Raw genomic sequence first — 55,663 nt, 5'->3', positions numbered from 1 at the left:
AGGAGGACGAGCGGGCCTTCGCCGCCTGGCTCGCCGACCCGGCCGCCCCCAAGGCCCTGCACATCGCCAAGCAGGTCATGCGGGCCTTCGCCGAGCGCGGCTGGGCCATCGAGGGCGTCGTCGCCGACACCGCCCTCGCCGCCTACCTGGAGAAGCCCGGCCGCCGCACCTTCACCCTGGAGGTGCTCGCCGAGGAGTACCTGGCCCGCTCGCTCACCCCCGCCCCCGCCACCGAGGACGGCCAACTCGCCTTCGACGCCCCGGAGGAGGACCCGGCGGCCGGCGCCCAGGCGCTCATGCTCCAGGCCCGTGCCGTCCTCGACCTCGCCGCGCTCTTCGACACCCGCCTCGCCGAGGTCGGCGCCACCGGGCTGCTGCGCGACATGGAACTGCCGATCGCCGCCCTGCTGGCCCGGATGGAGCGCACCGGCATCGCCGCCGACCGCCCCTGGCTCACCAGCCTGGAGGCGCAGTTCGCCACCGAGATCCAGCGCGTGGTCGAGGAGGCGCACGCCGCCGCCGGGCGCGAGTTCAACCTCGGCTCGCCCAAGCAGCTCCAGGAGATCCTCTTCGGCGAGCTCGCCCTCCCCAAGACCAAGAAGATCAAGACCGGCTACACCACCGACGCCGACGCGCTCACCTGGCTCGCCACCCAGACCGACAACGAACTGCCGGTCATCCTGCTGCGCCACCGCGACCAGGCCAAGCTGCGCACCACCGTCGAGGGCCTGCTCAAGACGGTCTCGCCCAAGGGCCGCATCCACACCACCTTCAACCAGATGGTCGCCGCCACCGGCCGGCTCTCCTCGCAGGACCCGAACCTGCAGAACATCCCCGTCCGCACCGAGGAGGGCCGCGCCATCCGCCGCGCCTTCGTCGTCGGCGAGGACTACGAGTCGCTGCTCACCGCCGACTACTCGCAGATCGAACTGCGCATCATGGCCCACCTCTCCGAGGACGAGGCGCTGTTGGAGGCCTTCGCCACCGGCGAGGACCTGCACACCACCGTCGCCTCCCAGGTCTTCGAGGTCCCGGGCACCGCGGTGGACGCCGAGATGCGCCGCAAGATCAAGGCGATGTCCTACGGCCTCGCCTACGGGCTGTCCGCGTACGGGCTCTCGCAGCAGCTCGGCATCAAGCCCGGCGAGGCCCAGGGCCTGATGGACACCTACTTCGAGCGCTTCGGCGGCGTCCGCGACTACCTGCGCCGGGTCGTCGACGAGGCCCGCGCCACCGGCTACACCGAGACGCTGCTCGGCCGCCGCCGCTACCTGCCGGACCTCAACAGCGACAACCGCCAGCGCCGCGAGATGGCGGAGCGGATGGCCCTCAACGCCCCGATCCAGGGCTCGGCCGCCGACATCGTCAAGATCGCCATGCTGCGGGTGGACGAGGCGCTGCGTGCCGCCGGCCTCACCTCCCGGATGCTGCTCCAGGTGCACGACGAAATCGTGCTGGAGCTGACGCCGGGCGAGCGCGAGCAGGTCGAGGCGATCGTCCGCGAGCAGATGGCCGGCGCCTACCCGCTGCGCGCCCCGCTGGACGTCTCGGTGGGCGTCGGCGCCAACTGGGAGGCCGCCGCGCACTGATATGGCGGCGCGGTTCTCGGCGGGCTCGGACACGGCTGGTGTCCGAGCCCGCTGCCACGTTTCCGCGGGCCGTCGCGCAGCGGGGGATGGCGGAGAGCCCCTTGGCTGTCCAGAATGATCCGATGGCCACGCTTGAGACTCCGCGTCTGATCCTGCGCCGCTGGCGCGAGGAGGACGTTGCGCCCATGGCTGCCGTCAATGCCGACCCCGAGGTGATGCGGTGGATCCGGGACGGCAGCGTCCGTGACGAGCAGCAGACCCGCGGCGGGATCCAGGCGTGGGAGAGCGAGTGGGATGCGCAGGGCTTCGGCCTGTTCGCGGTGGAGATCCGCTCCACTGGCGAGCTGGCCGGGTTCACCGGTCTCTCGGTCCCCGGCTTCCTGCCGGAGGTACTGCCGGCGGTCGAGGTCGGCTGGCGGTTGGGGCGCTCCCACTGGGGGCAGGGCTTGGCCACCGAGGCCGCTGCGGCCGCTGTGCGGTTCGCGTTCGAGGAGCGAGGGCTGGAGCGGATCGTCAGCATCACTCAGGTGGGCAACGACGCCTCCGAACGGATCATGACCAAACTGGGGATGCAGCTGACCCGTGAGACCGTCAGTCCCGTCGGCGGTCGGCGAGTGCGGGTGTTCGCGTTGTCGTCGGACCAGTACGCCGCGACAACCACTCGGCACTGAGCTCGGCCATCCGATCGGCGGTCCCGCCGGTGCCTCGGAGTCGACTGCTCACCGTCTCCCCTGCGTCGGCTACCCCGCCGCGTGCGCTGCGTCCGCTGCGTGCGCTACGTCCGCTACGTTCACGCGGTGCAGGAACGCCTCGACGAGGCGGTCGGTGAAAGCCTGGTCCACGGGTTCCGCCGTCACCAGGACGCGGTGGTAGAGCGGCCCCACGAGTTGGTCGATCTCCGCCGCCATGTCGAGTCCGGCGGCGAGCTGGCCGCGTTCCACCGCGCGTTCCAGTGGGAGCCGGTCGCGTCGGCGCTGTTCGTCGAGGTACCCGGACCGCAGGGCGGCGGCGAACGCGGGATCGTGCTGGGCGTGCCCGATGAGGGCCCTGAAGACGGCGCCGGCGTCGGACCGGGTGAGGAACAGGGCCAGTTGGCGCAGGTGGGCGCGTAGGTCCGGGGCCAGGTCGCCGTGGTCCGGCGGGGTCAGGGCTTCGGCCGCGTCCTGGAGGAAGGCGTCCAGGAGGATGTCGGTCTTGGTCTTCCACCAGCGGTAGACGGTCTGCTTGGCGACGCCCGCCCGGGCGGCGATGCCCTCGATGGTGACGCCGGTGAAGCCCTTCTCGACCAGGAGGTCGTCGGCCGCCTCCAGCACTGCCTGCCGGGCCTGTTCGCTGCGGCCGTGCCGGTTGCCGTGGTGGCGTGCCGCCGGTTGCGACCCGGCCGCCGCGGCGGCCGTACTTCCTCGTTCCATGTCTGCCTCCTGGGGCCAGGGTAGGCCAGAACCGCTAGACGCAACGCAACGGTGCGTCTAGTCTAGGCTCATGACACCGACCAACACCCTCGAAGACCCCCGCGTCGCCACCGCCCTCGACCGGATGTTCCGGCACGCCGAGCAGGACGAGGCGACCAGCAAGCGGATCCGGGCGGCGTGGCCCCAGGGCTCCGCGCCCCTCGGCCCGCAGGAGCAGGCCGACGCCAACGCCGAGGTGTACATGCCGATCTCCGCCCAGGGCGGCCGCCTCCTCTACAACCTGATCCGGGCCACCCGCCCCGCCACCGTCGTCGAGTTCGGCACGTCCTTCGGCATCTCCACGCTCCATCTCGCCGCCGCGGTGCGCGACAACGGGACGGGTCGGGTGATCAGTACGGAACTGAGCGCCGCCAAGGCCGCGGCCGCCCGCCGGACGTTCGCCGAGACGGGGCTGGACGACCTGATCACCGTCCTTGAAGGAGACGCCCGCGACACCCTCGCCGCAGTCGACGGCTCCGCGGACTTCGTCCTCCTCGACGGCTGGAAGGACCTGTGCCTGCCCGTCCTGCGACTCCTCGAACCACGCCTCGCGCCCGGCACCCTCGTCGTCGCCGACGACGTCGACCTGGAGGCCCTCGCGCCCTACCTCGACTACGTCCGCGACCCCCGCAACGGCTACCAGAGCGTCACGTTCCCCGTGGAGGACGGAATGGAGATCAGCTGCCGCCTGTAGACCCGTGTGGCGTCGTGATCAGGTGCGGGTACCGCCTTCTTCGTGGGGGTAGTCCGGTACGACACCGGTCGTGACGCGTGGGCAACTCGCGAATGCCCAGGGAAAAAGGACGCGCGCCACTGCGTCCGGTCAGGCGATCATGGCTGCCATGACGGATGCAACCGGACCGGAGCCGCTGGGCGTGTGCCTCGTGGCCAATGTCGCCCAGGAGACCGGTCACGGCGAAGGCGGGTCGGAGATCCGCAAGGGGCTGAGGCACTTCGCGCCGGGGGCGAAGGTGTGGATCGCGCCGCCGGCCTGGGGTGACGGCGGTGACTGCGTCATCGTGGCCGGACGCCACCGGGGCAACAGCCGCCGCTACGTGCGGATCGTGATCAAGAGCCGGTTCCTGGTGAACTTCAGGGTCCACGCCGTCTACAGCCCGGCGCTGGTGCGCGCGTTGACGGAGGCGGAACCCGGCGAGGAGAAGGATTTCGGGGCCCGCCTCCTGTGGGACCAGGAGCAGGCGGAGAGCTGGGCGCGATCCCGGAACGCGCCGAGGACGGCCTGAGGGCGGCGAAGCCGGCGCGCCGGTGGGGCGGCACGCCGGGAACACCCCCGGGTCAGCCCGCGAGGTGCTCCAGGAGCAGCGGCACGATCCGCTCGGCGTCGGCCTCCGGCAGCCAGTGGGTGGCACCCTCCAGCGCAACGAACCGGTACGGGGCGCTGACGCGCTTGGCCGTCAGGTCGGCTGCCTCGCGGCCCAGGGCGCGGTCCTCGGTGCCCCAGACGAAGAGCGTGCGGACGGTGATCTCGCCGGCCGGCACCCGGAGTTCCTCGTTGATCGCCCGGTACCAGTTGAGCCCGGCCGTCAGCACGCCCGGCTCGGTCAGCCGTCGGACGTTGGACTCGGCCTGGTCCGTCGGCAGCGCGCCCCGGTAGATCGCGCGCAGCCTGGCCGCGTCGTCGGCCAGCATGGCCTGTTCGGCCACGTGCCCCGGCAGGCGGAACTCCCTGATGTACTGCGAGCGTTGGCGCTGGTCGCTGTCGTTGTTCAGGGCCTCGTAGAGCGCCTCGGGGTGCGGGGTGGAGAGCACGGTCAGGCTGTGCAGCCGCTCCGGGTGGGTGGAGGCCAGCGCCCAGGCGACGAGGCCGCCCCAGTCGTGGGCGACCAGGTGGAAGCGCGGCGCGTCCAGGGCGTCGGCGAAGCCCAGCGCGTCCGCGACCAGCAGCTCGACGGAGTAGTCCGCGATGTCGGAGGGGCGGGCGTCGGGGGAGTAGCCGCGCTGGTCCACCGCCACCGCGCGGTAGCCGGCCGCGGCCAGGGCCGTCAGCTCGGCGCTCCAGCAGTCGGCGAACTCGGGGAACCCGTGCAGCAGCAGCACGAGTTCCCCGTCGGCGGGCCCGGCGGCCAGCGCGTCGAAGGTGTGCCGGCCGACGGTCAGGCGGAGGGCGGTGGGCAGGGGTGTCGACATGGGTCAGCTCCTGGTGGCGGTCCGTCAAGAGGACGATCAGATCACAGGGCTGACCACGCGGGCGCGGCGGGCATTGTTGCGGGTGGCGCCTTTGCCAACCCTTGATACGGAGGGCCGGTTTCCGTGATGGAGGTGGTGGCCCGGTCGCTGGCCAGGTTCCCGGCGTGGTGCTGCGCAGGAAGTCGGTGGGGTCGACTTCTGGTGTTTAGAGGTGGGTTTCGCGGGTGGCTTGGGCTTGGGCTTGGGCCTGGGCTTGGGCTTGGGTGCGGGCGTGGGTGAGGGCGGGTTTGAGGCGGGGGTCGGGGGAGGGGCGGGCTGTGAGGAGTTCGCCGGCGGTGGTGAGGGCGGTCCAGTAGTGGGCGGGGTCGCCGGTGGTGGGGTGGGGTTGGGTGGCGGTGAGGGAGAGGTAGGCGGTGGTGAGGTTGCCGGTGGTGAACCAGCGGGTGAGGCCGTGTTGGTGGCCGGCGCGGATGCTGCCGTGGGCGTCGATGGCGGTGAGGAAGAGGTCGATGATGGCGAGGTCGCGGTCGTCGGGGGTCTTGGGGATGTCGAAGACGCCGAGGGCTTCGAGGAGTTCGCCGGTGTCGTTCTCGGATCCGGGGCGGGGGTTGGCGAGCAGGGCGTCGTAGCAGTCGTCGAGGCGGCGCTGGGTGTCGGCGGCGGGGATGCCGAGGGCGATGCAGACGGCGCGGGCGGAGCGCAGGGGCTGGCGGGTGCGGCGGGCGAGGGTGGCGTAGGCGTCGGCGGGGGTGGAGCCGGTGTCGAACAGGTGCCGGGCGGTGAGGGGGAGTCGCATGGTGGGCACCTGTTCAGACGGCGAGGAGGGTGGAGGTGGGGGGCGTGGGGGCGATGAGGGCCCAGACGAATTTGCCGATGCCGCCGGCGCGGGGGCAGCAGCCCCACTTCTCGGCGAGTTCGTTGATGAGGAGGACGCCGCGTCCGTGTTCGTCGTCGGGGGTGGGGGTGTGGAGGGAGGGGCGGCCGGTGCCGGCGTCGTGGACTTCGAGCCGGAGGCGGTGGTCGGGGGTGAGGGAGAAGCGGATTTCGATGAGGCGGTCGGTGGGGGCGTCGGTGTGCTGGACGGCGTTGGCGAAGAGTTCGCCGAGGAGGAGTTCGGCGGTGTCGCGGTAGCGGTCGCCGGTGGGGAGCGCGGCGAGGTAGGCGCGGAGCAACTGCCGGGCGATGGGCGTGGATTCGGTCCGCGAGTCGAGGCGGGCGGCGAACGTGCGGGGCCGACGGGAAACGAGCATGGTTGTGCACCTCAGGGGCGGAATGGGGTTAACTTCACCACTGCTGGTGATTGACTGATGACGAACAGTCAACCGTCCTGTCCTGTGGTCGGCTATGGCCGAGCCGAGCCGGGAAGTTGAAACCCTTGAAACCCGTCTGCAGGGGGGAACTGTCGTGCGAACCGACCGCGAACCGAACCGAAAGCTCGCTTCGTTGATGACCGAAGCCGCTTGGGGCAACGGCGAATTGGCGCGGGCCGTCAACCGGACCGGTACCGAGGCCGGGCAGCGGCTCAAGTACGATGCCTCGGCTGTTTCTCACTGGCTCGGCGGCACTTCGCCTGCGGCGAAGGCCCTGCCGGTGGTCTTGGAAACGCTGGCACGGAGACTCAAGCGGCCGATCACCGCTTTCGAGGCCGGATTTCGCGACAGGCCTACCACCGTTGAGGAGTCGACGGATACGGTGTCAGGGCTGATCGATCTGGGGAGCCTCGATATGGACCCATCCCGGCGCGGAGTTCTCACAGCCAGCTTGTACTCGGTAGCTCTCACCATTCCGGGTTGGCCCGACCTGGTAGGCCGTTTCGAGAAACTGCGGACCAACCCGCACCTGCGGATCGGCATGGCAGAGGTCCAGTCGGTCGCCGCCATGACCGAACGGATCAGCGACCTGGACGACCAGTTCGGTGGCCGGATGGCGCGACCGATGGCCGCCTCGTTCCTGGTCAACACGATCGCCCCGTACCTACGGGCGGACGCCACCGAGGACGTTCGCGAGGCGATGCTGTCGGCCGCCGCTGACCACTGCTACCTGACCGGCTACATGGCGATGGACGAGCGTCACGATGCCCTGGCCCAGCGCTACTACATGAAGGCTCTGGAACTGGCAGGGCATGCGGGCGATCACCTCACGTACTGCACCACCCTGCGCGGCATGAGTGTGCAGGCCGTCGACCTCGGCCATGGCAGTGCCGCCACGCGGTTCGCGGATGCCGCCTCGGCTGCCTCCCCGCAGGCCGGCCCCCGGATGAGGGCCTTCCTCGCGGGCCAACAGGCCCACGCCACCGCCCAGACCGGAGACAGGGCCGGAGCCCTGTACCACCTGCGGATGGCGGAAGTCGCGATGGAGCAAGCCGAGTCCAAGGCGAAGGCGTTCGGCTCCTACGACCCGTCCTCCCTCGCGTACCACGAGGCCAAGGTCCGCTGGGAGCTCGGCGACAAACCTGGCGCCATCTCCGCGATGCAGGCGTCCGACCGCCTGCGGTACTCGGTGTACGTGCGCAATCGGGTGCGGATGACCGGCATGCTCGCGGAGTGGAAGTTGCAGGCCGGCCGCCTCGAAGAAGCCTGTGTGGACTGGCATCGAGCTCTCGATGATTACCCGGCTGTCCAGTCCGGTCGGGCCGACGACCGCTTCCGCTCGATGATGGCCATGATCAAGCCCTACCAGGGCAACCGGTACGCGCGCGACTTGTACGACCGCGCTCGGCCGATGGCGAAGGCGGCCTGACCGGGCCGGAGATGCCCAATGGGCAGAACGATGTCTCCTCGGAGAGCTTGGATCGAGCGCATCCGAGCAATGATCCGGAAGTCGTCGCTGCACACCGGCGCGTCTATGGTCGGCTTCGCAGTGAGATACTCCCGGTGAGTAACTCGCTAGCGGCGGCAACGGGGGCGACTGCGTCGAGGTGGCCCCCGGATTCCCGGGCCTCGTCCCCGTGCGTGACTCCAAGGACCCGCACGGGCCGGTGCTCGTCTTCCTGGCCTCGGCCTGGACGTCCTTCCTCTCCTCCGTCCAGGCCGGTGACTTCCCGGAGCGGTGACCAGCTGCCGGGGGCGCATCGTCTTCCGCGTGCGCCTGCCGCAGCCTGAAACGCGCCTTCTGACCAGGCGAAACGCGGATCGGTCCCTACGCTGGGTGTCGGCCCGCCAGCCCCGTCGAAGGACCGCGTATGCGCCGCTCCCGCCTCATGCTGTTCCTGGCCCTGTCCGCCGTGACCGCCTCCGCCCTCGTCGCCGCCGACGCCGCGCCGGACGGGCCGGTCCCATCGGTCAGCCTGCCGGTGCTCCGTGACCCGCAAGCTCAGCAGAAGCTCCACCGCATGACGGACCCGGTGCAGGACTGGGTGGAGTCCGGCGACCCGGCGGCGGACGGCTACGCCGGGACCGTGATCGACGCGTCGAACCAGCACGCCGACATCTACTGGAAGGGCGAGGCCCCGACCGAGGTCCGGGCGCTGCTCGACGCGAACGCCGGCCCCGGCTACACCGTCGACGTTCACCAAAGCCCTTACTCCCGTGCGGAGATGCGCGCCGCGATCGACCGGTTCACCGCCGCTGTGGCGCCCGAGGCGTGGACGTCGATCGGCCCGCAGGAGGACGGCACCGCCATCGCGATCACGTACGTGCCGACGAAGGCGACGCGGCCGACCGGCGGCGCCACGACCGAGCAGGCGTACTCCCGGATGGCCGCCGAGATCGCCGGGATGCCGGTGACGGCCACCGTCGAGGGCATCCCGGCAGCGCTGTCCGGCAGCCGGCACTCCGACAGCGCGCCGTACTACGCGGGCGCCGAAGTCAACACCGGCAAGGCCTCGTTCTGCTCGACCGCGTTCAGCGGTTGGAAGGACAGGACGAAGGTGCTGCTGACCGCCGCACACTGCGGCGCCGGCCGGTACTACAACGGCACCAACGGCTACATCGGCGACCTGTACGCGATCGGCGACGGTTTGGACGTCAGCATGATCGCGATCAACGGCGGCGGCGCCGGCCGGTTCTACGACGGCGCCTGGTCGGACAGCGGCGGTTCGTCGCGACGCACGTACGGGATCGGACGCAACAACGTGGGGGACCTCGTCTGCCTCAGCGGCGCCCAGTCGGGGTGGAAGTGCGACGTGGAGGTCAAGAAGGTCGATGTCGAGACGACGAACGACGAGGGGACGAAGATCAAGCCGGTGGACATCGCGGAGTCGAAGGGCGGTGACCGACGGGCGATCGGTGCGAAGGGCGACAGCGGCGGCCCCACACTCGCCAACCCGTCCGGCGCGAACGGCGACATGGAGGCTCGCGGCGTGATCGTGGCCGGAAGGTCGGAGGTCGGATGCCCGGCCGGATCGACGGCACACTCGACGACCTGCTACACGCAGGTGCTCTACGTGCCGATGACGCCGGTGGTGAACCAGATGGGCTTCTCGCTCTCCTGACGGCAGCGCGAGCGGGGAATCCCGCCCCCGCCGAGGAGGAGTGTCAATTCCGCGGGTTGAGGCGGCGGGTGGGTTCCGCCGTCGTCGGGTCCTCGGGCCAGGGGTGGCGGGGGTAGCGGCCCCTGAGATCCGCGCGGACGGCGCGGTAGCCGTTGTGCCAGACATGAGATCACCTCGAAGGGGCGGAGGGGGGCAGCCGAACCACCGTTGGTGGTTGACTGATGGCGAACAGTCACCAGTCCTGCCCTGTGGTCGGCCCTGGCCGACGCAAGCCGGGAGGTTGAAACCCTTGAAACCCGCCTGCGAAGGGGAAACTCTCGTGCGAGCCGACCGTGTGTCCAACCGCATGCTGGCCTCGTTGAATCGAGAGCCGGTTGATCCACCGCTTCTCTTCGGTTGTGTCTCGTAGGGGCGCGACCAGCCAGGGCACGAGCCGAGGGGCGGGCACAGCGGCGATCTGCTCAACCGGGTGGAGAAGCCCCTGATTGCAGGACTCCGCAGTCCAGACTGTGAACCGGGCGTTGGCGCAGGCCGGGTTGATGCCGATCTCACCTTTGGGGCTGACGCCGTTGAATGGCGTCGAGATGCCCTCCTTGTTCCAGTACGCCCATGCTTCCAGGGCCTTGACCTGCTCGAAGCAGTGGTAGAGCAGCGGGTAGCGCTCTAGGAGCCGGACTTCCCGGAAGATCAGCTGGCCGAGGAGGTGCGGTGCCGTCTCGGCCAGCGTGCCCGGGTCCGCCTCGTGGAACGTGAAGTCCCGGATGTCCTGGCGAGGTGGCAGTGTGGTGGCGGCGAAGAGGTGGGACAGACGCCGGCGGACGTAGTCGGCGGCCGGGGCCGCCAGGCCGGGCTCGATGCGTCCGACGAGGCCGTGGAGCCGGGTGTAGTCCGGGTGGAACAATCCGAGGTCGAAGAGGGTGCCCATGCCGTCCACAGCGGAGAAGGCGAGGTTCTTGTAGAGCCGGTTGTTCATCTCCCCGCGGTCCGCGTACTCGCGGGTGGCCCGGCTGGTGGAGTGGAGCATCAAGTACTCGGCGACGGTCTCGAAGTACAGGTAGCCGAGGTAGGGAAGGACCGGGACCGTGGCGGCGAGTGCGTCGATGAACGGCCCGTCGGGTGCCGCCTTGCCGCTCGCGTTGCGCAGGAGGGTGTCGAGGAACGACGCCGCGACGCGCACCCGGGCCACGACGGATCGCAGGACTTGGGTTTCCTCGGCGGCGGTGAGGACGTGTCGGCACTCCTGGTAGGCGCGTAGATGGACGCCGCCCAGACGCAGGTAGTCGAGCCCCTTCAGCGGCGCCGGGCCGACGGGGTTCACTTCGATGACCAGCGGTGTGCTGTTGCTCCGGCTCTCCAGCAGGTACGAACCGAGGTTGTGGGGACGCAGCCCGCCAGTCGGTGTCGGTGTGAGTGGGGAGCCGTAGACAGCTCCGACCAGGCAACCGGTGGAGGCCAGCAGGTGGCCGCTGGCGCGTACGGCTGCCAGGTCGCGGGTCAGGTGGAGCAGGTGGATCGGGGCGCCGGCGGCGAGCGAGCAGAGCATCGCGTTGTCGCGCAGCAGCCGTCCGTTGGGGGCTTGTTCGAGGCGCTGGTACCAGTCGGCGTCGGTGTCGGCGAGTCCAGCCGGTGATGAGCGGCTGGGCAAGGCCCCGTAGTCGGTGTGGGCGTCGTCCCATTCGGCGTGCACGGGGTTCTCCTACTCGGGCAGCGTGGCGCGGAGCGCGTGTTCCAGCGCCTGGGTGTCGGTGGCGCCGTCGAGGCGTGCCTGTTCGCTGTGGACCACCAGGTCGTGGGCGACGGGGTGGAGCCAGACGGGGACGGGCAGGCGAAGTCGGCTGGGGTCTGGCCACCAGCGGGCGAGGGGCAGTCGGTAGCGGTCGAGGGCATCAGCGGCCTTGAGGAGGTCCGCCGCGTCCTGGTGCCGCCGGTAGGCGCTCGTCTGGTCGTCCGTGAAGGCGTGGTGGGCGACATCGTGGAGGGCGACGGCCGTGGTCGCCTCGGGTGTGGGGGCGGTGCCGAGGGCGGCGGCCACGGTGGTGGTGTTCTCGGCGAGCCAGCGGGCGGCGCGCTGTCCGTGGCCCGGGTCGTCGCGGTCGTGGTGGCGCCGGCAGTCGTGGCAGGCCGCCGCGACGGCGAGGGCCTGGGTGCGGTCGGGGTCGGTGCCGTGGTCGTGGTCGTGGTCGTGGTCGTGGTCGTGGGCGAGGATCTGCACCAGGAGCGCGACCCGGGCTCCGTGCCGGACTCCGTGGATGGAGTCGGCAGCCTCCCTACGGGCGAACCAGGGGCCTTCGGGTACCAGCAGGAGCGGACGGTATGGGATGGTGGCCCGGACACCCGGACCGGTGGGACGGTTGCCGGCGATCCAGGCCAGTGTGGTCCGGTCCATGTACTGGTGGTCCGGGAGATGGCCGGTCTCGGCCAGTACACGCAGCGGCGCGTTCCCGGGATGCGGTGTCGGCGGGATCATGAAGGGTTCCTCAACTTGGGGTCGGGTGCGATGGGCGTCACGCTGGGCGTGGTGGTGCTGACGATGGGAGACCGGCCTGCGGAGCTGACGGCGCTGCTGGACTCGGTACGGGCCCAGGACGGCGGCGACAGCGGCGTGCGGACCGTGGTGCTCGGGCAGGGCGTGGAGCTGCCCGAACTGCCGGACTGGGTGGACGCCGTGGAGCTGCCGGAGAACCTCGGCATCCCCGGCGGCCGCAATGTGGGCGTCGAGCGGCTGCGCGAACTGGGCGGCGTGGATGTACTGGTCGTCCTGGACGACGACGGCTTGCTGCCCCGCACCGACACCTTCCGCCTGGTCCGGGCAGCTTTCGAGCAGGACCCGCAGTTGGGGATCATGTCCTTCCGTATCGCGGATGAGACCGGGTTCACCCAGCGTCGGCACGTCCCCCGCCTCGGCGCCAGCGACCCGATGCAGTCCGGGCCGGTCACCACCTTCCTGGGCGGCGGCCATGCCATCCGGATGAGCGTGATCGACCAGGTTGGGCTGTTCCCCGCTGCTTTCTTCTACGCCCACGAGGAGACCGACTTCGCCTGGCGTGCCCTGGACGCGGGCTGGCGCATCGACTACCGCGCCGACATGGTGCTCCAGCACCCCCGCACCGACCCGGCCCGGCATGCCACCTACTACCGGCTGACGGCCCGCAACCGGGTCTGGCTGGCCAAGCGCCACCTGCCCGCGGTGCTGGTACCGGTCTACCTCACCTCCTGGGCGCTGTACACGCTGGTCCGCCGGCCGCCGCTGCCCGGTCTCAAGGCGTGGTGGTCCGGCTTCTTCGAGGGTGTGCGCACGCCGTGCCCGCCGCGTCGGCCGATGCGGTGGAGCACGGTGTGGCGGATGGCGAAGCTGGGCCGACCGCCGGTGTTCTGACGGCCGGCCCAGCGTGGTCAGGTCCAGATGGCGTGGAGGGCGTCGATGACGCGCTGCACGTCCGTGCCGGTCATGGTCGGATAGCACGGCAGGGACAGTTGCTGGGCGGCGATCTGCTCGGTGATGGGCAGGTGGCAGTCCAGGTAGCGGTAGGCGGCGAGGCGGTGGACCGGCTTGAAGTGCACGCTGGTGCCGATCCCGTAGGCGTCGCGGAGCTCATCTGCCACCGTGCCCCGGGTCCGACCGCCAACCGGATCGATCAGGACGGGGTAGAGGAACCAGCCGTGCCGGACGCCGTCCAGGACGGTCGGCAGCCGCAGCCCCGGAAGGCCTGCCAGGGACCGGTCGTAGGAGGCGGCGATCCGGGTCCGGCGCGCGGTGAACTCGGTGAGCTTCTGGAACTGCTGGAGGCCGACCGCAGCCGTGATGTCCGACATGGTGTACTTCAGGCCCGGCATGGTGACTTCGTAGTCGGCGGTGCGGCGCTTACCGTGCCGCTGCCACACGGAGGAGTCGATGCCGTGCCGGCCGGCTCGCCTTCGGGCCGGCCGTGAGCCGGCCCGAGCGAAGGGTGTCTAGAACCTCGGCCTCCTCCTGCCCGAGCGAGGGACGGTTCCAGGGCAGGAACGATGCGGTGGCCGTCACGGCTGCCCCCACGCGGCCGTGTACTCGGACCGGTACTGCCGGCATGCGGGGGTGCGCAGGGTCCGCACCGTGCCGGCGGTGAAGGCGTCCACCAAGCCCCGATGGTTGTCGTACTGGGGCTCGTTCGGGTCCGTGACCTGGCGGCTGGCGAAGAGGTCGGCGATCTCCTGCACGCCGTCCTTGAGGGTGGTGGAGCAAGCCCCGGGGATGTGGCGCGCGAGGCGGGCGAAGCTGACCCGGTAGTCGCGGGCGTCGGCTTCGTCCCGCTCCGGACCGCGCTGGATCTTCGAGCCGGGCACGATGGCGGCCACGGTCTCGGCGATGTCGGCGATGGTGTGGTTCTCCTGGTCGCTGCCGACGTTCCACGCGCCGGTCAGGTCGCCTTCCAGGACGGTGGCGAGCACCTGGGCGACATCGCCGACGTGGACGAGCGGGCGGCGCTGTGCACCGCCGTTGAGTGGGATGCGCCCGGTGGCGACGGCGCGTGAGGCCATGGAGTTGACCACGGAGTCCAGACGCTGGCGGGGCGAGGCGCCGTGGACGGTCGCCAGCCGGAGGCTCGTCAGGGCGGTAGCGCCTGCGAGGACGTCGGACAGGCGTCGTTCGGCGAGGACTTCGGTCCAGGCGTAGATCCCGAGCGGGTTGGGCTCGGTGTCCTCGTCCACGGTGCCTTCGTGCCGGCCGTAGACGCTGCAGGAGGAGAAGAACACGTACCGGCCGACACCGGCACCGGCGGCGGCCTCGGCGGCGATCAGCGGAGCGGCGTAGTTCAGTTCGACGGCCAGCTCCTCGTCCAGTTGGCAGGCCGGTTCACCCACAATCCCGCCCAGGTGCACGACGGCGTCCGCGCCGTCGCAGACCCGGGCCAGCAGGTCGAGGTCGCGCAGGTCCCCGCTGACGAACGCGGCGGCGGTGGGCAGGAGCCGTCCGGGGGCGTCCTTGCGGTTGTAGATCAGGCCGTCCGCGACGGTGACGTGGTGGCCGAGCGAGACGAGGTGGTGGGAGGCGACGGAGCCGATGTATCCGGCCCCGCCGAGCAGCACGACGCGCATGGGGTAAGGGTCCCTTCGTTCAGGCGGCCGGAGCGGCGGCCGGGGTGGTGAACCAGTCCGGGATGGCGTCCGGCGTGGTCCTGAGCCAGTGCACGTAGCGGTCGATGCCCTCGGTGAGGGTGATGGCGGGGCGCCAGCCGAGCAGGTTGGTGGCCCGGCGGGGGTCGGCGAAGCCTCCGCGCGGGTCGCCCTCGGGCATCGGAGTGTCGACGAACGCGGCGTCGGGGTAGTGGGTGGCGATCAGCTCGGCGATCCGCCGGACCGAGGTTGGGTGGCCGGTGCCGATGTTGATGGTCTGGCCGGCGGCCTGGTCGGTGACGAGGGCGAGGATGGTGGCGTGCGCGATGTCCTCGACGTGGACCATGTCGCGCACCTGGTGGCCGCCGCCGTTGAGCCGCATCGGCTGGCCGGTGTGGGCGGACAGGGTCAGCCACGGGACCACCCAGGAGTGCGAGCCCGGCTTGGGAATCTGGGGGTCGCCGTAGACCGAGAAGTACCGGACGATCGAGTACCCGGTGCCGCTGCCGCCGAGCATCAGGCGCACCTGGTGCTCGCCCCACAGCTTGGTGTTGGCGTACACCGAGATCGGGGTCAGCGGCTGGTCCTCGGTGAACCGCGCGGCACCGTTCTGGGTGGGGGTGCCGTCGCCGTAGACGGAGGCGGAGGACACGAACACCAGCCGCTTCACGGACGAGGTCACCACGGCGTCCAGGACGGTCTGAGTGCCATGCACATTGGCGGCGAACGCGGTGTCGGGCCGACGGGTGCAGGCAGCGACATCGGCGTACGCGGCGGCGTGGATCACGTAGTCCGCGCGGTCGGCGAGCCATTTCACGGTGGCCCGTTCGCGCACGTCGCCAAGGACGACCTGGGCGCCGTACTGGTCCACTCGGAACAGGTCACGCACGGGGTGCGGGTAGGCGTCGAACCTGTCCAGGACGATCGGCCTGGCTCCGTGCGCGGCGAGCTGGGCGACGATGCGGCTGCCGACCAGGCCACCGCCACCGGTGACCAGCACGCCGGCCCCGGCCAGCTCGCCAAGGCGCGGGTCGCGGTACACGTCGGCCATGAGGCATCGGCCTCCTCTGGAGTGCGGGTATGTGCAGTCAGTGAACATCCGGACACGCTCCGGCGGTACGGTGGTGGCCCGCCCATCCCGTTCAATCTGTTCAAGATCGATTCTGGGGGCACGAGTTGACTGGGCGTAAGGAACCGAACCGGCAGCTGGCGGCCGTCATCGAGGAGGTCGGTTGTACGTACGAAGCCCTGGCCAAAGTGGTCCGCGGCGTTGCGGCGGAATCCGGTGAGACGCTGCACACCTCGCGGTCGGCCGTGCTCTCCTGGGTGAGGGGCGGCGCTCCAACGGGCGGAACCGCGGCCTACCTTGCCGAGGCGTTGACGAGAATGGCGAAGCGGAAGGTGACGACCGCCGAGATCGGTCTAGGCTTCCCGGCGTTCGGGGAGGCCATGACCCCCGATCCTCTGGCAACCGCTGCCGATCTCGGGAGACTTGTCATGTTGCACCGTCGCGACTTCCTCGCCCTCGCCTTCGCGGCTGGCACCGTGGGGCTCCCGCTCACCTACGACCACCAGGCCGTCGCCGAAACGCTGCGAGGTGCGAAGACCGGTCGCAGGGCCGGCGCCGAGGAGGTGTCCACCGTCCGGCAGCTCACCGAGATGTTCAGGACCGCTGACGAGAGGCTGGGCGGCGGCTATGGGCTCTCCACGGTGTCGTCCTACCTGGCGGACGCCGTCGTGCCGATGCTCCAGGCCACGTTCCCGTCCGAGGAAGTGCGGCGGAGTGCGTACGGGGCAGCGGCCGAGCTGGCGACCCTGGTCGGATGGAAATGCCACGACCTCGGCCGCGAGGGTGCTGCCCAGCGGTTCTACCTCCTCGCCTACCAACTCGCCTGCGAGTCCGACCCCGCAGGCCACGGGGCCTGGATGATGCGCGCCCTCACGCACCAGGCCCTCGACCTGAACCAGACCACGCACTGCGTCGAGCTGGCCGAGGCAGCGCTGTCACGCGCCCATGGGAAGGTCGACCGCAAGACGGAGTCGCTGCTGCTGGTGACAGCCGCCCGGGCATATGGCGCAAGCGGCCAGAGCAAGAACGCTGCCGGAGCACTCCTCGCGGCTGAGAACGCGATGCTCGCCGGTGATGACGACGTTCCCTCGTACGCCAGTGCGTCAGGCCCGGTCGCGGCCACGGTGGCCTCGCACACCGGCAAAACGCTGACCGAGATGAAGGAGCACCGAGCCGCTGAACAGCATTATCGGGCGGCCCTGCGGGACCGTGCTCCGTCGACGTACCAGCGAGTTCGCGGCCTGACCCTCGCGAACCTCGCCAAGTCCGTGGCTGCTCAACATCGTCAGGAGGAGGCTGTGATCCTCTGGAACGAGTGCTTGGACCTCATGGACGGCGTGGCATCCGACCGGAACAAGAAAGAGCTCAAGATGGTGCGCGCGACCATTGCCGTCTATCGCACACGAGGAATTCCCGGCGCTCCCGAGCTTGCTCGGCGGGTTTCCGAGCTCGTATCCGCGTGACCTCGGATTCACTGGCGGATCACGGGGCACCCGAGGTCTCGGCCGCAATCGTGCTGTTGGTCGGGTTGCTCCAGGGATGGCTGCCCGCCGGTTCCGAGGGTTTCCGGAAGTTCCTGATCCTCTTCACCTCCGTGATCCTGGCGCTCGTCCTCTACTCCGAGATCCGGACGAACCGGCGCGACTGACGGCGACGCAGCCGGGCAGCGGCGGCGGTGTCGTCAATCGCGCCGGCTACTTCCGGGCGTTGAGGCGGCGGGTGGGTTCCGCCGTCGTCGGGTCCTCGGGCCAGGGGTGGCGGGGGTAGCGGCCCCTGAGATCCGCGCGGACGGCGCGGTAGCCGTTGTGCCAGAAGCTCTCCAGATCGCCGGTGACGGCGGCGGGGCGACCGGCGGGCGACAGCAGGTGAATGGTCAGCGGGACACGTCCTCCGGCCAGGGCAGGGGTCTTGGTCCAGCCGAAGAGTTCCTGCAACTTGACGGCCAGCACCGGGCGTTCGGCGGTGTAGTCGACTCGTATCTTCGAGCCGGACGGCACGGTGATGCGTTCGGGGGCCAGCTCGTCGAGGCGGCCTGCTTCCCCGGTGGCCCAGGGGAGGAGCCTCTGGAGGGCAGACGTTGTGTCGATCCTGGCCAGGTCGGCGCGGCGGCGGGCGCGGGACAGTTCCGGCTCCAGCCACTCGTCGGCGCGTTCCAGCAGCGCGGCGTCGGAGACGTCGGGCCAGGGGGCGCCGATCGCCGCGTGCAGGAAGGCGAGACGTTCGCGCAGGCCGGGGGAGGGCCAGGTGAGTAGAGCGGAAACGCCCTCGCGGGCCAGGCCTTCGAGGATGGCGCCCCGGACGAGGGCCCGGTCGGGGCGGCTGAGCGGCTTCTCGGCGAGTTCGATCGCGCCCAGCGACTCGACCCGGCGGGAGACGACCTCGTCGCGGCGGGTGTCCCAGTGGACTTCCTCGCGGGATTCGAGCAGCGAGGCACCGGCAAGCCGGGCGGTGTCCTCGTCCAGTGCCGCAGCGTGCAGGATGCGGGCGGAAGGTGAGCCGGCCGGGCGGTCGGCGACTGCGATGGCGAGCCACGGCAGTGTGCCGAGCGCGGTGCCGGGCGCGAGTTCGGCCGCCGTCCCGGAGGCCATCAGGTACGGGCTGCGCTCGCCGGGGGCGGGCCGCTCCACCCGGGCGCGGGCGATGCGTTCGGGGAAGGCGAGGGCGACGACGAGGCCGGCGGCGGTCGTGTCGGGCAGCTGAGTGGCGGGTTCGGAGCCGGCGGCGCGCAGGAGGCGGCGGACTTCCTCGCGCCAGCGGCCGGCGTAGGGGTCGTTGGCGGAGCGGACCGCCCGCCAGACCGCGCCGAGGTCGTCGCCGAGGGCGCGCGGCGGTTCCTCGGAGAGCAGGGCGACCACCTCGGCCGCTCGACGGGCGCCGACGGCAGGGGCGCCGTCCACGAGCGCGCGCCCCAGCCGGGGGTGCAGCCCGGTGCGGGCGAGGCGGATGCCGCGCGGGGTGGCCCGGCCGTCGGTGTCGACGGCGCCGAGGGCCTGGAGGGTCTGCCGGGCGGCGGCCATCGCCCCGGCGGGCGGGGCGTCGGGCAGGGCGAGGCCGGTGGCGTCCGGGTCGCCCCAGCAGGCGGCCTGGAGAGCGAACGCGGTGAGGTCGGCGAGGGCGATTTCCGCGGTGGGGAAGCGGGCGGCGAGGGCGTCCTCGGCCTCGTTCCAGCAGCGGTACACGGTGCCGGGGGCCTCGCGGCCGGCACGGCCGGCGCGCTGGCGGGCGGCGGCGAGCGAGGCGCGGACGGTGACCAGCCCGGCCAGGCCCCGGGCGTGGTCGGTGCGCGGTTCGCGGGCGAGCCCGGCGTCGACGACGACGCGGACGCCGGGCACGGTGAGCGAGGACTCGGCGACGGCGGTGGCGAGCACGACGCGGCGGCCGTCCGAGGGGGTGAGGGCGGCGTCCTGGACGGACTGCGGGGCGCGGCCGTGGAGTTGCAGGACGTCCGCCGCCACGGTGGACAGCTGCCCGGCGACACGGCTGATCTCGCCGACGCCGGGCAGGAAGCAGAGCACGTCGCCCTCCTGCTCGGCGAGCGCCCGCCGGACGGTGGCGGCGACGTGGTCGAGCAGCGCCGGGTCGACCCGGGTGCCGTGGGCGGGCCGGACGGCGCGCGGCGGCGGCGCCCACACCGTCTCGACCGGGTGGGAGACCCCGTGCGCCTCCACCACCGGCGCGCCGCCGAGGAGTTCGGCCCAGGCCGCGGTGTCGGAGGTGGCCGAGGCGCAGACCAACCGCAGTTCGGGCCGCAGCGCGGCCCGGACGTCGAGGAGGAACGCGAGCGCGGTGTCGGCGTCCAGGTGCCGTTCGTGGCACTCGTCCAGGACGACCACGTCCACTCCGGGCAACTCCTGGTCGCGCTGGAGCCGTTGCAGCAGTACGCCGGTGGTGACCACCTCGACGACGGTGGAGGGCCCGACGCGACGGTCCCCGCGCACGGTGTAGCCGACCCGCCCGCCGACCGCCTCGCCCAGCAGCCAGGCCATCCGCCGGGCGGCGGCCCGGACGGCGAGCCGGCGCGGTTCGGCGACCAGCACGCGAAGCGTCGGGCGCTCGGGATCGAGCAGACCGGCGAGTGCGAGCGGTACCAGGGTGGTCTTGCCGGTGCCGGGCGGTGCGGCGAGGACGGCGGTGCCCTGCTCGTCGAGGGCGCGGTGCAGCGCGGGCAGGGCGGTGCGGACGGGCAGTTCGCGCCAGGCCGGGTTCGTCGAGGTCAAAGGGGCTCAGCCCCGCTCGGCGACGAAGATCGCGGTGCCGGGGATCAGCCGCCCGCGCAGCGGGGACCAGCCGCCCCACTCCTGCTCCAGGCCGGCCGGCCACTCGGGCTCGACCAGGTCGGTCAACCGGAATCCGGCGCCGACGAGTTCGCGGACCCGGTCGCCGATGGTGCGGTGGTGCTCGACGTAGCTGGCGCGGCCGTGCTCGTCCTCCTCGACGTAGGGGGTGCGGTCGAAGTAGGAGGAGGCGGCGGTGAGGCCCTCGACGCCGGGCTCGTCGGGGAAGGCCCAGCGGATCGGGTGGGTGACGGAGAACACCCAGCGGCCACCGGGGCGCAGCACCCGGTGCACCTCGCGCATCAGGGCGGCGGTGTCGGCGCTGAACGGGACGGCGCCGTAGGCGGAGCAGGCGAGGTCGAAGGAGGCGTCGGCGAAGGGCAGGACGGCGGCGTCGGCCTGGACGACGGCGACGGGGGTGGCGCCGCGGTCGAGGTCGATCCGGCGGGAGTGCTGGAGTTGGCGGTGGGAGATGTCCAGGGCGACGGGGCGGGCGCCGCGGCCGGCCAGCCAGCGCGAGCACTGGGCGGCGCCGGCGCCGATCTCCAGCACGTCCTTGTCCGCGACCTCGCCGAGGAGGTGGGCGTCGGCTTCGTCGAGGCCTTCGGGGCACCAGGTGAAGCGGTCGTCGCCGAGGAACTCCCCGTGCTCGTCCTGGTACTCGTCGGCGTTGCGGTCCCACCAGTGCCGGCTGGCCCGGCTGCTCTCCCCGGTGCCGGCCGCGCGCCGTACCGCGTCGTCGCCGTCGCCGTCAAGATCATGCAGGTCGGACTGGGGGGTGGTGGCCACGGTGATAATGCCCATCGCGTAGGGTGTGGAGTGCGGAAGCGCCGCTGCCGAGACCGGGCCCGTCAAGGACCCGATCCTGGTGGTGGCATCCGGGGAAGGGCCCCTTCGGGCGCCACCGCAAGGTGCGCAATCGGAGGATATGGCCTGATCCATACCGGGCTCCACCGTCTTGCCGCTCTTGGCGTTGACCGTGCCTGGCCGTCCCCGTATGCTACAAGTTGCGCTGCGGGCCTGCGCGCCTCAGACGGAGCAGGTCGCGCTCGCATCTGTCGAAGACCCCACGGTCGCAAGACGGACGCCGGATTTCCCGTTTGTGCGGGAGTGCCGGTGCGCCGTGTTCTTGGCTGTCCGGCTTTCGGTGGGAGCGATACGGGCCCTCCGCGTGGCATTACCTACGACTTTCATGTCCGTACCGGAGCCCTTTTCCTAATGACGAGCCCCACCGACTCCTCCCTCAGCACCACCCCGCAGGTCGCGGTCAACGACATCGGCGACGCCGAGGCGTTCCTCGCCGCCATCGACGAGACCATCAAGTACTTCAACGATGGCGACATCGTCGAGGGCGTCATCGTGAAGGTCGACCGTGACGAGGTCCTCCTCGACATCGGTTACAAGACCGAGGGCGTCATCCCGTCCCGCGAGCTCTCGATCAAGCACGACGTCGACCCGCACGAGGTCGTCGCCGTCGGTGACAACATCGAGGCCCTGGTTCTCCAGAAGGAGGACAAGGAGGGTCGTCTCATCCTGTCCAAGAAGCGCGCTCAGTACGAGCGTGCCTGGGGCACGATCGAGAAGATCAAGGAAGAGGACGGCATCGTCACCGGTACCGTCATCGAGGTCGTCAAGGGTGGTCTCATCCTCGACATCGGCCTCCGTGGCTTCCTGCCGGCCTCGCTCGTCGAGATGCGCCGCGTCCGCGACCTCCAGCCCTACGTGGGCAAGGAGCTCGAGGCCAAGATCATCGAGCTGGACAAGAACCGCAACAACGTGGTCCTGTCCCGCCGTGCCTGGCTGGAGCAGACCCAGAGCGAGGTCCGCCAGACCTTCCTCACCACCCTGCAGAAGGGCCAGGTGCGCTCCGGCGTCGTCTCCTCGATCGTCAACTTCGGTGCCTTCGTGGACCTGGGTGGCGTCGACGGCCTGGTGCACGTCTCCGAGCTGTCCTGGAAGCACATCGACCACCCGTCCGAGGTTGTCGAGGTCGGCCAGGAGGTCACCGTCGAGGTTCTCGACGTTGACATGGACCGCGAGCGCGTCTCCCTGTCGCTGAAGGCGACCCAGGAGGACCCGTGGCAGCAGTTCGCCCGTACCCACCAGATCGGCCAGGTCGTTCCGGGTAAGGTCACCAAGCTGGTTCCGTTCGGTGCGTTCGTCCGCGTGGACGAGGGCATCGAGGGTCTGGTCCACATCTCCGAGCTGGCCGAGCGCCACGTGGAGATCCCGGAGCAGGTCGTCCAGGTCGGCGACGAGATCTTCGTCAAGGTCATCGACATCGACCTCGAGCGTCGCCGCATCAGCCTGTCGCTCAAGCAGGCCAACGAGGCGCTGGGTGCCAACCCGGCCGAGGTCGAGTTCGACCCGACCCTGTACGGCATGGCCGCCTCGTACGACGACCAGGGCAACTACATCTACCCGGAGGGCTTCGACCCCGAGGCGAACGACTGGCTGGCCGGCTTCGAGAAGCAGCGTGAGGAGTGGGAGCGCCAGTACGCCGAGGCGCAGTCCCGCTTCGAGCAGCACCAGGCCCAGGTCATCAAGAGCCGTGAGGCCGACGCCGAGGCCGCTGCCGAGGGTGGCGACGCCGTCGCCGCCGCTGCCGGTGGCTCCTACTCGTCCAGCAGCGACGAGGGCTCCGGCGCTCTCGCCTCGGACGAGGCCCTGGCGGCCCTGCGCGAGAAGCTGGCGGGCGGCCAGAGCTGAAGCTCTGACCCGCTGCCAGTACCTGGCGCATAGCTGAACGGTGGGCCCCACCCGGAGAAATCCGGGTGGGGCCCATTTCGTTTTCCGCCTTCGGCCGAGGTTTTTTACTTCACGTTCTTTCGTATTTCGCCTTCACTTATTTGTGGTTTATGTGAAGGAATTTTGTGAGATGTGGCTCATTGTCCGTCTATAGGTCGAACACCGGGTTGCACCTACATTGAGGGGAGCTGCCCGAAAGGCCTCCTTCATGCGCAACGCTCCCACCGCTGCCGGCGACCCCGCGGTCCCCGGGCGGCTCGCCGCCCTCGGCCGGTTCTGCTTCCGCCACCGCCGCTGGGTGCTCGGCCTGTGGGCCGTCGTCCTGGTCGTGGGCGTGCTGATCGGCGGCCGGGTCTTCGAAGGAACGGTGGCCGGCGCCTCCTCCGCCACCGCCGAAGCCGACCGGGGCGGCGCGGTGGTCGCCGCGACCGACCCGGCCCGCGGCACCGTCACCGCCGTCGTGGACGGGAAGCCGGTCGACGACCCGGCCGTACGGGCCGCCGTCACCAAGGCCACCGCCGACCTCGCCGCCCTCCCCGGCGTCTCCTCCGCGCTCGACGCCTACGGCACCGGCCCGGCGCCCGCCGCACTGCGCTCCGCCGACGGCACCGCGAGCCTGGTCACCGTACGGATGGCCGACACCAGCACCTCCGCCCAGGCCGACGCCGTCACCCACCGCCTCGCCGCCCTGAACGGCGAGGCCGGTACCCACGTCACCGTCGGCGGGGACCTGGTGCTCCAGGACGAGGTCAAGAAGCAGACCGAACAGGACACCCGCTTCGGCGAGATGGTGACGCTGCCGCTCACCCTGATCGTCATGGTGCTGGTCTTCGGCGGCCTCGCCGCGGCCAGCCTGCCGGTGATCGGCGCGGTCGCCTCGGTGGGCGGCGCGCTGCTGGCCATGTTCGGTTTCAGCCGGATCATGGACATCGACACCAGCGTGCTGCCGATCGCCACCGTGCTCGGGCTCGGACTCTCGATCGACTACGCGCTGCTCATGGTGAACCGCTTCCGGGAGGAACGCGGGCACGGCGCGGGCATCGCCGCCGCCGTCGAACGCACCGCCGCGACCGCCGGGCGCACCGTCGCCTTCTCCGGCCTCACCGTCGCCGTCGCGCTCTCCGGCCTGTTCGTCTTCACCAGCCCGGTGCTCGGCGCGGTCGCCGCCGCCGGGGTGAGTGTGGTGGTGATCGCGGTCGCCGCCGCGCTGACGCTGATCCCCGCGCTGCTCGGCTTCGCCGGCTCCCGGATCAAGGCGCCCGCCGCGCCCGTCCCCGACGAGGGCTTCTTCAGCCGGACCGTCCGCCGGGTCGGCAAGCGGGCGGTGCCGGTCGCGCTCGCCTGCGTCGCCCTGCTGATGGCCGCCGGTGCGCCTTTCCTGCACGCCGACATGCGCAACTCCGGCGCCGCCGTGCTGCCCGCCTCCTCGGCCGGGCGGCAGGTCGCCGACGCCGTCGACCAGCGCTTCCCGCAGGCGGCGGCCGCGCCGATCACCGTCGTCGTCGAGGGCGGCGCGCCCGTCGCCCAGGCGTACGCGGACGACGTCGTCGCCAAGCTGCCCGGGGTCGCCGGGGTGCGGGCGGTGACCCCGGTGAGCGACTCGGTGTCCACCGTCGACGTGCTCGTCCACGGCGACCCGCAGGGCCACCAGGCCAAGCAGGTCGTCCAGGAACTGCGGGACGACCGCGGCGGGCTGAAGACCTACGTCACCGGCGGCGCGGCCTCGGTCGTCGACTTCGAGGACGAGCTGCTGTCGCGGGGCCCCTGGGCGCTCGGGCTGGTCGCGGTCGGCACGCTGGTGCTGCTCTTCCTGATGACCGGCTCGGTGGTGATGCCGGTCAAGGCGCTGCTGATGAACCTGCTGTCGCTGGGCGCCTCGCTCGGCGCGCTCACCCTGGTGTTCCAGGACGGGTACTTCAGCGGGCTGCTCGGCTTCAGCCCCACCGGCGGGCTGGAGACCTTCATCCCGGTGCTGGTCTTCGCCTTCGCCTTCGGGTTGTCCATGGACTACGAGGTGTTCCTGCTCGCCCGGATCAAGGAACTGCGGGACAAGGGGCACAGCTGCACCCGGGCGGTGGAGCTCGGGGTCCAGCGCAGTGGCCGGATCATCACCTCGGCGGCGCTGCTGATGGTGATCGTGTTCGCCGGGTTCGCCCTCGGGGACATGCTCATGGTCAAGCAGATGGGCATCGCGCTGGCCGTCGCCGTCGCGGTGGACGCCACCCTGGTGCGCTGCCTGCTGGTGCCCGCCGCGATGAGCCTGTTCGGCGAGTTCAACTGGTGGGCGCCCGCCCCGCTGCGGCGTCTGCACCGGCGCTTCGGGCTGAGCGAGCACGTCGAACTGCCGACCGTCGGCGAGGCGGCCGTCGGCGCGACGGCCGTCCCGGCCCCGCGACCGGAGGCCAGGGACCTGGTGGGCTCAGCGCAGTCGGCGCAGTAGGTCGACGCCCGCCCGCAGGGCCAGCCGCTCCTCGGGGGTGAGGCGGGCCTCGATGGCGGCGGCGATCCGCTCCTCCCGGCGGGCGCGCTGCTCCAGCAGGGCGGCGCGGCCCGCTCCGGTCGCGGTGACCAGCAGTTTCCGGCCGTCGGTGGGGTGGGGCTGCTGGGCGACGAGCCCGGCCTCCATCAGCAGGGCGACGGTGCGGGCCATCGACTGGTGGCGGACGCGCTGCAACCCGGCGAGTTCGGCGACGGTGCAGGCGCGTTCGTCGCGGACGAGGACGCCGAGGACACCGGCCTGGTTCTGCGGCAGCTCGTCGCCCGGGCGCAGGGAGCGGACCAGGTCGCCGATGGCGGCGCGCAGCTCGGCGGCGAGTTCGAGGGTTTCGGGAGCCGGACTGTTCATGGGAGAAGAGTACCGGGAGTCTCCACAGCAAAACTGTACAGTCCTGCTGTATGGTCTGCCGCATGAGGATCACCAAGTTCGGACACGCCTGCGTACGCCTGGAGCACGACGGGACGACCGTCGTCGTCGACCCCGGGGCGTTCACCGACCCCGCCGCGCTGACCGGGGCCGACGCCGTCCTGATCACCCACGAGCACATGGACCACTTCGAGGAGGCCCGGCTGCGCGCCGCCCTGGAGGCCGACCCGGCCCTTCGGGTGTGGACCAACAGCGCGGTCGCCGCCCTACTGGACGGCGTGGCGCAGCGCGTCGCCGTGGTCGGCGAGGGCGACGCCTTCGAGGTCGGCGGGGTCGGGGTGAGCGTGCACGGCGAGTGGCACGCGGTCATCCACCGGGACATCCCGCAGGTGAAGAACATCGGCTTCCTCTTCGACGGCCGGCTGTTCCACCCCGGCGACGCCTTCACCGTGCCGCCGCACTCGGTGGACACCCTGCTGCTGCCGCTCGCGGCGCCGTGGAGCAAGGTCAGCGAGGTCGTCGACTACGTCCGGGAGGCCGCCCCGCGGGTGGCGGTGCCGGTGCACGAGGCGATGCTGAGCCCGATCGGGCACATGGTCACCACCCGGCTGCTCGGGCCGGACGGGCCGGGGACCGGCGCGGAGCTGACGGTGCTCGGGGAGGGCGAGAGCCTGGAGCTCGGCTGACGGCGCCGGGGGCCGGGAGGTCGGTTGCGCGATGGTCGGCCGCTGGTCCCGGCGGTCCGGGCGCCGGTAGCCTGACGCCATGCTGAAGATCGGACTGACGGGTGGCATCGGCGCCGGCAAGAGCGAGGTGTCCCGGCTCTTCGCCGCCCACGGCGCGGTGATCGTGGATTCCGACGTGATCGCCCGCGAGGTGGTCGCGCCCGGGACGGACGGTCTGGCGGCCGTGGCCGCCGAGTTCGGGCCGCAGGTGCTGCGCGAGGACGGGGCGCTCGACCGCCCGGCCCTCGGCGCGATCGTGTTCGCCGACCCGGCGCGGCTCCAGGCGCTGAACGCGATCGTCCACCCGCTGGTGCGCGCCCGATCCGCCGAACTGGAGGCCGCGGCCGCGCCGGACGCGGTGGTGGTGCACGACGTGCCGCTGCTCGCGGAGAACGGCCTCGCCCCGCTGTACGACCTGGTCGTGGTGGTCGACGCGGCCGACGACGTGCGGGTGGAGCGGCTGGTGCGGCTGCGCGGGATGGCCGAGGACGAGGCCCTGGCCCGGATGGCCGCGCAGGCCTCGCGGGCGGACCGGCTGGCGATCGCCGACGTGGTGATCGACAACGGCGGGCCGCTGGAGGCGCTCGCGGCGCGGGTCGACGAGGTGTGGGCGGAGCTGGTGAAGCGCGCCGCCGCTGCCTGAGGTTCAGGCGGCGGTCAGCGGCAGACGGGCCCGGACGGCGAAGCCGCCCTCGGTGGTGGGGCCGGCGTGCAGGGTGCCCCCGAGGTCGTCGGCGCGGGTGCGCATGCCGTCCAGGCCGTGGCCGCCGGAGGGCAGCCGGGGCCGGTCCGGGTCGGCCGCCGCGGCGGGGGAGTTGACGATGTCCAGGCGCAGCCCGTCCGGGTGGACTTCGACGGTGACGGCGACCTCGGCGGCCGGGGCGTGCTTGTGAGCGTTGGTCAGGGCCTCCTGGACGATCCGGTAGGTGGCGTACTGCACGGCCGGTCCGGGCGCGGGCAGTCCTTCGGCGGGGCCGGTGAGGGTGAGGTCGACGGCGAGTCCGGCCTGGCGGGACTCCTCGACCAGGGCGGGCAGTCCGTGCAGTGAGGGGCCCTGGTCGGAGGCCGGGGTGAGGACGCCGAGCAGGCCGCGCAGCTCGGTGAGGGCCTGGAGGCCGAGGGCGCGGATCAGGCCGAGAGTCTCCCGGACGGCCGTCGGGTCGTCGGCGGACGCGACCTGGCAGGCGCCGGCGTGCAGGGTGATGAGGGAGACGCGGTTGGAGACCACGTCGTGCATCTCCCGGGCGAGCCGGGCGCGTTCGGCGGCGGCGGCGCGCTCCTCGGCGTACCGGCGGGCCGCCTCCAGCAGCCGGTTGCGTTCGGCGAGCGCGGCGACGGCGCGGGCGCGCTGGTGGGCGGTGAGGCCGAGGGCGAGCGGGACGGCGCCGAAGACCAGCGGGTCCTCGGCCAGGTTGGCGAGGGCGGAGAGGCTGCTGACGTCCCCGAGGTCCATGGGGACGAGCAGGCGCACCCCGGCCAGCACGGCCAGGACGACCGGCACCCGGGTGGCGCCGCGCCGCGTGGCCAGCCCGTAGAGGGCGACGGCGAGCGGGAGCTGACCGCCCAGCAGGGTGACGGCGGCGACGGCCGCCGGGTACCGCAGGCGGACGGCGAGGGCGAGTGCGCCGGCCGCCACCAGGCCCGCGTTGACCGGTGCCGAGGTGGTCGGCCCGATGTCGGGGTCGCCCGCGGCGAGCGGGACGAGCACCAGCAGCACCAGGACGGTCGGCCCGAGCGCGACGACCGGGCCGGGCAGACGGAACGGCGGGCCCGGCAGCGGTACCGCGGCGAGGGCGGAGTCCAACTGGTCGGCGGCGTCGGGCTGGTGGGCGCCGTGGGGCTGGTCGGGGGACGGGTGGTGCTGGTGGCGGGTGGGGTCCAACCGGCCGGTGGGGCGCCGGAGTCGGGGCCGCTGCTGGGTGGGCTGGCGCATGGGGGCATGCTCGCACACCCCGTCCGGCCCGGGGTGGCGAGCGGGCCGCAGTGGCCGGGAACAGCCTGGAATTCGCCTTCCCGGGAAGGGATCATGGTCGGATGGATGATCGTTTCTCTTCCGAGCCGCCGACCGTCGTCCGGCTGCCGCAGTACACCCGCGCCGACCATGACGAGATCCTCGGCCCCGGCGACGACCCGTACGGCGTCGCCTACACCGGACTGACCTGGCTGCCCAAGGACATCCACTTCGGCATCCGGGCCGCCGACGGCCGGCTCGTCGCGCACACCGGCCTGGTGCCGCTCCCGCTCACCGTCGGCGGCACCGACCTGGCGGCGATCGGCGTCGGCGGCGTCGCCGTCGCCCCCGACCGGCGCGGCGCCGGCCTCGCGCGGGCCGTGGTCCGGGCCGCCCTCGGCCACGCCCGCACCCTCGGCCACCGCCACGCGCTGCTGTTCTGCCGCCCGCCGCTGGCCACGTTCTATCGGGGGCTCGGATTCCGCGAGGTCGCGCAGGAGGTGACGGTGGAGCAGCCCGAGGGGCGGTTGGCGGTGATGCCGCTGCGCACCATGTGGGCGCCGCTGGCGGAGGGCGCCCGGTGGCCGGAGGGGCCGGTGCGGTTGCGTTCGCTGCCGATGTGACGTGCCCTGTGGGGATGGAGGCGGGGGCGGGGCGGGGTCACTCCGGCCAGGCGGAGTTCTCGATCACGGCGGCGAAGTCGGTCCGCTCGAAGTCCGGGTCGAAGTGGGCGAGGACGTCCGCCTTGACGTTGCCGAAGGCGGTCTCCGGCTTGGGCGCGACGCCGTCGTGGAAGGCGCGCAGGATGCCGCGCTTGAAGTCCGGGCGCGGATGGGCGGCGACCACGGCGTCCCGGTCGGCGGCGGCGATGTCCGCGTACCCGATGCCGAGCACGTCCAGCTCCACCCCGGCGGTGGTCAGCGCGATCTCCGGCTCCAGGAACTCCGGGATGCCGGGCGTGGTGTGCAGGGCGATCGCCTCCCACACCAGGCGCACCCGCCGTTCGTCCACCCCGTGCCCGCGCAGGAACGCGGCGGCGGCCTCGGCGCTGTCCACCTCGAAGCGCCGACCGGAGGCGTGGTGCTCGGGGCCCAGGCCGAGATCGTGGAACATCGCGGCCAGGTACAGGAGTTCGGGATCGAAGTCGAGCCCCCGGCGGCGGCCCTGGAGGGCGCCGAACAGGTAGACCCGGCGGGAGTGGTGGTACAGCAGCTCGGTGGTGGCGTCCCGGACCAGCTCGGTGGCCTCGGCGGCGAGGCGGCTGTCGGGGATCCGGACTCCGGCGATCTCGGTGGCGGTCATGCGGTGGCCTCCAGGGTGGTGGTCTCCGGGGTGGTGCCCGGGTCGGTGGCGGTCGGGTGGGTGGCGGTCGGGTCGGTGGCGGTCGGTACGGCGGCGGTCGGGGCGGTGCCCGGGTCGGTCGAGGTCGGTGAGCCCGCCGCGTGGGCGACGGCGGCGCCGGCCAGCGCGCGGATCATGGCGTGCGCCCGGGTGCCGTCGCCGGACAGCTCCGGCTGGAACAGCGAGGCGAGGAAGAACGGGTGGTCCGGCAGTTCGAGGACGCGCACCTCGCCCGCGCCGTCCGCGCCGCTGAACCGCAGCCCGTGCGCGCGCAGCCGGTCCAGGTAGTCGGCGTTGAGGCCGTACGCGCAGTGGTACCGCTCCAGGGTGCGGGTGGTGCCGAGGACGCGCTCGGCGAGCGTGCCGGGAGTGATCGCGACCGCCCCCTCGTGGCCGACCAGGGAGCAGGCCAGCGGCACGATCACCTGCTCGTCCCGCTCCGGGTGCTCCTCGCCGTGGACTGCCCCGCCGAGGCCGCAGACGTTGCGGGCGTACTCCAGCACCGCGTGCTGGAACCCGGCGCAGGTGCCGAGGAAGGGGATGCCGCGCTCGCGGGCCGTCCGGACGGCGGCCAGCGCGCCCGCCTCGCTGCGGTAGGGACTGCCGGGGAGCAGCCAGATCGCGTCGAAGCCGTCCAGGGCGCCGGGCGCCCCGGCGTCCTCGGTGGGGATCCAGTAGGCGTCCAGGACGAGCTGCTCGCGCTCGGCGAGGGCGTCGAGCAGGCCGGGGATGCGGGCGTGCGAGCGGACGGCGGGGGAGCGGTCGCCGACCAGCGCGATCCGCGGGGTGAGGTACGTCATGGGACTATCCTGACCCCGCACCCGAGATCAGCGCCAACGATGATTTCTTACCCCTCGATCAGAAGAGTTGATGACTGCCGTGGATCCGCAGCAGCTACGCACCTTCGTCACCGTCACCCGCCTCGGCTCCTTCTCCGAGGCCGCGCGGGAACTCGGCTACACCCAGTCCGCGGTCTCCCAGCAGATCGCCGCCCTGGAGGCCGACCTCGGGACCGGCCTGCTCAACCGCCGCCCGGTCGGCCCGACCGAGGCCGGCCTGCGGCTGCTGGAGCACGCGGCGCCCCTGCTGGTCCGGCTGGAGGCGGCGCGCGCCGACGTCGCCCGCCTGGCCGGTGCCCCGCGTGCCCGGCTGGTGCTCGGCGCCACCCCGCTGGCGGTCGGAGCGGCCCTGGGGCGCGCACTCGGCGAGGTGCGCCGGGCCCACCCGGCGGCCGAGCTCGTCGTCCGGGTCCTCGCCCAGGACGCGCTGCCCGCCCAGGTCGCCACTGGCGAGGTCGACCTCGCCCTGATCGACGGCCTCGCCGCCCCCAGCGACCCGCTGCCGCTGCCCGACGTCGGCCCGCTCGGCACCGTCGCCGTCGACGAGCAGCCCGTCGCCGTCGCCCTCCCGGCCGGCCACCCCCTCGCGGGCCGCACCGGCGTCGCGCTCGCCGACCTCTCCGCCGCCCGCTGGCTCGACGCCCCCGACCTCACCCCGACCGCCGCCCGGCTGCGCGCCGCCGCCGGCGTCGACGGCTTCCGCCCCGCCACCCGCTACCGGGGCACCGACGTGCACGGGCTGCTCGCCCTGGTCGCCACCGGACACGGGCTCAGCCTGCTCCCGGCGTCCGTCCTCGCCGGGGCGCCCGGCGTCGCGTCCACGCCGATCGCCGCCCCGCGGCTGGTGCACCGCACCGAACTGGTGCACGGCAGCCTGCCGGAGGGGCCGGCCGCGCTGCTGGCGCGGCTGCTGTCGGGCACACCCTGAGCCCGCTCCCCGGACCGCGCCGGGCGCCCGCGGTGTTTGTGGAGGCGCGATCACCGGGCGTTCACGTCCTGGGACTGACGGTGGTCGCATCGGTGGTGCTGTCATGGGCACAGTCGCCCGGCGCGAGGCCGGGCAAGGCCCGGGAGATCTCCCCACATGATGCTCCGTCAGCGTCTCACCGTCGTCGCCGCGGCGGCCGCCCTCACCGCCGCCGGGCTCGCGGCCGGCACCGCGCAGGCCGCCCCCGCCAAGGGCTCGCCCGTCAAGATCCGTCCGCTCGCGGCGAGTTGTTCGCAGGCCTACCTGCCGCTGCCCGACCCGTCCTGCACGCCGGGCGCCTACAACCCGGACGTCACCCAGGCCACCATCGGCCAGACCATCTGCGTCTCCGGCTGGACCTCCACCGTCCGTCCGCCGACCAGCTACACCAACGCGCTGAAGGCGCAGCAGATCGCGCAGTACGGCTACGCGGACACCAACCTGTCCGACTACGAGGAGGACCACTTCGTCCCGCTGGAGCTCGGCGGCGCCCCGCGCGACCCGCGCAACCTCTGGCCCGAGCCCCGCTACGGCAGCCAGACCGCGACCGGCAAGGACGGCGTCGAGACCAAGCTGAAGAACGCGGTCTGCAAGGGCAAGGTCGGCCTCGACGACGCCCGCAGCGCCATCGTGACCGACTGGACCACCGCGCTCAGCAGCCTCGGCCTCTGACTCTCCGGCCCTCTGCCGCTCTGACCCTCTGGTCCTCGTGCTGGTGCGGCGGTCGGTCCGTCCGGTCCCCTGTGCCGGACGGGCCGACCTGCCGTCCGCCCCGGGCGCCGCCTCGGCGGTGCGCGGGGCCGTCTGTGGTGGTTCTGTGGTCGTGGATGGGGCCGCGGCGCCGGGTCAGCGGCCCGAGTGGGCCGGGGCCGGGCCCGCGGTGGTCCCGGGCCGTGTGTGCGCGGAGCCGTCCGCCCGTTCCCGCCGCCCGGTCGCCTCGCGGACGCGGGCACTCGGCATGGCTGTTCCCTTCCCCCGTACGTTCCGCCGCCCGGCCGCCGGCCCGCTGCACCCCCCTGTTCCGAGGGGCGGTCGGGGTCGGCTGCGTCGACGGCGGTCGAAACTTATGCCACCGGGCCGCCGGGAGCAAAGCGGGATACCGGCGGGTAGGCCGCCTTCCCCGGCCGTCACGGGGGCGTTGGTGGTGAAGGTGTGCGCGGGCGTGTCGGAAGGTATGGCGGGCCTTCGGCGCCCGACCGGTCGGCGGACGGCGCGCGGTCGCGGATTCCCCCTGTCGGGCGGGGGTCCGCTGGTCGGTCGCAGCCCCGGCGCGCCCGCCCGTGCGGGCCCGCGGCCGGTCGCGGCGGACGGCTCATGCCAAGGCTTTCCCCCGACCGGATCCGCCGCCCTCCCTCCGGGTGACCGGCCCGGCCCGGCGCGCTCCCGGCCCCGGACCGGTGGCGGATCAGGCGTGGGTGCCGGGGACGCCGAGCTGCTGGGCGAGCCAGGGGAGGGCCTGGGCGAAGGTGGCGGCGCCGGTCTGCCAGGTGTGCTTGCCGGAGCCGACGGCGGTGGTGGTGCGGATGCCGTCCTTCCGGGCGGCGGTGTCGAGGGCCCTGGCGGACTCGATCTGGCCGTGCTCCTCGTCGCCCTGCCCGAAGTAGCCGGAGACGCCCTGGTACTTGGGGTGGTGGGCGAGCACGGTCAGCGGGTCGTGGGCGGCCCAGGCGGCCGTGTCGCCGCCGTACAGCTCCTGGACGGTGTGGTCCTTGTCGCCGGTGGCGGGGCCCTTGTCGCCGGAGAAGTCGCCGAAGTGGGTGAAGACGTCGGGGTGTTCGACGGTGAGGTCGACGGCGCAGGTGCCGCCCATGGACCAGCCGGCCACGCCCCACCTGTGCGGGTCGGTGGCGGCGTTGAAGGTCTTCTCGACGAACGGCGGGACGTCCTTGAGCAGGTGGCTCTCGGAGTTGCCGTGCGGGCCGTCGACGCACTCGGTGTCGATCCGGAAGCCGCCGGTCGCATCGACGAAGACGAGGATCGGCGCGAAGCCGTTGTGCTTGGCGGCGAAGTCGTCCGCGGTCTTCACGGCGTTGCCGGAGCGGATCCAGTTGTCGGGCGCGGCGAACTCGCCGCCGATCAGCTCCAGCGCCGGCAGCTTCGGCCGGTTCTGGCTGCGGAACCATGCGGGCGGCAGGTAGACGAGCTCCTGGCGGTGGGTGAAGCCGCTGGCCGTGCTGGGGATGTCCACCTGGACGATGCGGCCGGTCCTCGTCTTCCCGTGCAGGGAGCCGAGTTCGGCCAGCGTGATCTGCTCCGGCAGCGGCTGCCCGCCCAGTTCGCCGATCGCGTCGTCGAGGGTCGGGTAGTAGCCGGTGGAGATGTTCACGCTGTTGGCGGCGCAGAACAGGGCGAGCAGTGCGGCCGGCGGCGCCAGCGCCCGGCGCCACCAGCGGGCGCCGCGCCAGCCGAACCCGAGCGCGCTGACCGCCGCGATCGCGACCCCGCCCCACAGCCACACCCCGAACGGGATCGGGTCGGTGATCCCGGCGAGGGCGAGTACGCCGACGGCGGCGAGGGCGGTGAGCAACAGCGCCGTCCCGAGGGCGATCGGGCCCCACTTCAGCCGCCAGGCCCGGTCCCGCCAGCCGAGGGCGGCCAGGAACAGGGCAAGGGCCGCGGCCTGGACGGCCCAGGGGAACCAGCCGCCGAGCAGGGAGACGTTCATCTGGCGGAGGCTAGGGGTGCCGGATGAGAAGTCGATGAGAGGCTGGCAGATCGCTGGAAGGAGCCTGGGAGGCGGACGGGGACTTCGAATGGAGGTCTGACGGGGAGAAGGCGGCCCGCCGCAGGGCAGGCCCGTCGCAGGGCAGGGCCGCCCGCCGCCGTCAGCCGGCGAACCGCTCGCGCAGTGCCGCCAGACCGGTCGCGAACACCCCGTGGAGGCGGTCGGCGGAGTCCTTGCGGTGCTCGGCGTCGACGTCGTACGTGGCGCTCCACTCCACGAAGCTGGCGTCGAGCGCGGTGACCGGGGTGACCCGCAGCGTCGCCCGGTAGCCGTACAGCTCGAATGCCCCTTCGGGGAAGCTGTAGGTGTAGCTGCGGGCCTCCTCGTCGTAGGCGAGCAGCGTCTCGTGCAGCGCCGCGCCGTCGATCTCGAACACCCGGACCGACCCGATCGCGTTGCCCGTCAGCTCGTTGCCGAGGCTGCTGGCCGGCAGCCCCGGATGCCAGCCGCCGAGGTCGTGGAAGTCCCCCAGCAGCTCCCACACCTGCTCGGCCGGAGCCTCCACGACCGTACTGACCTTCGTGCCTGCCATCGTCGTCACCCTTCGCCGACCTTCGTACGGACGGGCACCATCCTGGGGTCGGCGTGCGCCGGGCGCCAGAGGGACCGGCGGCCGGCGCCGGGAGGTCACCTGCCCGGCGCGGCCGCTTCGAGGTCGTCGACGGTGCCGGACATGACGGTGCGCAGGTGCCGGGTGAGGTGCTCGGTCGGCCAGTCCCACCAGGCGAGGGCGAGCAGGCGGGCGATGTCCGGCTCGCTGTAGCGGGTGCGGATGAGTCGGGCCGGGTTGCCGCCGACGATCCCGTAGTCGGGGACGTCGTCGACGACGACGGCGCCGGAGGCGATGATCGCGCCGTGGCCGATGCGCACCCCGGGCATCACCATGGCGCCGTAGCCGATCCAGACGTCGTTGCCGACCACCGTGTCCCCGCGGCCGGCGAGGCCGGTGATCAGGTCGAAGTGCTCGGCCCAGCTTCCGCCCATGATGGGGAACGGGAACGTCGAGGGGCCGTCCATGCGGTGGTTCGCCCCGTTCATGATGAACCGGACCCCCGTACCCAGCGCGCAGAACTTCCCGATCACCAGCCGCTCCGGGCCGTAGTGGTAGAGCACGTTGCGGGTCTCGAACGCGGTCGCGTCGTCCGGGTCGTCGTAGTAGGAGTAGTCGCCGACGTCGATCAGCGGGGACGTCACCAACGGCTTGAGGAGCACCACGCGCGGTTGTCCGGCCATCGGGTGCAGCGTCGAAGGATCAGGCGGAACCGAACTCATGGCGACACCACTTCGGATCGGCAGGCGTGAAGCGCGGGCAGGACATCGATCATGCCACCGTCTAGGATCGCGGCCCATGGATGCGAGCACCCGAACCGACCTGATCGCCGTCCCGCCCGGCCGCGTCACGCTGTCGGACCGCCGTACGCAGCGGAGCTGGACCGTCGAGCTCGCCCCCTACGAGCTGGCGGCCTGTCCGGTCACCCGCGAGCAGTACGGCGCCGGGGCCGGCGACCGGCACCCCGCCGACAGCGTGTCCTGGTACGACGCCGTCCACTACTGCAACGAACTGTCCCGGCGCCACGGCCTCACCCCCGCCTACCACCAGGACGGCGAGTCCGTCACCTGGGACCGCGCCGCCGACGGCTACCGGCTGCCCACCGAGGCCGAGTGGGAGCACGCCTGCCGCGCCGGGACGGACGGCCCCCGCTACGGGCCGCTCGACGAGATCGCGTGGCACCGCGGCACCTCGGACGAGCGCCCGCACCCGGTGGGCGGCCTGCGCCCCAACGGCTTCGGCCTGTACGACCTGCTCGGCAACGTGTGGGAGTGGTGCTGGGACGTGTACGACGCCGAGGTGTACGGCGGCTACCGCGTGCTGCGCGGCGGCGGCTGGTTCGACGAGCACTGGAGCTGCCGCGCCTCCGTCCGCCGCCGCAGCCACCCCACCCTGCGGATCGACGACGTCGGCTTCCGGCTCGCCCGGTCGATCACCGCCTGAAGGCGCGCGCCGTGGGGAACCCGGGCCAGGTCACGGACCGTTGGGGTCTGCATGAACGATGCACCGGTGTCCCTCAGACCGATCGACGAAGCCGACCTCGGTCACTTCGAAGCGCTGCTCCTCGACCCCGAGGCGGTGGGCCCGTTCCAGTGGTTCGGGTGGCGCGACCCCGGCCGGCACCGGCGCCAGTGGGCGGAGAACGGCTTGCTGGCGCCCGAGCAGTCGGCGCTGGCCGTTCGTTGCGGGGGCGAGTTCGCGGGCTTCGTCGGCTGGCGGCGGGTGGAGTCCATGAGCGCCTGCCACCACTGGAACCTCGGCATCATGCTCCGCCCGGAGTGGCGCGGCCGCGGCATCGGCACGGAGGCCCAACGCCTTCTGGTGGACTACCTGTTCGCGCACTCGCCGGTGATACGGCTGGAGGCCGACACGGAGGTGACCAACTACGCCGAGCAGCGCGCCCTGGAGAAGTGCGGCTTCACCCGCGAGGGTGTGCGGCGCAGCGTCACCTTCCGGGACGGCGAATGGCGCGACGGTGTCCTCTACAGCCTGCTGCGTACGGACCCCAGGTCCTAGGGGACCCCGAACCTAGGCGACCCTGAACCGCTCCTCCGCGAGGGCGTCCAGCGTCCGCGCGGAGGGCTTCGACTCCCGCCGGGGCGGGCCGGGAGCAGGAAGCGGCCCGCGCCCCGCGCCGGAGCGGTTCAGTGGGGCCCGCAGGCGTCGGTGGCGGCGGGGGAGAGGGGTTCCGGGCCGCCGGCCGGGTCGCGGGTGAGGAGGTAGCGGGCGCCGGGGCCGGTGTCGGCGGCGCGGTCGGCGGCGTTGTAGAGGGAGCAGCGGGAGAGGGAGAGGCAGCCGCAGCCGATGCAGCCGGTCAGCTTGGCCTTGAGGCGCTGGAGCTCGGCGATCTGCTCGTCGATGCGGCTCTGCCAGGATTCGGCGACCCGGTCCCACTCGGTGCCGCTGGGGGCGGGGCGGTCGGGGAGCCGGTCGAGGGCGACGCGGGCCTCGTCGAGGGAGAGGCCGACGCGCTGGGCGGCGCGGACGAAGGCGATCCGGCGCAGCGTGCCGCGGGGGTAGCGGCGCTGGCCGCCGGCGGTGCGGGTGGCGTGGATGAGGCCGAGGCTCTCGTAGTAGCGCAGGGCGGAGGCGGCGAGGCCGCTGCGGCGGCCGAGTTGGCCGATGGTGAGCAGGTCGTCGCGGTGCGGGCCGGGTGCTCGGCCGTGGTCCGGGGTCGCGGTCATGGGCACCCACTCTAGCCGCTTGACCTCAAGTCGACTTTAAGTTGCACCATCGTGGTCATGACGACGAACGCAACCGCGGACCTCGCGGAAACCGCCCGTTTCGAGGACCTGTCGGCGCTGATGGGCCTGATGACCGGCGACGAGAAGCACGGCCCGGCCGCCACCTCCACCCTGGACGCGCTCTGGGTGCTGTACGACAGGGTCCTGCGGGTGAGCCCGGAGCGGGCCGAGGCGCAGGACCGGGACCGCTTCCTGCTCTCCAAGGGCCACGGCCCGATGGCGTACTACGCGGTGCTCGCGGCCAAGGGCTTCATCGACCCCGGGGTGCTGCCGAGCTTCGGCGGCTACGACTCTCCGCTCGGCCACCACCCGGACCGGATGCTCGTCCCCGGGGTGGAGATCGCCTCCGGCTCGCTCGGGCACGGCCTGCCGCTGGGCGTCGGCACGGCGCTCGGGCTGCGGGCGCAGGGCCTGACCGACCCGGCGGTGTGGGTGCTGGTCGGCGACGCCGAGTTCGACGAGGGCTCCAACCACGAGGCGGTGGCCTTCGCCGGTGCGTACGGGCTGGAGCGGCTGCACGTGGTGGTGATCGACAACTCCTCGGCCACGCACGGCTGGCACGGCGGGATCGCGGCCCGGTTCGCGGCCGAGGGCTGGTCCGCCGTGACGGTGGACGGCCGCGACCACGAGGCGCTGTACCGCGCCTACACCGCCGAGCACCCGGGCCGCCCGCACGTGGTGGTCGCCCGGGTCGAGCCCAAGGACTCCTGAGCCCGAGGACTCCTGAGCCCGAGGACTCCTGAGCCCGAGGACTCCTGAGCCCGAGGACTCCTGAGCCCGAGAACCCCAACGCAAGCGCCAACCAGCACGCACCGAAAGGCACTTCACCGATGGACACCATGCGCGACCGCTTCATCGACGTCACCAGCCGCCTGCTGGACGAGGACCCCCGACTGGCCGTGGTGCTCGCCGACATCAGTGCGGCCGGCTTCGCCCCGGCCCAGCAGCGCCACCCGGACCGGGTGGTCAACGTCGGCATCCGCGAGCAGCTGCTGATCGGCGCGGCCGGCGGCCTGGCGCTGACCGGGATGCGCCCGATCGCCCACACCTTCGCCAGCTTTCTGGTCGAACGGCCCTTCGAGCAGGTCAAGTTGGACCTCGTCCACCAGGGTGTCGGCGCCGTCCTGGTGAGCGCGGCCGGCTCCTACGACTGGCCGGCCGGCGGCCGCACCCACATGTCCCCGGGCGACGTCGCCCTGCTGGACACCTTGCCGGACTGGACGGTCCACGTGCCGGGCCACCCGGACGAGGCCGAGCAGCTGCTGCGCCACGCCGTCGCGGACGGCGACCGCAACGTCTACGTCCGCCTCTCGGAGCACCGGAACGCGCAGGCCCTGCCGGTCGAGGCGGGCCGGTTCGCCACCGTGCGGCAGGGCTCGCGCGGCGTGGTCGTCGCGGTCGGGCCGATGCTGGACGCGGTGCTCGCGGCCACCGAGGGCCTGGACGCCACCGTGCTGTACGCGACGACGGTGCGCCCCTTCGATGCGGCCGGGCTGCGGGCGGCGGTGGGGGAGCGGGCGGACGTGGTGCTGGTGGAGCCGTACCTGGCGGGCACCTCGGCGAACGAGGCGCACGCCGCGCTGGCCGACCGCCCGCACCGGGTGCTGGGCCTGGGTGTGCCGCGCGAGGAGCACCGGCACTACGGCTCGATCGCGGAGCACCTGGCCGCCTACGGTTTGGACGCGGCCTCGCTGCGGGAGCGGATCGGCACCTTCCTCTGGTGACGCGCGTGGCAGGTCAGACCGCGACGCCCGGCACCGCGACGCCCGCCACCGCGACCACCGCCACCGCGTCCGCCCCCAGCCGTACCGCCGTCCCGTCCAGCGCCGCCGCCCCGAAGGCCGCGACCAGTTCGCGCCCGGTCCCGTCCAGCGGCAGGGCGGCCTCGGCGGGGCCGAGGTTGACGGCGATCCGGTACGGCCCCCGGTGCACCACCAGCCAGCGCGCCGCCTCGTCGTACGCCACCCGCACCGCGCCGAGGTCGGGGTCGGACAGCTCCGGACGGTCGCGGCGCAGCCGGATCAACGTCCGGTGCCAGGTGAGGAGTTCGGCGTGCGGGGCGCGCCGGGGCTCGGTCCAGTCGAGGACGGAGCGCAGGACGGTGGCGGGTTCCTGCGGGTCGGGGACGGACTCGGCGGCCCAGCCGTGGTCGGTGAACTCCCGGCGTCGGCCCTGCCGGACGGCCTCGGCGAGCTGCGGGTCGGTGTGGTCGGTGAAGTACTGCCAGGGGGTGGCCGCGCCCCACTCCTCGCCCATGAACAGCATCGGGGTGAACGGCGAGGTGAGCACCAGCGCGGCGCCGCAGGCGAGCCGGCCGGCGGTGAGGCAGGTGGAGATGCGGTCCCCGAGGGCCCGGTTGCCGATCTGGTCGTGGGTCTGGAGGTAGCCGAGCAGCCGGTGTCCGCCGTCCGGGGGGAAGGGCCGGCCGTGGCCTCGGCCGCGGAAGCCGGACCAGGTGCCGTCGTGGAAGAAGCCGCGGGTGAGCGTCTTGCTGAGGGCGGCGAGCGGGCGGCGCGCGAAGTCGCCGTAGTAGCCCTGGGATTCGCCGGTGAGCGCGCAGTGCAGGGCGTGGTGGAAGTCGTCGCTCCACTGCGCGGTGAGGCCCTGGCCGCCGGCCGCGCGCGGGGCGGTGGTGTGCGGGGTGTTGAGGTCGGATTCGGCGATCAGGAACAGCGGGCGGTTGGTCGCGACCGCCAACTTATCTACCTCGTGGGACAGTTCCTCCAGGAAGTGGACGGCCCGGTCGTCCGCGAGGGTGTGTACGGCGTCGAGCCGCAGGCCGTCGATCCGGTAGTCGCGCAGCCAGCCGAGTGCGCTGCCGATCAGGTAGCGGCGCACCTCGTCGGAGCCGGGGGCGTCCAGGTTGACCGCCGCCCCCCACGGCGTGTGGTGCCGGTCGGTGAAGTACGGGCCGTACGCGGGAAGGTGGTTGCCGGAGGGGCCGAGGTGGTTGTGGACGACGTCCAGCACCACGCCGAGGCCCTTGCGGTGGGCGGCGTCGACGAAGAGCTTCAGCCCCTCGGGCCCGCCGTACGGCTCGTGCACGGCCCACGGCGAGACCCCGTCGTAGCCCCAGCCGTGCCGGCCGGGGAACGGGCAGACCGGCATCAGTTCGACGAAGTCGACGCCCAACTCGACGAGGTGGTCGAGGTGTTCGGCGGCGGAGTCGAAGGTGCCGCGGGGGGTGAAGGTGCCGATGTGCAGCTCGTACAGCACGGCGCCGGGCAGCGCGCGGCCGCGCCAGCCGGTCCGCGACCAGCGGAACGCGGCGTGGTCGACCGGTCGGCTGGGGCCGTCGGGGCCGTGCGGCTGCCAGGGGGAGCGCGGGTCGGGCAGCGGCGGCCCGCCGTCGAGGCGGAAGGCGTAGTCGCCGGCCGGAGCGCCGCCGGTCCACCAGCCCGGGCGGTCCGGGCACCGGGCCAGCGGGTGGGCGCAGCCGTCGACCTCGACCTCGACCCGGTCGGTGGCCAGGGGGGCCCACACCTCGTAGGTCCGCACGCTCAGCTCCTCCTCGTCAGCAGGGCCACCGGCCGGTCCGCCAGCAGCCGCGTGACGGGCACCGGGCCCGCCGGGTGGGTCCGCAGCGTCAGCAGATCCGTCCAGGGCCCGCCCTCGGGCAGCTCCAGGACGGTGCCGCGCCAGCCGCCGGCGCGCTCCAGCCCGTACGGGAGGCGGGTGACGGCGGTGACGACGTCGGCGCCGCGGGCGAAGGCCAGCAGGTGGTCGGCGGCGGGGCCGGCGGCGGTCAGCGGCCGGTAGGGCCCGAGCGGGCGGTCGCGCCGCAGGTGCAGTGCCGCGCTGGTGAGGTGCAGTTTCTCGCGGGCGAGGTCGCCGGGGCGCGGGGCGGCCGCGTCGGTGAGCCGGACGGCGAGCGCGCCGAGGTCCACCACGCCCCGGTTGTCCGGGTCGACGAGGGTGTACAGCGGTTCCTCGCTGCCCTGGTAGAGGTCGGGCACGCCCGGGACGGTGAGGTGCAGCAGCGCGGCGGCGAGGGTGTTGGCGCGGGCGTACGGGGCGAGGGCGTGCACCAGGCCCTCGATCCGGGGCAGCAGTCCGGGGTTGGTGTGGACGGCGCGGGCGCGCGCGGTGAGCGCCTGCTCGAAGCGGGCGTCGGGGGTGGTCCAGGAGGTGTGCAGCTTGGCCTCGCGGGCGGCCTTGAGGAGGGCGGCGACGAGCCGGTCGGGGTCGATCGGCCAGGCGGCGACGAGGGTGTGCCAGAGCAGCCAGTCGCCGTCGCGGGCACCGTGGTCGTGGTCGCTTTCGCCGTCGTGATCGCCGCGGGGGCCGGGCCCGGCGGCGGTGGACCAGGCGGCGGCCTCGGCGGCCCAGGCCTCGGGCCGCTCGGCGAGGACGGCGAGCCGGGCGCGGGCGTCGGCGCTGCGCTTGGTGTCGTGGGTGGACAGCACCGTCATGCTGTGCGGCCAGGCGCGCTCCAGGTAGCGGCACCAGTCGTGGAAGCGGGCCGGGGGCAGCCCCGGCCGGCCGGGCTCGCCGCCGACCTCGTTGAGGCCGGGCAGCGCGTTCCACCGGTAGAAGGCGGTGTCCTCGACGCCCTTGGCGGCCACGGCGGCGGCGGTCTGCGCGAAGCGCTCGCAGAACTCGTCCTTGTGTGGCCCGCTCCCCAGCTCCCCGAGGGCCAGGGCGGCGACCAGCCGGTCCGTCGGGTCGGCCGAGCCGCCCAGCGCCGCGCGCACCTGCTCGGCGGAGGCCGGCGGCACCGGCTCCCCGGGCCGGGCGTACGGCCGGTACGCCGGGTAGCCGGTGAGCAGCCGTCGCAGCGCCGCGCGCAGTTGCCAGGGCGCGTGGTCGGCGTACGCGGGCTCGGCGGCGCCGATCCGCACGGCGATCCGCACCAGCCGGTCCACCTCGGCGGCCAGCTCGCCCTGCGGCGCGGTCATGTCGGCCCGCCCGCGCCGGGCGGCGGCGACCGCCGGGTGGGGGTCGGCGCAGGGTTCGCCGTCCGGGGGCGAGCCGGTCAGGAACGCCGCGTACGCCCCGGCCAGTCGGCAGGCGCCCGCGTGGTCGGTGAGCACGCCGTCGATGCGGCGCAGCGCGTCGTAGCCGGTGGTCCCGGCGACCGGCCAGTCCGCGGGCAGCCGCTCGTCGCCGGTGAGGATCTTCTCGACGACGGTGTACGCCCCGCCGGTGGCGCCGGCGAGGCGGCGCAGGTAGCCGCGCGGGTCGGCGAGCCCGTCGGGGTGGTCGATCCGGAAGCCGTCGACGACGCCGTCGGCGTGCAGCCGCAGCAGGGTGGCGTGGGTGGCGGCGAACACCTCGGGCTCCTCGACCCGGACGGCGATCAGCTCGTTGACGGTGAAGAAGCGCCGGTAGTTCAGTTCGGTGCGGGCCAGCCGCCACCAGGCGAGCCGGTACCACTGGCGGGCGAGCAGCTCGTCCAGCGGCAGCCCCGAGGTGCCGGGCCGCAGGGGCAGCTCGTGGTCGTGGTAGCGCAGCACCTCGCCGTCCACCACCAGCTGGTCCAGCACGGCGCCGAGCCGGTCGCCGAGCAGCGGCAGCAGCACCCGGCCGCGCGCGGGGGCGTCGACGGGGCCGGGCTGGGCCGCCCAGTCGATGTCGAACCAGCGCGCGTACGGCGAGTCGGGCCCGTCGCGCAGCACCTGCCACAGCGGCTGGTTGAGCCGCTCGGGGACGGGCACCGCCATGTGGTTGGGCACCACGTCGACGAGCAGCCGCAGGCCGTGCCGGTGGGCGGCGGCGGCCAGCGCGCGCAGGGCGCCCTCGCCGCCGAGCTGCTCGCTGACCCGGCCGTGGTCGACGGTGTCGTAGCCGTGGGTGGAGCCGGGGGCGGCCTCCAGCAGCGGGGACAGGTGCAGGTGGGAGACGCCGAGGGCGGCGAGGTAGGGGACGGCGGCGGCGGCGTCGTGGAGGGTGAAGCCGGGTTGCAGCTGGAGGCGGTAGCTGGCCGTGGGGGCCGGGGCGGTGGCGGAGGAGGGGGAGGTGGCGGCCGGGCGGGGCGGTGCGGGCTCGGCGGCGGAGGTCATAGGTCCATGAGTACCCGGGGGAGCCCGCCGCCAAGACCCGCTGCTGGTCCGAACAGGTGAGCGCGGGGTGTCAGGCCGGGCGCTGGAGCACCATCAGCGAGCGGTCGGTGAGCCACAGCACGTCCCCGGCCTTGACCCGCGCGCCCGTGCCCGGGGCGGGCAGCCGGGGCTGCGCCGTGTCGACCACGACCTGCCACTCCTGCCCGTGGTCGGCGGGCAGGGTGAACTCCAGCGGCTCGAAGTGCGCGTTGAACATCAGCAGGAAGGAGTCGTCGACGATCCGCCCGCCGCGCCGGTCCGGCTCGGAGATGGCGTAGCCGTTGAGGAAGACGGTCAGCGACTTGGCGTAGCTGGCGCCCCAGTTGCGCTTGGTCATCTCCTCCCCGCCGGGGGTGAACCAGGCGATGTCGGTGAGGTCGTCGTGGCCGCCGGAGTCGTGGCCGCCGGAGGGCTTGGCGCCCGACGGGTCGGCGCCCGACGGGTCGGCGCCCGAGGGGCGACCGCCGGCGAGGCGACCGCCGGTGGGGCGGCCGCCGGCGGCGAGCGTCCCCGGCCCGGGGCGCCCGGGGACCGGCCGCCCGTGGAAGAAGCGCCGCCGCCGGAACACCGGGTGGTCGCGGCGCAGCCAGATCATCCCCTGGGTGAACTCCAGCAGCCGCGTCTCGGGCCCGTCGCCGTCCGGCCAGTGCACCCAGGTGAGTTCGTTGTCCTGGCAGTAGGCGTTGTTGTTGCCCTGCTGGGTGCGGCCGAGTTCGTCGCCGTGGGAGAGCATCGGCACGCCCTGGGAGAGCATCAGGGTGGCGATGAAGTTGCGCTGCTGGCGGGCTCTGAGCTCCTCGACGGCCGGGTCGGCGCCGGGGCCCTCGACGCCGCAGTTCCAGGAGCGGTTGAAGGACTCGCCGTCGCGGTTGTCCTCGCCGTTGGCCTCGTTGTGCTTGTCGTTGTAGGAGACGAGGTCGCGCAGGGTGAAACCGTCGTGGCAGGTCACGAAGTTGATGGAGGCGATGGGGCGGCGGCCGTCGTCCTGGTAGAGGTCGGAGGAGCCGGTGAGGCGGGAGCCGAACTCGGCGAGGGCGGCGGTCTCGCCGCGCCACAGGTCGCGCACGGTGTCCCGGTACATGCCGTTCCACTCGGTCCACAGCGGCGGGAAGTTGCCGACCTGGTAGCCGCCCTCGCCGAGGTCCCAGGGTTCGGCGATCAGCTTGGCCTGGGAGACCACCGGGTCCTGCTGGACGAGGTCGAAGAAGGAGGAGAGCCGGTCGACCTCGTGGAACTGCCGGGCGAGGGTGGCGGCGAGGTCGAAGCGGAAGCCGTCGACGTGCATCTCGGTGACCCAGTAGCGCAGCGAGTCCATGATCAGCTGGAGCACGTGCGGGCTGCGCATCAGCAGGCTGTTGCCGGTGCCGGTGGTGTCCTCGTAGAACCGCTGGTCCTGGGCGAGGCGGTAGTAGGAGACGTTGTCCAGCCCGCGCAGGGACAGCGTCGGCCCGAGGTGGTTGCCCTCGGCGGTGTGGTTGTAGACGACGTCCAGGATCACCTCGATCCCGGCCGCGTGCAGCGCCTTGACCATCGACTTGAACTCCTGCACCTGCTGGCCCCGGTCGCCGCTGGAGGCGTAGGAGGAGTGCGGGGCGAAGAAGCCGATGGTGTTGTAGCCCCAGTAGTTGGTCAGGCCCAGGTCGCGCAGCCGGTGGTCGCGGACGAACTGGTGCACCGGCATCAGCTCGATCGCGGTGACGCCGAGCTTGGCCAGGTGCTCGATCACCGCCGGGTGGGCCAGGCCCGCGTAGGTGCCGCGGATCTCCTCGGGGATGCCGGGGTGCAGCCGGGTGAGGCCCTTGACGTGCGCCTCGTAGATGACGGTGCGGTGGTAGTCGGTGCGCGGCGGGTGGTCGGTGCCCCAGTCGAAGTACGGGTTGATCACGACCGAGTGCATGGTGTGCGGGGCGGAGTCGAGGTCGTTGCGGCGCTCGGGCGCGCCGAAGTGGTAGCCGTAGACGGCCTCGTCCCAGTCGGTGTGTCCGCTCATCGCCTTGGCGTACGGGTCCAGCAGCAGTTTGGCGCTGTTGTGGCGCTGGCCGAGGCCGGGGTTGTACGGGCCGTGGACGCGGAAGCCGTAGCGCTGGCCGGGCTGGATGCCGGGGAGGTAGGCGTGCCGGACGAAGGCGTCCGTCTCGCGCAGTTCGACGGCCGTCTCCGAGCCGTCCTCGTCGATCAGGCACAGCTCGATCCGGTCGGCACTCTCGGAGAACACCGCGAAGTTGGTGCCGGCCCCGTCGTAGGTGGCGCCGAGGGGGTAGGGCTTACCGGGCCAGACCTGCATGAGTCCTCAACTTCCTTGCACTCAACGGAAACTGACGTGTAGTCCGATAACGTGCCCGGACTCGGACGCTCTCTTCCCGGCCGGGCGGCCGGGCATGTGCGGCGCTCGCGCGCCGTGACGCACGGCACAGTGCGCATACTCCCCGAGCCTTCCCCCGGCGGCCGGGACATGTGCTGCCGGTTCGCCCGAACGGGTGTCCAGTCGGCATTCCTGTGATAAGCGCGGGCCGGTGGCGAGCGGGGCCCGCGAGGGGCTGGGCCGGCGACGGGCGAGGCCTGCGATGGGCGTGGGTCCGTGAAGGGTGGGCCTGGTGGTGGTGCCGGGCCCCGTGGGCCATCCGGCTGCACACCGCTCGCGGCGGGCAGTACTCTTGATCGTCCGGCCGTCCCCGGGCCGGTGGCGCTCCATCAGCCGCGCAGGGGCGGAGCGTAGAGCAGCAGACCAGGTGAGGTGGCGCATGGTGTTCCCCGCCGGCGGCCGCGGCCCGGGGCCCGACGGCCCCGACCGGGGCGGCGCCCGCAGCGAGGCGCCCACGGTCGTCATGCGCCCCACCCTGTCCGGCCGCCCCCTGGTGCCCGCCCAGGGCGGCCCGGTCGAGGTCCCCGCCCTCGCCTGGTCCGCCGCCGAATGGGAGGACGCCTACCAGCGGGTCCGCCTGTCCGGCCGCGCCTACGTCTGGCTCAACCTCGTCGAACAGCGGCTGCGCTCCCTCGTCGACGAGGTGCTGCACCCCATCTACGCCCCCGCCCACGGCGAGGACTGGGTCACCGCCGCCGCCGGCCCCGCCGGCGAGGAGTGGGCGCACCGGGCTGGCGCCGTCCGCGAGGTCAGCCGCCGCAAGGGCTACCTGCTCGACCCGGCCGACGACGACCCGCTGGTCTTCCTCACCCTGCCCCAGCTGCGCGAACTGATGGTCCAGCACTGGCCCTGCTTCGAGCCCTACCTTTCCGACCGGCGCGAGATCGAACTCGCCCTGGACGAACTGGAAGTGGCCCGGCACGTGGTCTCCCGCAACCGGGTGCTCACCCAGACCGTCCTCGCCCAGACCGAACGCGCCGCCGCCCGCCTGCTCGCCGTCCTCGACGGCGGCGCCGGCGGCGTGCCCGCCGACGTCGTCGAGTCGCTGGTGGCCGGCCGGTACGCGGACGTCGTCGCCGTGCACGCCGACCGCGTCCGCCTCCAGCGCGACCTGCCCGTCGAGGACCTGCTGGACGGCGCCCGGCGCCTGGACGCGCTCGGCATCGGCCTCGGCATGCTCTGCCAGAACTACACCGGCAAGCGACTGGTGCGGCTGGCCGGCGACGGCTGCCGGGTCCGCCTGCTCTTCCTCAACCCGGCGAGCAGCGCCGTCCGCCGCCGCGAACGCGAACTCGGCCTCGGACGCGGCGAGTTGTCGCGCTCCATCGAGATGAACATCATGCACGTGCGCCGGGTGCGGGCCCGGCTGCGCGACCAGGGCGGCTTCGAGATCCGGGTCTTCGACGAGACCCCGCGCTTCACCGCCTACCTCGTCGAGGGCCCCCGCCCGACCGGCCAGGTCGGCGGCCGCCGCCAGAGCCGCGACCTCGGCGTCATCCAGCCCTACCTGCGCCGCGCCCGGGGCATGGAGTCCCCGGCCCTGGTGCTGCGCGGCGGCGCCGGCCAGCAGCCGGGCGGCAGCGAACAGGGCCTGCTGGAGGTCTACCGCGAGGAGTTCGAGGGCGCCTGGGGCGACTCCCGGCCGGTGTCCTGAACCCGCCCACCACTCCTGATGTGCCGTCAGTTACCCTTCTCCACCCCCGGGTGGAGACCCGGAACTCCATCCGTGCGGCGGCGACACCCCCGGGCCGCGCCGAGCAAGCTGAAGGTGGGGTCGCGGCCGCACGAGCGGCGCGACGACGTCGAGGGGAGTGCGCCATGGTGCGCGGAACAAAGCACGGAGTACGGGGGGCGGCGCCCGGAAGGCCGCGCGAAGCGCCCGGGGCGGGGCCGCGCGGAAGACGGCCGGGGAAGAACGGCGCAACCGCCCGCCGGCGCTGGCCGCTCGCGCTGGCCGGCGTGACGGCAGCCCTGCTGGGCCTGCTGCCCGCCGTCCCCGCCGAGGCCCGGGACGCGGGCGGCTGCCGAACGGCGACCTCCGCCGGCCGCCTGCAAGGGGTGGCCCAGGACGGCCGGTGCGCCTACCTGGGCGTCCCGTACGCGGCGCCGCCCACCGGTGAGCGCCGCTTCCGCCCGCCGCAGCCCGCCGCGCCCTGGCCCGGAACGCTGCGCGCCACCCAGGCCCGCCCCGGCTGCCCGCAGGACCTGAGCGCGGGCGGCGGCGGCACCGAGGACTGCCTGTACCTCAACGTGTGGTCGGCGCACGGCGGAGGCGCCCGCAAACCCGTCATGGTCTTCCTGCACGGCGGCGCGGACGAACTCGGCGCCGCCGGCCAGCCCGTCTTCGACGGCGGCCTGCTGGCCGAGCGCGGCGACGCCGTCGTGGTGAACCTGGACTACCGGCTCGGCATCCTGGGCTGGACGGAACTCGGCGCGCTCGACCCGTCCTACGCCGGCTCGGGCAACAACGGGCTGCGCGACGAGATCGCCGCGCTGACCTGGGTGCGCCGGCACATCGGCGCCTTCGGCGGCGACCCGGGCAACGTCACCGTCTTCGGCCAGTCGGCCGGCGCCATCTCGATCAGCGCCCTGCTGGCCGGCGACCACCCCGAGCAGTTCTTCCAGCGCGCCATCGTCGAGAGCGGGCCCGGCTACCTGGTGCACACCGCGGCCGCCGCGCGGGCCACCGCCGGAAAGGTCTTCGCCACCGGCGGCATCCACACCGTCGCGGACCTCGACCGGCTGACCACCCCACAGGTCCTCGAACTCCAGGAACAGGTCCAGCACGGGCTCTCCGGCCTGTCCTCCGCGGTCTTCTTCGGCCCCTCCATCGACGGGGCACTGGTGCCCGGCCCGGTCGTCGAACGGATCGCCGCCGGCAGCGCCCGCGACGTCGACGTGATGACCGGCACCACCGAGAACGAGACCGACTACTGGGCGCTGTTCGACCCCACGCTGCCGGACCTCCCGCTGAGCGCCTACCGCACCCTGCCCCCGGTGCTCGCCGACCGCAAACAGCAGATGTACGACCGGTACGCCGCCGACCGCCCCGGGGCCACCGAGGGCCGGGTGGTGAACGCGATGCTCACCGACCAGACCGAACGGATCCCCACCCTGCGCCTGGCCGAGGCCCAGTCCCGCTGGCGGCCCACCCACGTCTACCAGTTCGACTGGCACGTGCCCTACGTCCCCGGCCTGCCCGCCGCCCAGAACCTGGGCGCCATGCACACCCTGGAACTGCCCTTCGTCTTCGGCGGCCTGGACCTCGGCGCGTTCCCGCGCGGCGCGCAGACCGTCGCCGCCCAGCGGCCCCGACTCACCCGGCTGTCCGAGCGGATGGCCGACGCCTGGGCCTCCTTCGCCCGCACGGGGGACCCGGGCTGGCCGCCCTACACCGCCGACACCCGGGCCACCCGGATCTGGGACCTCAACCCCAGCGTCCAGTACGCCCCGCACGACGACGAACGCGCGCTCTGGGACGACTACTCCTTCCCGGCCCTGGACCTCGGCACCCGCTGAGGCCCTCCCGCCGGCCCGCCGGAACAGGGGGCCGGGCCACCGCCCGGCCCCCTCGGCACGCCCCGCCCCGGCGTCCGGCCCCCGAAACCCGCTGGCCGGGCCGGTGCGGCCGCTGCCACACTGCGGGCCGTGAACAGCCTCCCCGCCTGGACCCTGCGCCCCGCCACCGCCGCCGACGTCGAACCCGTCGCCGAACTCAAGGCCGTCGTCCTGCGCGCCGACCTCGAACGCCTCGGCCGCTACGACGACGACCGGGTCCGCCGGCGCCTGCGGGCGGGCTTCTCCAGCCTCCACAGCTCCGTCATCCTCGTCGACGGCGCCTTCGCCGGCTCCGTCACCGTCCGCCCCGCCGAGCAGGGCGGCCGCTGGATCGAGCACTTCTACCTCGCCCCCGCCCACCAGGGCCGCGGCCTCGGCACCGCCGTCCTGCGCCACCTCCTCGCCCAGGCCGACGCCGCCGGCGAGCCCGTGCGCCTCGACGTCCTCCAGGGCAGCCCCGCCCGCAGCCTCTACGAACGCCACGGCTTCGTCCTCGACCACGAGGACCCGATCGACGTCTACCTGGTCCGCGAGCCCGCCGCCTGAACCGGGGCCGGCCGCGCCCGGCGGCACTCGCCCGGGTGACGCCAGTAGGCCGGACGGATGGTGACCGGCCCTCGGGCGCGGCGCTCACCCGAGTACCGGGCCCGACCGCTTGTTAGCGTCCCGTCCATGATCGACAGCCCGCACTCCACCGGCTCCGAACACCCCCGCGCCACCCGCCGCGGCCTGCTGCGCACCGCCCTCGGCGCCACCACCGCCGGAGCCCTCACCCTCACCGGCGCCCGCCCCGCCCAGGCCGCGCCCCGCACCGCCACCCGGCGCATCGACTTCCACGGCCGCCACCAGGCCGGCATCACCAACCCGCCCCCCGGCTACGGCACCTTCCTCGCCCTCGACGTCAAGGCCCGCGACCGCAAGGCCCTCGAAACCCTCCTGCGCACCCTCACCGACCGCATCCGCTTCCTCACCGCCGGCGGCACCCCGCCCGACCTCGGCCCCGCCGCCGCCCCCTCCGACAGCGGCACCCTCGGCCCCGACCTGCCCGCCGACGACCTCACCGTCACCGTCGCCGTCGGCGCCTCCCTCTTCGACACCCGCTACGGCCTCACCCGCCACCGCCCCCGCCGACTCACCGCCATGCGCCCCTTCCCCGTCGACGCGCTGCGCCCCGCCGAATGCCACGGCGACCTCTCGCTCCAGATCTGCGCCGAGAACCGCGACACCGTCCAGCACACCATCCGCGACCTGCTGCGCAGCACCAACGGCCTGATCCGCCCGCGCTGGCAGCTCGACGGCTTCCAGAACCGCTCCCGCCCCACCGGCGCCGCCCGCAACCTGCTCGGCTTCAAGGACGGCATCGAGAACCCCGACACCACGAACGCCCGCGAGCTGGACGCCCTCGTCTGGGTCGGCGAGGGCGGCGACGAACCGCGCTGGGCCGCCGGCGGCAGCTACCAGGTCATCCGCGCCATCCGCACCCTCGTCGCCGGCTGGGACGAGGTGCCGCTCAAGCAGCAGGAACGCTTGATCGGCCGACGCAAGAACGACGGCGCCCCGCTCGGGGCGGCCGGCGAGACCGACACCCCCGACTACCGCAACGACCCCGACGGCGCCGTCATCCCCCTCGACTCCCACATCCGCCTCGCCAACCCCCGCACCGACGGCACCCGCGACAGTCGCATCCTGCGCCGCGCCTTCAACTACGACCGCGGCCTCGATTCCGACGGCGAACCCGACCTCGGCCTCGCCTTCTGCTGCTACCAGCAGGACGTGGCCCGCCAGTTCGAAGCCGTCCAGACCCGCCTCAACACCGAACCCCTCGCCCGCCACCTCCGCCCCACCGGCGGCGGCTACTTCTACGTCCTCCCCGGCGCCCACGACACCACCGACTGGCTCGGCCGCACCCTCCTCACCACCACCTGACGCCCCGGTTCGCGCGCCCGTCGCCCAACCGGGGCGCGGGCGCCCGCCGTTGGGGCGACCTGCCGAAACCGAGGGGGCCGCCCGCTGCCGTCCGCCGCCGTACCGGCCCGCACCCCGACCGCCCCGGCGGCCGAGATGTCGGTGGGGCGGGTGATGATGGGGGCTGTTTCGAGAGGCAGGACGGAAGGACACCCCCTTATGAGCTGGTGGCAGCAGCCACTGGTCGGCTTCGACCTGGAGACCACGGGCACCGATCCGGCCGTGGACCGCATCGTCACGGCCGCGCTCGTGGACACCGTCGGGGCCCGCCGGGTGGGGGCCGCGCACTGGCTGCTCGACCCCGGGGTCCCGATCCCGGCCGAGGCGGAGGCGATCCACGGCATCGGCGACGACCTGGCCCGCGGCAAGGGCCGGCCGGCCAAGGAGGCGGTGGAGGAGATAGCCGGCGCGCTCTGCGAGCGGCTCGCCGCAGGGCGCCCGGTGGTCGCGTTCAACGCGCCGTTCGACCTGTCGCTGCTCGACGCCGAGCTGCGCCGGTACGGGCTGGTGCCGCTCGCCGAGCGCCTCGGCGCCCCGGTCGGGCCGGTGCTGGACGCGCTGGTCGTCGACCGGGCGGTGGACAAGTACCGCAAGGGCTCGCGCACCCTGCAGCGGGTCTGCGAGGTGTACGGCGTCGAGCTGACGGACGCGCACGAGGCGGGCAGCGACGCGCTGGCGGCCGTGCGGGTCGCCGTCGCGCTCGCCGAGCGCTACCGGGCCGAGGTCGGCGACGTCGCGCCGGCCGAGCTGCACGGGCGCCAGATCGGCTGGTACCGGGAGTGGGCGGAGGGCTTGCAGGCGTGGCTGCGCCGGGGCAAGGACCCGCAGGCCGTGGTCGACCCGCGGTGGCCGATGAGGTGACCGCCCCCGGTGAGGCCGGTGGGCGGGCTAGGTCCTAGCCGGCCGGCCAGTCGAAGGTGTAGCCCTGGGCGACCAGCCAGGGCAGCAGCTGCTTGAGCGCGGCCACGGTCTGGGTGCGGTCGCCGCCGCCGTCGTGCATCAGGATCACGCCGCCGGGCTTGAGCTGCTTCTGCACGGTGGAGACGATGGCGGGCACGCCCGGGCGGGACCAGTCGCGCGGGTCGACGGACCAGCCGAGCGAGGACATGCCGAGGCTCGCGGTGATCTGCTCGTTGTCGGCGTTGAAGCCGCCGCCGGGGGCGCGGAACCAGCTGACCCGGGTGCCGGGGCCGCCGGCCTTGACGATCATGTCCTTGGCGGCGGAGATCTCGTAGGCGGCCTTGTCGTGGGGGAGCTTCGCGAACGGCTGCGGGTGGTGGACGCTGTGGTCGCAGAGCCGGTGGCCGGCCGCGAGGACGCGCTTGACCAGGGCCGGGTTGGCGGCGGCGTTCTGGCCGATCTCGCAGAAGGTGGCCTTGGCGTGGTACTGGGCGAGCAGGTCGAGGATCTGGCCGGTGGCGGGGCCGGGGCCGTCGTCGAAGGTGAGCGCCACGGTGTGGCCGCCGGAGGCGGTGGAGCCGATGACGGTGCCCGGCTTGACCGGCGCGGGCGGCGGCGCGGGGGTGCCCGTGGCGGGCGTGGTCGCGACGGGGGTGGTGGTGACCGGGGTGGCCGGCGTGCCGCCGTGGGGCGCGGCGGTCGTCTCGGCGGGCGCCGTGGGCGTGTGCGGCTTCGGGACGGCCGGCGGGGCGGCGGAGGCGGCTGCGCTGTCAGAGCTGGAGCCGGAGCCGGGGGCGGGCGCGACGGTGGCGACGGGACCGTCGGTCGGCCGGGAGTCGGTCGGCGCGAGGGTGATCGGGGGCTGGGTGCTGACGCCGGCCGTCGGCTGGAGCGCTCCGCTGGCGGTGCCGCACGCGGCCAGGCCCAGGGTGGCGGCCGCCACGACGCAGCCTGCGACCAGCCGGCGGCGGGCCGTGAGGGCCGTACGGGTCGGAGGGGAGGGCCGGCGGGTGGCGGAGTGGGGCATGGCGGCGGCTCCTGTGGTGCAGAGGGGTGCAGAGGACGGGTGCCGATCCCTCGGTCAGGATGACTGTCCGATAGGACGCCGAGCGTACGTGGCCCGGTTGCGGAGCGGACCGGAGCGCCGTAGGAGTCTTCTCACACGCGCCCGGGTTGGCGCCCCCGCGGCCCGCCGGGTATCCCGGGGGCCGTGACGGGGGCGTTCCGGCACCTCAGGAACCCGGCACCTCAGGAACCCGGCACCTCAGGAACCCGGCACCTCAGGAACCCGACGCCTCAGAACGGGTACCAGCGGACCTCGGTGGCGCCCTCCCGCAGCGAGGCGACCCGGCGCCGGAACTCCGCCAGCGCGGCCGGGTTGCCGGGCACCTGCTGGGCGACCCAGGAGGCGCTGGCGGTCTCCCGCGCCCCGCGCAGCACCGCGAAGCCGGGCCAGGCGCGCACGTCCCAGCCGTACGCCTCGACGAAGGCCCGGTACTCCTCGCCGGGCACGCCGTACCGGTCGTGGCTGAGCGCGAGGACGACCAGGTCGTGTTCGCGCAGGTCGTGCGAGACGTTCTCCAGGTCGAGCAGGACGGGCCCGTCCGGGCCGACGTGGACGTTGCGGGGCAGCGCGTCGCCGTGGATCACACCGGGGTGCAGGTGCGGGGCGAGGTCGGGCAGGGCGGCGGCGAAGCCGTCCCGGCGGTGTCGCAGGAAGGCGACGTCGGCCGGGTCGACGTGGCCCTCGGCGGAGGCCAGCCAGCGTTCGACGGGGGCCAGCAGGTCGCGGCGGGCGAGCGGGAAGGGCGGCAGCGGCAGCCGGTGCAGGGCGCGCAGCAGCGGGGCGAGGTCGGCGGGGCGGGCGGGGCGGACGGCGGGGGCGAGCCGGTGCCAGAAGGTGACGGGGTGCCCGTGGGCGAGCTGGGGCTCGGCGTCCACCGCGTCGTACGGGCGGACCACCGGGACGTCCTGGGCGGCGAGCCAGTGGGCGACGGCGAGTTCGTGCCGGGCCCGTTCGTACAGTTCGGGGCCGCGGCCGACCTTGGCGACGACGGCCGGGTCGCCGAGGTCGAAGACGGCGTTCTCGCCGAGCGCGAGCAGCCGGGCGTCGCCGGGGCCGGGCAGTCCGGCGGACTGGCAGGCGTGGGCGAGCAGCAGCCGGGCGCGGCCTTCGTCGAAGGGGATCATGGCGGTGCTCCGTTGGGGCGGCGTTCATCCGGAGGCCTCCGGACGGTGATCATCATGACGGACCGGGGTGGGGTTTTCCCTACCCTCCTACCCTGACATCTCCTCCCAGGGGGTAGGGGGAGAGATCCACCCTGAGGGGGAGCTGTCTCCACCCGGAGCACGAGGTCAAGAGGGGTGCGCCCGGGAGAAACTGGGCCGGGGCCGCTTGGTGGCGGCCCGACGGGGGTTGGACCACGGGGGCTCCTTGCCGGTCGGCAAGCAAAGTGCTCGTAGGATGACGCCCAGACCCACTTACCTGCCGACCGGCTAGGGAGCGCCGCCGCGCGTCTCCCGCCGGTCCAGCCGTCGCCCGGCGTCCCGTCCCCCAAGGGCTGCGGTGAACCATGCCCAGGAGGCATCGAGCATGTTCCACCGACTAGGACAATTCGTCGTACGCCGCGCGTGGTGGGTGATCATCGCGTGGGTGATCGGAATGATCGCCGTCCTCATGACCGCGCCGAAGGTCAGTTCGCAGACCGACGAAGCCGCGTTCCTCCCCAAGCACTACGAGTCCATCCAGGCCGCACAGGTGCAGGAGCGGGCCTTCCCGGCCGCCTTCACCCCGGGCGCGCTCGCACTCTTCGAGCGCAACGACGGCGCCGCGTTCACCGACGCGGACAAGGCCGCGATGGGCAAGCTCGTCCAGGACCTGACGGCCAAGAAGATCGACGGCGTCGAGAAGATCATCCCGCCGTCCGACCAGCTGGGCATATCCCCGGACCACAAGTACGCGATGGCCATGATCGCCGTCGACAAGTCGAAGCAGCAGGACCAGAACGGCACCGCGGACATCGCCAAGGCCCTCCGCGACGACGGCAAGGCACTGGCCTCCGGCACCGACCTGAAGTTCCAGCTCGGCGGCCCCGCCGCCCAGGCGCTCGACCAGAAGGAAGCCTCCGGATCGGCCGAGGGCATCATCACCATGGCCACGGTGCTCCTGGTCATCGTGATCGTCGGCATCATCTTCCGCGGCATCCTGGCCGGCCTGCTGCCGGTCCTGGTCTCGCTGATGATCGCGCTGCCCGCCTCCATGGGCCTGATCAACTACGCGACCGACATCTTCGGCCTCAAGAGCACACCCATCCTGATAGCGATCCTGAT

49 protein-coding genes and 3 pseudogenes (2 of these 52 only partly in view) are annotated in these 55,663 nt (G+C 73.1%); 27 read left to right on the top strand and 25 right to left on the bottom strand.

The genetic code is table 11. From position 1 onward, the window contains the following. A protein-coding gene (polA, locus tag ABT015_RS22480) for a DNA polymerase I (RefSeq protein WP_350881763.1) crosses the window boundary here: on the top strand, positions 1–1,589 show its 3' portion. 1,099 nt of this gene lie to the left of the window's left edge; only the last 1,589 of its 2,688 coding nucleotides appear in the window; its start codon lies off the left edge, out of view; its stop codon occupies positions 1,587–1,589. 122 nt (positions 1,590–1,711) lie between these two features. Further along, a complete protein-coding gene (locus tag ABT015_RS22475; RefSeq protein WP_350881724.1) occupies positions 1,712–2,260 on the top strand; it encodes a GNAT family N-acetyltransferase in 549 nt (182 codons plus the stop codon). 69 nt (positions 2,261–2,329) lie between these two features. Here the strand turns inward: ABT015_RS22475 and ABT015_RS22470 are convergent, their stop codons facing one another. Beyond that, positions 2,330–3,001, bottom strand: coding sequence for a TetR/AcrR family transcriptional regulator (locus ABT015_RS22470; RefSeq protein WP_350881722.1), 672 nt, complete (start codon positions 2,999–3,001; stop codon positions 2,330–2,332). Between the two features lie 70 nt (positions 3,002–3,071). Here ABT015_RS22470 and ABT015_RS22465 point away from each other — a divergent pair, with 70 nt between their 5' ends. Continuing rightward, complete coding sequence (locus ABT015_RS22465) at positions 3,072–3,734, top strand: O-methyltransferase (RefSeq protein ID WP_350881720.1); 663 nt, start codon at positions 3,072–3,074, stop codon at positions 3,732–3,734. 148 nt (positions 3,735–3,882) lie between these two features. Next, entirely contained in the window at positions 3,883–4,284 is a 402-nt protein-coding gene (locus ABT015_RS22460; protein ID WP_350881718.1) for a hypothetical protein, read from the top strand. Between the two features lie 52 nt (positions 4,285–4,336). Here ABT015_RS22460 and ABT015_RS22455 read toward each other — a convergent pair whose 3' ends face one another. The 3 genes from ABT015_RS22455 to ABT015_RS22445 all read right to left on the bottom strand — a co-directional run bounded on the left by ABT015_RS22455 (position 4,337) and on the right by ABT015_RS22445 (position 6,438). After that, a complete protein-coding gene (locus tag ABT015_RS22455; RefSeq protein ID WP_350881716.1) occupies positions 4,337–5,188 on the bottom strand; it encodes an alpha/beta fold hydrolase in 852 nt (283 codons plus the stop codon). Between the two features lie 205 nt (positions 5,189–5,393). After that, positions 5,394–5,984, bottom strand: a complete 591-nt coding sequence (locus tag ABT015_RS22450; RefSeq protein ID WP_350881714.1) for a hypothetical protein — start codon at positions 5,982–5,984, stop codon at positions 5,394–5,396. A 13-nt stretch (positions 5,985–5,997) separates the two neighbouring features. After that, positions 5,998–6,438: an ATP-binding protein gene (locus tag ABT015_RS22445; protein ID WP_350881712.1), complete on the bottom strand. Its 441-nt coding sequence runs from the start codon at positions 6,436–6,438 to the stop codon at positions 5,998–6,000. Positions 6,439–6,532: 94 nt separating this feature from the next. Here ABT015_RS22445 and ABT015_RS22440 point away from each other — a divergent pair, with 94 nt between their 5' ends. The 3 genes and pseudogenes from ABT015_RS22440 (at position 6,533) to ABT015_RS22430 (ending at position 9,620) form a co-directional block, all read left to right on the top strand. Then, positions 6,533–7,927, top strand: coding sequence for an NsdA family TPR-like regulatory protein (locus tag ABT015_RS22440; protein ID WP_502897376.1), 1,395 nt, complete (start codon positions 6,533–6,535; stop codon positions 7,925–7,927). Between the two features lie 160 nt (positions 7,928–8,087). After that, a pseudogene (locus ABT015_RS22435) lies at positions 8,088–8,240 on the top strand (DUF397 domain-containing protein); the annotation flags it as partial. A 129-nt stretch (positions 8,241–8,369) separates the two neighbouring features. Continuing rightward, entirely contained in the window at positions 8,370–9,620 is a 1,251-nt protein-coding gene (locus ABT015_RS22430) for a chymotrypsin family serine protease (protein WP_350881710.1), read from the top strand. Between the two features lie 43 nt (positions 9,621–9,663). Here ABT015_RS22430 and ABT015_RS22425 read toward each other — a convergent pair. The 3 genes and pseudogenes from ABT015_RS22425 to ABT015_RS22415 form a co-directional block, all read right to left on the bottom strand. Continuing rightward, positions 9,664–9,780 (bottom strand): annotated as a pseudogene (locus tag ABT015_RS22425) (ATP-dependent helicase C-terminal domain-containing protein); the annotation flags it as partial. Positions 9,781–9,852: 72 nt separating this feature from the next. Next, positions 9,853–11,307 carry a hypothetical protein gene (locus ABT015_RS22420; protein WP_350881708.1) on the bottom strand — a complete coding sequence of 485 codons (1,455 nt, stop codon included), beginning with the start codon at positions 11,305–11,307 and terminating at the stop codon, positions 9,853–9,855. 9 nt (positions 11,308–11,316) lie between these two features. After that, the gene (locus ABT015_RS22415; protein WP_350881706.1) at positions 11,317–12,087 is read right to left on the bottom strand and encodes a hypothetical protein; all 771 of its coding nucleotides are present in this window, start codon (positions 12,085–12,087) and stop codon (positions 11,317–11,319) included. A gap of 30 nt (positions 12,088–12,117) precedes the next feature. On the opposite strand from ABT015_RS22415, the gene ABT015_RS22410 reads away from it, so the two are divergent. After that, positions 12,118–12,996 (top strand): glycosyltransferase family 2 protein, encoded by an 879-nt coding sequence (locus ABT015_RS22410; protein ID WP_350881704.1) that lies wholly within the window; start codon positions 12,118–12,120, stop codon positions 12,994–12,996. Between the two features lie 17 nt (positions 12,997–13,013). On the opposite strand, the gene ABT015_RS22405 is transcribed toward ABT015_RS22410, so the two are convergent. The 3 genes from ABT015_RS22405 to ABT015_RS22395 form a co-directional block, all read right to left on the bottom strand. Continuing rightward, a complete protein-coding gene (locus ABT015_RS22405; RefSeq protein ID WP_350881702.1) occupies positions 13,014–13,502 on the bottom strand; it encodes a DegT/DnrJ/EryC1/StrS family aminotransferase in 489 nt (162 codons plus the stop codon). Positions 13,503–13,637: 135 nt separating this feature from the next. Beyond that, positions 13,638–14,693 carry an NAD-dependent epimerase/dehydratase family protein gene (locus tag ABT015_RS22400; protein ID WP_350881700.1) on the bottom strand — a complete coding sequence of 352 codons (1,056 nt, stop codon included), beginning with the start codon at positions 14,691–14,693 and terminating at the stop codon, positions 13,638–13,640. A gap of 19 nt (positions 14,694–14,712) precedes the next feature. Beyond that, entirely contained in the window at positions 14,713–15,762 is a 1,050-nt protein-coding gene (locus ABT015_RS22395; RefSeq protein WP_350881698.1) for an NAD-dependent epimerase/dehydratase family protein, read from the bottom strand. 125 nt (positions 15,763–15,887) lie between these two features. Here ABT015_RS22395 and ABT015_RS22390 point away from each other — a divergent pair, with 125 nt between their 5' ends. Together ABT015_RS22390 and ABT015_RS22385 are read left to right on the top strand one after the other, a co-directional pair. Further along, positions 15,888–17,243 carry an NsdA family TPR-like regulatory protein gene (locus ABT015_RS22390; protein ID WP_350881696.1) on the top strand — a complete coding sequence of 452 codons (1,356 nt, stop codon included), beginning with the start codon at positions 15,888–15,890 and terminating at the stop codon, positions 17,241–17,243. Then, positions 17,240–17,428, top strand: coding sequence for a hypothetical protein (locus ABT015_RS22385; RefSeq protein WP_350881694.1), 189 nt, complete (start codon positions 17,240–17,242; stop codon positions 17,426–17,428). Before ABT015_RS22390 ends, ABT015_RS22385 begins: the two co-directional genes overlap by 4 nt. Positions 17,429–17,474: 46 nt before the next feature. Here ABT015_RS22385 and hrpB read toward each other — a convergent pair whose 3' ends face one another. Together hrpB and ABT015_RS22375 are read right to left on the bottom strand one after the other, a co-directional pair. Further along, positions 17,475–19,997 carry an ATP-dependent helicase HrpB gene (hrpB, locus tag ABT015_RS22380; protein ID WP_350881692.1) on the bottom strand — a complete coding sequence of 841 codons (2,523 nt, stop codon included), beginning with the start codon at positions 19,995–19,997 and terminating at the stop codon, positions 17,475–17,477. Positions 19,998–20,003: 6 nt separating this feature from the next. Next, positions 20,004–20,858: a class I SAM-dependent methyltransferase gene (locus ABT015_RS22375; protein ID WP_350881690.1), complete on the bottom strand. Its 855-nt coding sequence runs from the start codon at positions 20,856–20,858 to the stop codon at positions 20,004–20,006. 414 nt (positions 20,859–21,272) lie between these two features. Here ABT015_RS22375 and rpsA point away from each other — a divergent pair, with 414 nt between their 5' ends. Next, positions 21,273–22,763, top strand: a complete 1,491-nt coding sequence (gene rpsA, locus ABT015_RS22370) for a 30S ribosomal protein S1 (RefSeq protein WP_063347134.1) — start codon at positions 21,273–21,275, stop codon at positions 22,761–22,763. A 247-nt stretch (positions 22,764–23,010) separates the two neighbouring features. Beyond that, complete coding sequence (locus tag ABT015_RS22365; RefSeq protein WP_350881688.1) at positions 23,011–25,242, top strand: MMPL family transporter; 2,232 nt, start codon at positions 23,011–23,013, stop codon at positions 25,240–25,242. Here ABT015_RS22365 and ABT015_RS22360 read toward each other — a convergent pair. Then, on the bottom strand, positions 25,222–25,647 hold the full coding sequence (locus tag ABT015_RS22360) for a MarR family winged helix-turn-helix transcriptional regulator (RefSeq protein ID WP_350881686.1): 426 nt from the start codon (positions 25,645–25,647) through the stop codon (positions 25,222–25,224). The genes ABT015_RS22365 and ABT015_RS22360 overlap by 21 nt on opposite strands. Positions 25,648–25,709: 62 nt before the next feature. On the opposite strand from ABT015_RS22360, the gene ABT015_RS22355 reads away from it, so the two are divergent. After that, positions 25,710–26,351, top strand: a complete 642-nt coding sequence (locus ABT015_RS22355; protein ID WP_350881684.1) for an MBL fold metallo-hydrolase — start codon at positions 25,710–25,712, stop codon at positions 26,349–26,351. 79 nt (positions 26,352–26,430) lie between these two features. Next, positions 26,431–27,033: a dephospho-CoA kinase gene (coaE, locus tag ABT015_RS22350; RefSeq protein WP_350881682.1), complete on the top strand. Its 603-nt coding sequence runs from the start codon at positions 26,431–26,433 to the stop codon at positions 27,031–27,033. 3 nt (positions 27,034–27,036) lie between these two features. Here the strand turns inward: coaE and ABT015_RS22345 are convergent, their stop codons facing one another. Further along, complete coding sequence (locus ABT015_RS22345) at positions 27,037–28,323, bottom strand: sensor histidine kinase (RefSeq protein WP_350881680.1); 1,287 nt, start codon at positions 28,321–28,323, stop codon at positions 27,037–27,039. Between the two features lie 101 nt (positions 28,324–28,424). On the opposite strand from ABT015_RS22345, the gene ABT015_RS22340 reads away from it, so the two are divergent. Continuing rightward, a complete protein-coding gene (locus ABT015_RS22340; RefSeq protein WP_350881678.1) occupies positions 28,425–28,964 on the top strand; it encodes a GNAT family N-acetyltransferase in 540 nt (179 codons plus the stop codon). 37 nt (positions 28,965–29,001) lie between these two features. Here the strand turns inward: ABT015_RS22340 and ABT015_RS22335 are convergent, their stop codons facing one another. Together ABT015_RS22335 and ABT015_RS22330 are read right to left on the bottom strand one after the other, a co-directional pair. Next, positions 29,002–29,643, bottom strand: coding sequence for an HD domain-containing protein (locus ABT015_RS22335; RefSeq protein ID WP_350881676.1), 642 nt, complete (start codon positions 29,641–29,643; stop codon positions 29,002–29,004). A gap of 134 nt (positions 29,644–29,777) precedes the next feature. Beyond that, positions 29,778–30,482 (bottom strand): annotated as a pseudogene (locus ABT015_RS22330) (CTP synthase C-terminal region-related (seleno)protein); the annotation flags it as partial. A 79-nt stretch (positions 30,483–30,561) separates the two neighbouring features. Here ABT015_RS22330 and ABT015_RS22325 point away from each other — a divergent pair. Further along, entirely contained in the window at positions 30,562–31,449 is an 888-nt protein-coding gene (locus ABT015_RS22325) for a LysR family transcriptional regulator (protein ID WP_502897379.1), read from the top strand. A 156-nt stretch (positions 31,450–31,605) separates the two neighbouring features. After that, complete coding sequence (locus ABT015_RS22320; protein ID WP_350881670.1) at positions 31,606–32,160, top strand: hypothetical protein; 555 nt, start codon at positions 31,606–31,608, stop codon at positions 32,158–32,160. 733 nt (positions 32,161–32,893) lie between these two features. Here the strand turns inward: ABT015_RS22320 and ABT015_RS22315 are convergent. The 3 genes from ABT015_RS22315 to ABT015_RS22305 all read right to left on the bottom strand — a co-directional run bounded on the left by ABT015_RS22315 (position 32,894) and on the right by ABT015_RS22305 (position 35,485). Then, positions 32,894–34,153, bottom strand: a complete 1,260-nt coding sequence (locus ABT015_RS22315) for an alpha/beta hydrolase (protein WP_350881668.1) — start codon at positions 34,151–34,153, stop codon at positions 32,894–32,896. A gap of 160 nt (positions 34,154–34,313) precedes the next feature. Continuing rightward, entirely contained in the window at positions 34,314–34,745 is a 432-nt protein-coding gene (locus ABT015_RS22310; protein ID WP_350881666.1) for an SRPBCC family protein, read from the bottom strand. A gap of 95 nt (positions 34,746–34,840) precedes the next feature. Beyond that, entirely contained in the window at positions 34,841–35,485 is a 645-nt protein-coding gene (locus ABT015_RS22305; RefSeq protein ID WP_350881664.1) for a CatB-related O-acetyltransferase, read from the bottom strand. Between the two features lie 76 nt (positions 35,486–35,561). Here ABT015_RS22305 and ABT015_RS22300 point away from each other — a divergent pair, with 76 nt between their 5' ends. Both ABT015_RS22300 and ABT015_RS22295 read left to right on the top strand, forming a co-directional pair. Next, entirely contained in the window at positions 35,562–36,206 is a 645-nt protein-coding gene (locus ABT015_RS22300) for a formylglycine-generating enzyme family protein (RefSeq protein ID WP_350881662.1), read from the top strand. 66 nt (positions 36,207–36,272) lie between these two features. After that, positions 36,273–36,779, top strand: coding sequence for a GNAT family N-acetyltransferase (locus ABT015_RS22295; RefSeq protein ID WP_350881660.1), 507 nt, complete (start codon positions 36,273–36,275; stop codon positions 36,777–36,779). A 128-nt stretch (positions 36,780–36,907) separates the two neighbouring features. Here the strand turns inward: ABT015_RS22295 and soxR are convergent, their stop codons facing one another. Further along, positions 36,908–37,447 carry a redox-sensitive transcriptional activator SoxR gene (gene soxR, locus ABT015_RS22290; protein WP_350881658.1) on the bottom strand — a complete coding sequence of 180 codons (540 nt, stop codon included), beginning with the start codon at positions 37,445–37,447 and terminating at the stop codon, positions 36,908–36,910. A gap of 57 nt (positions 37,448–37,504) precedes the next feature. Between soxR and ABT015_RS22285 the strand changes: the two genes are divergently transcribed. Further along, the gene (locus ABT015_RS22285) at positions 37,505–38,218 is read left to right on the top strand and encodes a thiamine pyrophosphate-binding protein (protein WP_350881656.1); all 714 of its coding nucleotides are present in this window, start codon (positions 37,505–37,507) and stop codon (positions 38,216–38,218) included. Positions 38,219–38,337: 119 nt separating this feature from the next. Further along, positions 38,338–39,231 carry a transketolase family protein gene (locus ABT015_RS22280; RefSeq protein ID WP_350881654.1) on the top strand — a complete coding sequence of 298 codons (894 nt, stop codon included), beginning with the start codon at positions 38,338–38,340 and terminating at the stop codon, positions 39,229–39,231. 13 nt (positions 39,232–39,244) lie between these two features. Here the strand turns inward: ABT015_RS22280 and treZ are convergent, their stop codons facing one another. The 3 genes from treZ to glgX form a co-directional block, all read right to left on the bottom strand. Continuing rightward, positions 39,245–41,005, bottom strand: a complete 1,761-nt coding sequence (gene treZ, locus ABT015_RS22275; RefSeq protein ID WP_350881652.1) for a malto-oligosyltrehalose trehalohydrolase — start codon at positions 41,003–41,005, stop codon at positions 39,245–39,247. A 2-nt stretch (positions 41,006–41,007) separates the two neighbouring features. After that, a complete protein-coding gene (gene treY, locus ABT015_RS22270; RefSeq protein WP_350881649.1) occupies positions 41,008–43,509 on the bottom strand; it encodes a malto-oligosyltrehalose synthase in 2,502 nt (833 codons plus the stop codon). Between the two features lie 70 nt (positions 43,510–43,579). After that, the gene (glgX, locus tag ABT015_RS22265; protein WP_350881648.1) at positions 43,580–45,832 is read right to left on the bottom strand and encodes a glycogen debranching protein GlgX; all 2,253 of its coding nucleotides are present in this window, start codon (positions 45,830–45,832) and stop codon (positions 43,580–43,582) included. Positions 45,833–46,289: 457 nt separating this feature from the next. Between glgX and ABT015_RS22260 the strand changes: the two genes are divergently transcribed. The 5 genes from ABT015_RS22260 to ABT015_RS22240 all read left to right on the top strand — a co-directional run bounded on the left by ABT015_RS22260 (position 46,290) and on the right by ABT015_RS22240 (position 52,294). Then, positions 46,290–47,564, top strand: coding sequence for a DUF5919 domain-containing protein (locus tag ABT015_RS22260; protein WP_371516519.1), 1,275 nt, complete (start codon positions 46,290–46,292; stop codon positions 47,562–47,564). 305 nt (positions 47,565–47,869) lie between these two features. Continuing rightward, on the top strand, positions 47,870–49,429 hold the full coding sequence (locus ABT015_RS22255) for a carboxylesterase/lipase family protein (RefSeq protein WP_350881646.1): 1,560 nt from the start codon (positions 47,870–47,872) through the stop codon (positions 49,427–49,429). Positions 49,430–49,558: 129 nt separating this feature from the next. Next, the gene (locus tag ABT015_RS22250) at positions 49,559–50,014 is read left to right on the top strand and encodes a GNAT family N-acetyltransferase (protein ID WP_350881644.1); all 456 of its coding nucleotides are present in this window, start codon (positions 49,559–49,561) and stop codon (positions 50,012–50,014) included. A gap of 126 nt (positions 50,015–50,140) precedes the next feature. Beyond that, complete coding sequence (efeB, locus tag ABT015_RS22245; RefSeq protein WP_350881642.1) at positions 50,141–51,394, top strand: iron uptake transporter deferrochelatase/peroxidase subunit; 1,254 nt, start codon at positions 50,141–50,143, stop codon at positions 51,392–51,394. 198 nt (positions 51,395–51,592) lie between these two features. After that, complete coding sequence (locus tag ABT015_RS22240) at positions 51,593–52,294, top strand: exonuclease domain-containing protein (protein ID WP_350881640.1); 702 nt, start codon at positions 51,593–51,595, stop codon at positions 52,292–52,294. Positions 52,295–52,328: 34 nt separating this feature from the next. Here the strand turns inward: ABT015_RS22240 and ABT015_RS22235 are convergent, their stop codons facing one another. After that, positions 52,329–53,360 (bottom strand): polysaccharide deacetylase family protein, encoded by a 1,032-nt coding sequence (locus tag ABT015_RS22235; protein WP_350881638.1) that lies wholly within the window; start codon positions 53,358–53,360, stop codon positions 52,329–52,331. A gap of 269 nt (positions 53,361–53,629) precedes the next feature. After that, positions 53,630–54,523, bottom strand: a complete 894-nt coding sequence (locus tag ABT015_RS22230) for a phosphotransferase enzyme family protein (protein ID WP_350881636.1) — start codon at positions 54,521–54,523, stop codon at positions 53,630–53,632. 403 nt (positions 54,524–54,926) lie between these two features. Here ABT015_RS22230 and ABT015_RS22225 point away from each other — a divergent pair, with 403 nt between their 5' ends. Beyond that, positions 54,927–55,663, top strand: the 5' end (the start) of a protein-coding gene (locus ABT015_RS22225; RefSeq protein ID WP_502897374.1) for an MMPL family transporter. The gene runs 1,486 nt beyond the window's last position; the window shows 737 of its 2,223 coding nt (coding positions 1–737); the start codon lies at positions 54,927–54,929; the stop codon falls past the right edge of the window.

This window comes from Kitasatospora sp. NPDC094016, assembly GCF_040304045.1.
Lineage (GTDB): Bacteria > Actinomycetota > Actinomycetes > Streptomycetales > Streptomycetaceae > Kitasatospora.
The sequence above is the reverse complement of the archived record's forward strand: the minus strand, read 5'-3'. Positions and strand labels throughout refer to the sequence as shown.

Bases quoted from the DNA above. Each gene is read 5' to 3' on its own strand.
- ABT015_RS22440 (WP_502897376.1), top strand. From the start codon at position 6,533: ATGGCCGAGCCGAGCCGGGAAGTTGAAACCCTTGAAACCCGTCTGCAG.
- efeB (WP_350881642.1), top strand. From the start codon at position 50,141: ATGATCGACAGCCCGCACTCCACCGGCTCCGAACACCCCCGCGCCACC.
- ABT015_RS22465 (WP_350881720.1), top strand. From the start codon at position 3,072: ATGACACCGACCAACACCCTCGAAGACCCCCGCGTCGCCACCGCCCTC.
- ABT015_RS22340 (WP_350881678.1), top strand. From the start codon at position 28,425: ATGGATGATCGTTTCTCTTCCGAGCCGCCGACCGTCGTCCGGCTGCCG.
- ABT015_RS22400 (WP_350881700.1), bottom strand. From the start codon at position 14,693: ATGCGCGTCGTGCTGCTCGGCGGGGCCGGATACATCGGCTCCGTCGCC.
- ABT015_RS22395 (WP_350881698.1), bottom strand. From the start codon at position 15,762: ATGGCCGACGTGTACCGCGACCCGCGCCTTGGCGAGCTGGCCGGGGCC.
- ABT015_RS22410 (WP_350881704.1), top strand. From the start codon at position 12,118: ATGGGCGTCACGCTGGGCGTGGTGGTGCTGACGATGGGAGACCGGCCT.
- ABT015_RS22430 (WP_350881710.1), top strand. From the start codon at position 8,370: ATGCGCCGCTCCCGCCTCATGCTGTTCCTGGCCCTGTCCGCCGTGACC.
- ABT015_RS22360 (WP_350881686.1), bottom strand. From the start codon at position 25,647: ATGAACAGTCCGGCTCCCGAAACCCTCGAACTCGCCGCCGAGCTGCGC.
- rpsA (WP_063347134.1), top strand. From the start codon at position 21,273: ATGACGAGCCCCACCGACTCCTCCCTCAGCACCACCCCGCAGGTCGCG.
- ABT015_RS22315 (WP_350881668.1), bottom strand. From the start codon at position 34,153: ATGAACGTCTCCCTGCTCGGCGGCTGGTTCCCCTGGGCCGTCCAGGCC.
- ABT015_RS22230 (WP_350881636.1), bottom strand. From the start codon at position 54,523: ATGATCCCCTTCGACGAAGGCCGCGCCCGGCTGCTGCTCGCCCACGCC.
- ABT015_RS22305 (WP_350881664.1), bottom strand. From the start codon at position 35,485: ATGAGTTCGGTTCCGCCTGATCCTTCGACGCTGCACCCGATGGCCGGA.
- ABT015_RS22415 (WP_350881706.1), bottom strand. From the start codon at position 12,087: ATGATCCCGCCGACACCGCATCCCGGGAACGCGCCGCTGCGTGTACTG.
- ABT015_RS22240 (WP_350881640.1), top strand. From the start codon at position 51,593: ATGAGCTGGTGGCAGCAGCCACTGGTCGGCTTCGACCTGGAGACCACG.
- ABT015_RS22300 (WP_350881662.1), top strand. From the start codon at position 35,562: ATGGATGCGAGCACCCGAACCGACCTGATCGCCGTCCCGCCCGGCCGC.
- ABT015_RS22280 (WP_350881654.1), top strand. From the start codon at position 38,338: ATGGACACCATGCGCGACCGCTTCATCGACGTCACCAGCCGCCTGCTG.
- ABT015_RS22445 (WP_350881712.1), bottom strand. From the start codon at position 6,438: ATGCTCGTTTCCCGTCGGCCCCGCACGTTCGCCGCCCGCCTCGACTCG.
- ABT015_RS22460 (WP_350881718.1), top strand. From the start codon at position 3,883: ATGACGGATGCAACCGGACCGGAGCCGCTGGGCGTGTGCCTCGTGGCC.
- ABT015_RS22285 (WP_350881656.1), top strand. From the start codon at position 37,505: ATGACGACGAACGCAACCGCGGACCTCGCGGAAACCGCCCGTTTCGAG.
- glgX (WP_350881648.1), bottom strand. From the start codon at position 45,832: ATGCAGGTCTGGCCCGGTAAGCCCTACCCCCTCGGCGCCACCTACGAC.
- treY (WP_350881649.1), bottom strand. From the start codon at position 43,509: ATGACCTCCGCCGCCGAGCCCGCACCGCCCCGCCCGGCCGCCACCTCC.
- ABT015_RS22455 (WP_350881716.1), bottom strand. From the start codon at position 5,188: ATGTCGACACCCCTGCCCACCGCCCTCCGCCTGACCGTCGGCCGGCAC.
- ABT015_RS22260 (WP_371516519.1), top strand. From the start codon at position 46,290: ATGGTGTTCCCCGCCGGCGGCCGCGGCCCGGGGCCCGACGGCCCCGAC.
- ABT015_RS22365 (WP_350881688.1), top strand. From the start codon at position 23,011: ATGCGCAACGCTCCCACCGCTGCCGGCGACCCCGCGGTCCCCGGGCGG.
- ABT015_RS22355 (WP_350881684.1), top strand. From the start codon at position 25,710: ATGAGGATCACCAAGTTCGGACACGCCTGCGTACGCCTGGAGCACGAC.
- ABT015_RS22375 (WP_350881690.1), bottom strand. From the start codon at position 20,858: ATGGGCATTATCACCGTGGCCACCACCCCCCAGTCCGACCTGCATGAT.
- coaE (WP_350881682.1), top strand. From the start codon at position 26,431: ATGCTGAAGATCGGACTGACGGGTGGCATCGGCGCCGGCAAGAGCGAG.
- ABT015_RS22450 (WP_350881714.1), bottom strand. From the start codon at position 5,984: ATGCGACTCCCCCTCACCGCCCGGCACCTGTTCGACACCGGCTCCACC.
- ABT015_RS22235 (WP_350881638.1), bottom strand. From the start codon at position 53,360: ATGCCCCACTCCGCCACCCGCCGGCCCTCCCCTCCGACCCGTACGGCC.
- ABT015_RS22345 (WP_350881680.1), bottom strand. From the start codon at position 28,323: ATGCGCCAGCCCACCCAGCAGCGGCCCCGACTCCGGCGCCCCACCGGC.
- ABT015_RS22335 (WP_350881676.1), bottom strand. From the start codon at position 29,643: ATGACCGCCACCGAGATCGCCGGAGTCCGGATCCCCGACAGCCGCCTC.
- ABT015_RS22470 (WP_350881722.1), bottom strand. From the start codon at position 3,001: ATGGAACGAGGAAGTACGGCCGCCGCGGCGGCCGGGTCGCAACCGGCG.
- ABT015_RS22475 (WP_350881724.1), top strand. From the start codon at position 1,712: ATGGCCACGCTTGAGACTCCGCGTCTGATCCTGCGCCGCTGGCGCGAG.
- ABT015_RS22320 (WP_350881670.1), top strand. From the start codon at position 31,606: ATGATGCTCCGTCAGCGTCTCACCGTCGTCGCCGCGGCGGCCGCCCTC.
- soxR (WP_350881658.1), bottom strand. From the start codon at position 37,447: ATGACCGCGACCCCGGACCACGGCCGAGCACCCGGCCCGCACCGCGAC.
- ABT015_RS22310 (WP_350881666.1), bottom strand. From the start codon at position 34,745: ATGGCAGGCACGAAGGTCAGTACGGTCGTGGAGGCTCCGGCCGAGCAG.